The sequence below is a fragment of the Mesorhizobium salmacidum (SeqCode) genome (assembly GCF_037179605.1).
Classification (GTDB): Bacteria; Pseudomonadota; Alphaproteobacteria; order Rhizobiales; family Rhizobiaceae; genus Mesorhizobium; species Mesorhizobium salmacidum.
On sequence record NZ_JAPYKS010000016.1, the window covers coordinates 1 to 56,806 of the forward strand.

Annotated in this window: 54 protein-coding genes and 1 pseudogene (1 of these 55 cut by a window edge); 17 read left to right on the forward strand and 38 right to left on the reverse strand. The window is 62.9% G+C overall.

Annotation, left to right across the window (positions count from 1 at the left end; translation table 11 throughout):
• Positions 1-178: 178 nt before the first annotated feature.
• The 15 genes from O7A60_RS20900 to O7A60_RS20970 all read right to left on the reverse strand — a co-directional run bounded on the left by O7A60_RS20900 (position 179) and on the right by O7A60_RS20970 (position 15,833).
• The gene (locus O7A60_RS20900) at positions 179-2,548 is read right to left on the reverse strand and encodes a DUF1989 domain-containing protein (protein WP_337107834.1); all 2,370 of its coding nucleotides are present in this window, start codon (positions 2,546-2,548) and stop codon (positions 179-181) included.
• Positions 2,549-2,690: 142 nt separating this feature from the next.
• Positions 2,691-3,317, reverse strand: coding sequence for a sarcosine oxidase subunit gamma (locus O7A60_RS20905; protein ID WP_337107835.1), 627 nt, complete (start codon positions 3,315-3,317; stop codon positions 2,691-2,693).
• Positions 3,310-6,291 (reverse strand): sarcosine oxidase subunit alpha, encoded by a 2,982-nt coding sequence (locus tag O7A60_RS20910; protein WP_337107836.1) that lies wholly within the window; start codon positions 6,289-6,291, stop codon positions 3,310-3,312. The genes O7A60_RS20905 and O7A60_RS20910 overlap by 8 nt, the downstream gene beginning before the upstream one ends.
• Positions 6,292-6,517: 226 nt before the next feature.
• Positions 6,518-6,793: a sarcosine oxidase subunit delta gene (locus tag O7A60_RS20915; RefSeq protein ID WP_027142253.1), complete on the reverse strand. Its 276-nt coding sequence runs from the start codon at positions 6,791-6,793 to the stop codon at positions 6,518-6,520.
• A gap of 14 nt (positions 6,794-6,807) precedes the next feature.
• Positions 6,808-8,061: a sarcosine oxidase subunit beta family protein gene (locus tag O7A60_RS20920; protein ID WP_027142254.1), complete on the reverse strand. Its 1,254-nt coding sequence runs from the start codon at positions 8,059-8,061 to the stop codon at positions 6,808-6,810.
• A 38-nt stretch (positions 8,062-8,099) separates the two neighbouring features.
• Positions 8,100-9,407 carry a type III glutamate--ammonia ligase gene (glnT, locus tag O7A60_RS20925; protein WP_027142255.1) on the reverse strand — a complete coding sequence of 436 codons (1,308 nt, stop codon included), beginning with the start codon at positions 9,405-9,407 and terminating at the stop codon, positions 8,100-8,102.
• A 32-nt stretch (positions 9,408-9,439) separates the two neighbouring features.
• Positions 9,440-10,768 (reverse strand): FMN-binding glutamate synthase family protein, encoded by a 1,329-nt coding sequence (locus O7A60_RS20930; RefSeq protein WP_337107837.1) that lies wholly within the window; start codon positions 10,766-10,768, stop codon positions 9,440-9,442.
• Between the two features lie 6 nt (positions 10,769-10,774).
• Positions 10,775-11,497: a GltB/FmdC/FwdC-like GXGXG domain-containing protein gene (locus O7A60_RS20935; RefSeq protein WP_027142256.1), complete on the reverse strand. Its 723-nt coding sequence runs from the start codon at positions 11,495-11,497 to the stop codon at positions 10,775-10,777.
• A 4-nt stretch (positions 11,498-11,501) separates the two neighbouring features.
• On the reverse strand, positions 11,502-12,398 hold the full coding sequence (locus O7A60_RS20940) for a class II glutamine amidotransferase (protein ID WP_337107838.1): 897 nt from the start codon (positions 12,396-12,398) through the stop codon (positions 11,502-11,504).
• Between the two features lie 84 nt (positions 12,399-12,482).
• Positions 12,483-12,812 carry a hypothetical protein gene (locus O7A60_RS20945; protein WP_337107839.1) on the reverse strand — a complete coding sequence of 110 codons (330 nt, stop codon included), beginning with the start codon at positions 12,810-12,812 and terminating at the stop codon, positions 12,483-12,485.
• A complete protein-coding gene (locus tag O7A60_RS20950; RefSeq protein WP_337107841.1) occupies positions 12,809-13,498 on the reverse strand; it encodes a hypothetical protein in 690 nt (229 codons plus the stop codon). The genes O7A60_RS20945 and O7A60_RS20950 overlap by 4 nt, the downstream gene beginning before the upstream one ends.
• A gap of 46 nt (positions 13,499-13,544) precedes the next feature.
• Positions 13,545-14,948 carry an APC family permease gene (locus O7A60_RS20955; protein WP_337107842.1) on the reverse strand — a complete coding sequence of 468 codons (1,404 nt, stop codon included), beginning with the start codon at positions 14,946-14,948 and terminating at the stop codon, positions 13,545-13,547.
• A gap of 14 nt (positions 14,949-14,962) precedes the next feature.
• Positions 14,963-15,124, reverse strand: a complete 162-nt coding sequence (locus O7A60_RS20960; protein WP_027142261.1) for a hypothetical protein — start codon at positions 15,122-15,124, stop codon at positions 14,963-14,965.
• Positions 15,125-15,156: 32 nt separating this feature from the next.
• Positions 15,157-15,534 (reverse strand): hypothetical protein, encoded by a 378-nt coding sequence (locus tag O7A60_RS20965; RefSeq protein WP_023771056.1) that lies wholly within the window; start codon positions 15,532-15,534, stop codon positions 15,157-15,159.
• Positions 15,535-15,545: 11 nt separating this feature from the next.
• Complete coding sequence (locus O7A60_RS20970) at positions 15,546-15,833, reverse strand: hypothetical protein (protein WP_337107843.1); 288 nt, start codon at positions 15,831-15,833, stop codon at positions 15,546-15,548.
• A gap of 287 nt (positions 15,834-16,120) precedes the next feature.
• Between O7A60_RS20970 and O7A60_RS20975 the strand changes: the two genes are divergently transcribed.
• The 4 genes from O7A60_RS20975 to O7A60_RS20990 all read left to right on the forward strand — a co-directional run bounded on the left by O7A60_RS20975 (position 16,121) and on the right by O7A60_RS20990 (position 19,983).
• Entirely contained in the window at positions 16,121-17,254 is a 1,134-nt protein-coding gene (locus tag O7A60_RS20975) for an aminomethyltransferase family protein (RefSeq protein ID WP_337107844.1), read from the forward strand.
• A gap of 38 nt (positions 17,255-17,292) precedes the next feature.
• Complete coding sequence (locus O7A60_RS20980; protein ID WP_337107845.1) at positions 17,293-17,889, forward strand: dimethylamine monooxygenase subunit DmmA family protein; 597 nt, start codon at positions 17,293-17,295, stop codon at positions 17,887-17,889.
• Positions 17,886-18,851 carry a PDR/VanB family oxidoreductase gene (locus O7A60_RS20985; protein ID WP_337107846.1) on the forward strand — a complete coding sequence of 322 codons (966 nt, stop codon included), beginning with the start codon at positions 17,886-17,888 and terminating at the stop codon, positions 18,849-18,851. The genes O7A60_RS20980 and O7A60_RS20985 overlap by 4 nt, the downstream gene beginning before the upstream one ends.
• Positions 18,852-18,942: 91 nt before the next feature.
• Complete coding sequence (locus O7A60_RS20990) at positions 18,943-19,983, forward strand: heme-dependent oxidative N-demethylase family protein (protein ID WP_337107847.1); 1,041 nt, start codon at positions 18,943-18,945, stop codon at positions 19,981-19,983.
• 128 nt (positions 19,984-20,111) lie between these two features.
• On the opposite strand, the gene O7A60_RS20995 is transcribed toward O7A60_RS20990, so the two are convergent.
• Together O7A60_RS20995 and O7A60_RS21000 are read right to left on the reverse strand one after the other, a co-directional pair.
• On the reverse strand, positions 20,112-20,483 hold the full coding sequence (locus tag O7A60_RS20995) for an endonuclease domain-containing protein (protein WP_337107848.1): 372 nt from the start codon (positions 20,481-20,483) through the stop codon (positions 20,112-20,114).
• A 157-nt stretch (positions 20,484-20,640) separates the two neighbouring features.
• Entirely contained in the window at positions 20,641-21,357 is a 717-nt protein-coding gene (locus O7A60_RS21000) for a helix-turn-helix domain-containing protein (protein WP_140507935.1), read from the reverse strand.
• Positions 21,358-21,614: 257 nt separating this feature from the next.
• On the opposite strand from O7A60_RS21000, the gene O7A60_RS21005 reads away from it, so the two are divergent.
• Positions 21,615-22,973, forward strand: coding sequence for an NAD(P)/FAD-dependent oxidoreductase (locus O7A60_RS21005; RefSeq protein ID WP_337107849.1), 1,359 nt, complete (start codon positions 21,615-21,617; stop codon positions 22,971-22,973).
• 19 nt (positions 22,974-22,992) lie between these two features.
• On the opposite strand, the gene O7A60_RS21010 is transcribed toward O7A60_RS21005, so the two are convergent.
• From O7A60_RS21010 to O7A60_RS21055, 10 genes are all read right to left on the reverse strand, one after another.
• Entirely contained in the window at positions 22,993-24,975 is a 1,983-nt protein-coding gene (locus O7A60_RS21010) for an ABC transporter permease (protein WP_337107850.1), read from the reverse strand.
• Positions 24,972-26,042 (reverse strand): quaternary amine ABC transporter ATP-binding protein, encoded by a 1,071-nt coding sequence (locus O7A60_RS21015; RefSeq protein ID WP_337107851.1) that lies wholly within the window; start codon positions 26,040-26,042, stop codon positions 24,972-24,974. Before O7A60_RS21015 ends, O7A60_RS21010 begins: the two co-directional genes overlap by 4 nt.
• A 77-nt stretch (positions 26,043-26,119) precedes the next feature.
• The gene (locus tag O7A60_RS21020) at positions 26,120-27,094 is read right to left on the reverse strand and encodes an ABC transporter substrate-binding protein (RefSeq protein ID WP_027142272.1); all 975 of its coding nucleotides are present in this window, start codon (positions 27,092-27,094) and stop codon (positions 26,120-26,122) included.
• Between the two features lie 437 nt (positions 27,095-27,531).
• On the reverse strand, positions 27,532-28,296 hold the full coding sequence (locus tag O7A60_RS21025) for an SDR family oxidoreductase (RefSeq protein WP_337107852.1): 765 nt from the start codon (positions 28,294-28,296) through the stop codon (positions 27,532-27,534).
• Positions 28,297-28,354: 58 nt separating this feature from the next.
• A complete protein-coding gene (locus O7A60_RS21030; RefSeq protein ID WP_337107853.1) occupies positions 28,355-28,939 on the reverse strand; it encodes a hypothetical protein in 585 nt (194 codons plus the stop codon).
• 100 nt (positions 28,940-29,039) lie between these two features.
• Positions 29,040-29,231, reverse strand: a complete 192-nt coding sequence (locus O7A60_RS21035; protein WP_337107854.1) for a hypothetical protein — start codon at positions 29,229-29,231, stop codon at positions 29,040-29,042.
• Positions 29,228-30,334 carry a mandelate racemase/muconate lactonizing enzyme family protein gene (locus O7A60_RS21040; RefSeq protein WP_140507921.1) on the reverse strand — a complete coding sequence of 369 codons (1,107 nt, stop codon included), beginning with the start codon at positions 30,332-30,334 and terminating at the stop codon, positions 29,228-29,230. Before O7A60_RS21040 ends, O7A60_RS21035 begins: the two co-directional genes overlap by 4 nt.
• 35 nt (positions 30,335-30,369) lie before the next feature.
• Positions 30,370-31,062: a GntR family transcriptional regulator gene (locus O7A60_RS21045; RefSeq protein WP_337107855.1), complete on the reverse strand. Its 693-nt coding sequence runs from the start codon at positions 31,060-31,062 to the stop codon at positions 30,370-30,372.
• A gap of 189 nt (positions 31,063-31,251) precedes the next feature.
• On the reverse strand, positions 31,252-32,403 hold the full coding sequence (locus O7A60_RS21050; protein ID WP_337107856.1) for an efflux RND transporter periplasmic adaptor subunit: 1,152 nt from the start codon (positions 32,401-32,403) through the stop codon (positions 31,252-31,254).
• Between the two features lie 15 nt (positions 32,404-32,418).
• Positions 32,419-35,595, reverse strand: a complete 3,177-nt coding sequence (locus tag O7A60_RS21055) for an efflux RND transporter permease subunit (RefSeq protein ID WP_337107940.1) — start codon at positions 35,593-35,595, stop codon at positions 32,419-32,421.
• A 492-nt stretch (positions 35,596-36,087) separates the two neighbouring features.
• Here O7A60_RS21055 and O7A60_RS21060 point away from each other — a divergent pair, with 492 nt between their 5' ends.
• On the forward strand, positions 36,088-36,678 hold the full coding sequence (locus tag O7A60_RS21060) for a TetR/AcrR family transcriptional regulator (protein ID WP_015318879.1): 591 nt from the start codon (positions 36,088-36,090) through the stop codon (positions 36,676-36,678).
• Positions 36,679-36,993: 315 nt separating this feature from the next.
• On the opposite strand, the gene O7A60_RS21065 is transcribed toward O7A60_RS21060, so the two are convergent.
• The 7 genes and pseudogenes from O7A60_RS21065 to O7A60_RS21095 form a co-directional block, all read right to left on the reverse strand.
• On the reverse strand, positions 36,994-38,016 hold the full coding sequence (locus O7A60_RS21065) for a LacI family DNA-binding transcriptional regulator (RefSeq protein ID WP_337107857.1): 1,023 nt from the start codon (positions 38,014-38,016) through the stop codon (positions 36,994-36,996).
• 26 nt (positions 38,017-38,042) lie between these two features.
• Positions 38,043-38,834 (reverse strand): ATP-binding cassette domain-containing protein, encoded by a 792-nt coding sequence (locus O7A60_RS21070; protein WP_337107858.1) that lies wholly within the window; start codon positions 38,832-38,834, stop codon positions 38,043-38,045.
• A 3-nt stretch (positions 38,835-38,837) separates the two neighbouring features.
• A complete protein-coding gene (locus O7A60_RS21075) occupies positions 38,838-39,824 on the reverse strand; it encodes an ABC transporter permease (protein ID WP_337107859.1) in 987 nt (328 codons plus the stop codon).
• 115 nt (positions 39,825-39,939) lie between these two features.
• A complete protein-coding gene (locus O7A60_RS21080) occupies positions 39,940-40,875 on the reverse strand; it encodes a substrate-binding domain-containing protein (RefSeq protein WP_023794606.1) in 936 nt (311 codons plus the stop codon).
• A gap of 292 nt (positions 40,876-41,167) precedes the next feature.
• Positions 41,168-42,325: a fumarylacetoacetate hydrolase family protein gene (locus O7A60_RS21085; protein ID WP_337107860.1), complete on the reverse strand. Its 1,158-nt coding sequence runs from the start codon at positions 42,323-42,325 to the stop codon at positions 41,168-41,170.
• A 96-nt stretch (positions 42,326-42,421) separates the two neighbouring features.
• The gene (locus O7A60_RS21090) at positions 42,422-43,321 is read right to left on the reverse strand and encodes an aldose 1-epimerase (protein WP_337107861.1); all 900 of its coding nucleotides are present in this window, start codon (positions 43,319-43,321) and stop codon (positions 42,422-42,424) included.
• Positions 43,308-43,676, reverse strand: a pseudogene (locus O7A60_RS21095) (SDR family oxidoreductase); the annotation flags it as partial. The gene O7A60_RS21090 and the pseudogene O7A60_RS21095, both read right to left, overlap by 14 nt.
• A 199-nt stretch (positions 43,677-43,875) precedes the next feature.
• On the opposite strand from O7A60_RS21095, the gene O7A60_RS21100 reads away from it, so the two are divergent.
• The 8 genes from O7A60_RS21100 to O7A60_RS21135 all read left to right on the forward strand — a co-directional run bounded on the left by O7A60_RS21100 (position 43,876) and on the right by O7A60_RS21135 (position 50,160).
• The gene (locus O7A60_RS21100) at positions 43,876-44,763 is read left to right on the forward strand and encodes an ABC transporter permease (protein ID WP_337107862.1); all 888 of its coding nucleotides are present in this window, start codon (positions 43,876-43,878) and stop codon (positions 44,761-44,763) included.
• Entirely contained in the window at positions 44,760-45,581 is an 822-nt protein-coding gene (locus O7A60_RS21105; RefSeq protein ID WP_337107863.1) for an ABC transporter permease, read from the forward strand. The genes O7A60_RS21100 and O7A60_RS21105 overlap by 4 nt, the downstream gene beginning before the upstream one ends.
• 28 nt (positions 45,582-45,609) lie before the next feature.
• Positions 45,610-46,680, forward strand: a complete 1,071-nt coding sequence (locus O7A60_RS21110) for an ABC transporter substrate-binding protein (protein WP_337107864.1) — start codon at positions 45,610-45,612, stop codon at positions 46,678-46,680.
• A 177-nt stretch (positions 46,681-46,857) separates the two neighbouring features.
• Positions 46,858-47,466 carry a cupin domain-containing protein gene (locus tag O7A60_RS21115; RefSeq protein ID WP_337107865.1) on the forward strand — a complete coding sequence of 203 codons (609 nt, stop codon included), beginning with the start codon at positions 46,858-46,860 and terminating at the stop codon, positions 47,464-47,466.
• Positions 47,456-48,541: an ABC transporter ATP-binding protein gene (locus tag O7A60_RS21120; RefSeq protein ID WP_337107866.1), complete on the forward strand. Its 1,086-nt coding sequence runs from the start codon at positions 47,456-47,458 to the stop codon at positions 48,539-48,541. The genes O7A60_RS21115 and O7A60_RS21120 overlap by 11 nt, the downstream gene beginning before the upstream one ends.
• A 24-nt stretch (positions 48,542-48,565) precedes the next feature.
• Complete coding sequence (locus tag O7A60_RS21125) at positions 48,566-49,321, forward strand: 2'-5' RNA ligase family protein (protein ID WP_337107867.1); 756 nt, start codon at positions 48,566-48,568, stop codon at positions 49,319-49,321.
• A gap of 15 nt (positions 49,322-49,336) precedes the next feature.
• A complete protein-coding gene (locus O7A60_RS21130; protein WP_140507905.1) occupies positions 49,337-49,690 on the forward strand; it encodes a nuclear transport factor 2 family protein in 354 nt (117 codons plus the stop codon).
• A gap of 116 nt (positions 49,691-49,806) precedes the next feature.
• Positions 49,807-50,160 (forward strand): ArsC family reductase, encoded by a 354-nt coding sequence (locus tag O7A60_RS21135; RefSeq protein WP_140771670.1) that lies wholly within the window; start codon positions 49,807-49,809, stop codon positions 50,158-50,160.
• A 61-nt stretch (positions 50,161-50,221) separates the two neighbouring features.
• On the opposite strand, the gene O7A60_RS21140 is transcribed toward O7A60_RS21135, so the two are convergent.
• Genes O7A60_RS21140 through O7A60_RS21150 form a run of 3 tightly spaced genes read right to left on the reverse strand, consistent with a single transcriptional unit; the run spans position 50,222 to position 52,847 of the window.
• Positions 50,222-50,578, reverse strand: coding sequence for a DUF488 domain-containing protein (locus O7A60_RS21140; RefSeq protein WP_337107868.1), 357 nt, complete (start codon positions 50,576-50,578; stop codon positions 50,222-50,224).
• A gap of 14 nt (positions 50,579-50,592) precedes the next feature.
• A complete protein-coding gene (locus O7A60_RS21145) occupies positions 50,593-51,858 on the reverse strand; it encodes an aminopeptidase (RefSeq protein WP_337107869.1) in 1,266 nt (421 codons plus the stop codon).
• Complete coding sequence (locus O7A60_RS21150) at positions 51,855-52,847, reverse strand: LysR substrate-binding domain-containing protein (protein ID WP_337107870.1); 993 nt, start codon at positions 52,845-52,847, stop codon at positions 51,855-51,857. The genes O7A60_RS21145 and O7A60_RS21150 overlap by 4 nt, the downstream gene beginning before the upstream one ends.
• A 116-nt stretch (positions 52,848-52,963) precedes the next feature.
• Between O7A60_RS21150 and O7A60_RS21155 the strand changes: the two genes are divergently transcribed.
• The 3 genes from O7A60_RS21155 (at position 52,964) to sbmA (ending at position 55,774) form a co-directional block, all read left to right on the forward strand.
• Positions 52,964-53,167 (forward strand): hypothetical protein, encoded by a 204-nt coding sequence (locus O7A60_RS21155; protein WP_415926841.1) that lies wholly within the window; start codon positions 52,964-52,966, stop codon positions 53,165-53,167.
• A 72-nt stretch (positions 53,168-53,239) separates the two neighbouring features.
• Complete coding sequence (locus O7A60_RS21160; protein ID WP_337107872.1) at positions 53,240-54,400, forward strand: YbfB/YjiJ family MFS transporter; 1,161 nt, start codon at positions 53,240-53,242, stop codon at positions 54,398-54,400.
• A 114-nt stretch (positions 54,401-54,514) separates the two neighbouring features.
• Positions 54,515-55,774, forward strand: a complete 1,260-nt coding sequence (gene sbmA / locus O7A60_RS21165) for a peptide antibiotic transporter SbmA (RefSeq protein WP_337107873.1) — start codon at positions 54,515-54,517, stop codon at positions 55,772-55,774.
• Between the two features lie 30 nt (positions 55,775-55,804).
• Here the strand turns inward: sbmA and O7A60_RS21170 are convergent, their stop codons facing one another.
• A protein-coding gene (locus tag O7A60_RS21170; protein ID WP_337107941.1) for a polysaccharide deacetylase family protein crosses the window boundary here: on the reverse strand, positions 55,805-56,806 show its 3' portion. The gene runs 6 nt beyond the window's last position; the window shows 1,002 of its 1,008 coding nt (coding positions 7-1,008); the start codon falls outside the window, past its right edge; its stop codon occupies positions 55,805-55,807.

Sequence of the window (56,806 nt, forward strand, 5' to 3'; positions counted from 1 at the left end):
GGATGGCCATCCGGTTCGAGGCTCAGTCGCTCTTCTCGCACAAAGTTTCCTCCGTGCAGATACAAGGGGTGTTCCAGCGAAGTGAGGCGTTGGCGTTCCCTGGAACACCCCTCATCCGTCTCGGCGCTGCGCGCCGATCCACCTTCTCCCACAAGGGGAGAAGGCAAGGGTTGCCGCCCTACGAACGTGGTTTGGTCTTTTGCGGATCGTAGTGGGCAAAGGCGACGACCCGGGCCGGCAGCCGCTTGGCATGACCATCGAGCTTGCCGATCTCGACCTCCGTGCCGATTGCCGCGTGGGTGATGTCGAGCCGCGCCAGCGCGATGTTTTTGTTCAGCACCGGCGAGCGCATGCCCGACGTGACGACGCCGATCTGGGCGCGGCCGATATGGACGCAGTCGCCATGGCCGACGGCGACATTGCTGTCTATGTCGAGGCCGACTAGCTTCGTCTGAGGATGGTCCTTGCGCCGGATCAGCGCCTCGCGGCCGATGAAATCGTCGGTCTTGGTCTTCAGCGGCACGGTAAAGCCGATGCCCGCCTCGAACGGATCGGTCTGGTCGGAAAACTCGTAACCGGCGAAGATGAGCCCGGCCTCGATGCGCACCATGTCGAGCGCCTGCAGTCCCATCGGCTTCAGCCCATGCGGCTGGCCGGCTTCCCAGATGGCGTCGAACACCTTTTCGGCGTCGCGCGGATGGCACCAGATCTCGTAGCCGAGTTCGCCGGTATAGCCGGTGCGCGAGACGACGATGGGAATGCCATTGCCGCCGCCGATCCTGGCGACCGCGAAGCGGAACCATTCGAGTTCCTCGATCGAGGGCTGCAGCGGGGAGGTCCAGATCACCTGTTTCAGGATGTCGCGGCTCTTTGGCCCTTGTACGGCGATGTTGTGCATCTGGTCGGTGGACGAGCGCACCAACACGTTGAGGCCGAGCTTTGTCGCCGTCTCGCGCAGCCATTCGCCAGAGAGATCGTCGCCGCCGATCCAGCGGAAATTGTCCTTGCCGAGCCTGAGCAGCGTGCCGTCGTCGATCATGCCGCCATGCTCGTAGCACATGGCGGAGTAGACGACTTGGCCGACGCCGAGCTTCTTGACGTCACGCGTCAGCGTGTATTGCAGCAGCGCTTCGGCATCCGGACCGGTGACCTCGAATTTGCGAAGCGGCGACAGGTCCATGATCACCGCATCCTGCCGGCAGGCCCAGTATTCGGCGATAGGCCCTTCTTTGGCGAACGAGTTGGCCAGCCAATAGCCCCTGTACTCGACGAAGTCGCGCGTGTGTTTGGCAAAGCTCGAATGAAAAGCTGTCTCGCGGGTCATTTTGGGTTCCGAATCGGGCGTCATGCGTCTGGCGATCGCTCGCGAGAATTTATGCTGGCCGGAATAGGTCCGCACATGGATATCGGTCAGGTCCCAGCCATTGGCCGGCGTCGTGTCGTCAGGACAGGCGGAGGAGACGCAGACGATGTCGGTGAGCGCCCTGAGCAGAACATAGTCGCCGGCTCGCGACCATGGCTCGTCCGACACCATGACGCCATGAGCGTCGATCGCCGTGTTGAAGAAGAAGTTGATCGCCATCCAGCCGGCGCGGGGATTGACGCCCTTGCCGGTGAGCGCGCGGTTGAAATTCTCCGAGCAGTTGGTGTGGCCGGGATAGCCGATGTCGTCGTAATATTTCGCCGCACAGGCGAGCGCGAAGGCGTCGTGCCGGCCGCACGTGTCCTGCACCACCTCGACCAGCGGCTCCATGTCCTGGTCGTAGTATTTCGAATGCAGGCCGGGCATCGGATAGCTCGCGCCCATCAGCGTGCGCGTCGTCGTGACGTCGAGCGGATGGTCGAGCCCCTTGTCCAGCTTGCGCGCCGAAAAACACTGGAAGTCGGTGCACTGGCGCCCGTCGACATCGATGATCTGCAGATAGTCGCCCGCCTTGACGAAATAGGACTCCGCCGTCGCCGAATGGACGCGCAGATCGAGCACCGGATCGGCCAGTGGATCGGCAAGCCGGGATTCTGTTTTCAGGCGGATTGTGTTGCGCCGCACGATGACGCTGAGCGGCGTCGCCGTGTCATGGCCGTCGACCAGCATCGGCCCGCCGGGTGCGGCAATCAGCATCGCACCATCGCGCGCTATCGCGAATGCCTGCTCGGCACCGGCCGGAGTGGTGCCGCCAAATACGCGCACAGCCTTGGCCTTGTCGAGCTGAACCTGACGGCGTTCGAGGCCGCGGCGCACAGCCGAAAGACTGTCGTCGTCTTCGGTGAGCAGTGCCTTGATGCCGGCGGCACTACTATTGGATTTGTCACCAAGAATGCCGGGGTCGGTGACGCCCGACTTGTCCCAGGCCAGCAACTCGCAAGCCTGGCCGCCCTCGACATTGCGCACCGTGATCGTATCGCCGGCCTCGACCTCGATCAGCACCGCGCCATTGCCCTGTACGATATAGCGCTCCATGCCGGCCGGCAGCGCGATCTGGCCCGGCCTCAGGATGAGGCTTGGCCTGGGCGGTCCGGCTGTCACGGCGGGGTAGGGCGACTGGCTCATCTCAGCCTTGCGGTTCGAGAAACAAGTTTGCCTGTGCGTGAAATTATTTTAGCAGCAAGAATAGCAGCGGAGCGGAGTTTGGCAAGGCGGAGGGTGGCGCTTCTTCCTTCTCCCGCAAGGGGAGAAGGACAGGCGCGCCATGCTACGCCAAGTCCTCCGAATGCCCGATCTCGACACCATACTCGGCACCCGAGTCCAGCATAGTATGCCACAAGCTTTCGGCGAACGTCGCGAACACCAGGACGTTGAACACCGCCTGTCCGTCCCGCGCATCATTGCCGCGCCACAGCGTGACGCTGGTGTGGTCCATCGAGGTGGCTGCCGCGGTTCCGACCGGGAACGCCGCTGGATATAGATCGATCGACGACAGTTTGGCGAGCAGGGCGCGTGCCTTGTCGCCGGAAATGCGGATCAACACCCGCGCATGCGACTGGTCCGACAGCGAAGCCGAGGCCGCGAAACCTGGAGCCAGCGACCCCACCTGATGTCTGCCGCCTTTCGACAGCACGAAGAACTGATCCGGTCCCGACCAGATGAGCATGGCTTCGGCTGCTCCAGCCGTCTTCGGTGTTTCCGGAACCGCTACGCCGAAATGCGCGTTAGCGGCGCTCGCCATCTCGGCCGCCTTGCCGCGTCGCGCCATCACCTGGACGAGATCGAAATTGCGAATTTCGGTCAGGGTGACGCCGGTCTCGCCATGCGCGCCATACGGTCCCGAAACCAGCGCGCGATGGAGCGGGCTGCGGATTTCCCAGGAAAACTCAGCCACGCTGGCGCCCTCCATCCGGATCGTAGAACACGGGCTTGCAAATCTCGACGTCATAGTCTTCGCCGCGCAGCGGATCGTGCGCATGCACGATCTCGCCGATGCGCTCGCGACCGCGCTCGACAAGCGCAAGCCCGATCCATTGGTCTGCCGTCGGCGAATAGCAGACCGAGGTGATGTAGCCCTGGTCATTGTCAGGCCCGGGTGTCTGCCCCTTCGGAATGATGTGCGCGCCGGAGCGTAGCCGTCGCGTCTTGTCGGTCGGCTTGATGCCGACGACGACCTGCCGATCCGCCGCGACCAGCGCCTCGCGGCCGGCCATGACGCGGCCGATGAAATCTTTCTTGGTCGACATCATCTTGCCGAGGCCGAGATCGGCCGCGGTGGTCGTGCCGCTGAGTTCCGGTCCCGCGACATGACCTTTTTCGATGCGCATGACGCCGAGCGCCTCGGTGCCGTAAGGCGTCACGCCGAACGGCTGGCCCGCGATCATCAGATTGCGGGCCATCGCCTCGCCGTAGCGCGCCGGCACCGAAATCTCGAACGCCATTTCGCCGGAGAAGGAGATGCGGAACAGCCGCGCCCTGACGCCGCCGCGCAACGCGACTTCGCGTGCACCCATGAAGGGGAAGCCTTCGTTGGAAAGGTCTTCCGAAGGATCGACGATCTCTTTCAACAGGTCGCGGGTTTTGGGTCCGGCGATCGAGAATTGCGCCCACTGGTCGGAGACCGAAGTCAGCTGGACATCGAGTTCGGGGAACAGCACCTGCCGGCAGAATTCGAGATGCTGCATCACCAGTCCGGCCTTGGCCGTGGTGGTGGTCAGGAAATAGTGGTCCTCGGCCAGGCGCGACGTGGTGCCGTCATCGTAGACGATGCCGTCCTCGCGCAGCATCAGTCCGTAGCGCGCTTTTCCCACCGCAAGATTGGAGAAGGTGTTGATGTAGACGCGGTCGAGGAAGGCGCCGGCGTCGGCGCCATGCACGTCGATCTTGCCAAGCGTCGAGACATCGCAGAAGCCGACGCCGGAGCGCACTGCCTTGACCTCGCGGGTCACCGATTCCAGCCAGTCCTTCTCGCCGGCGCGCGGATACCATTGCGCGCGCTTCCACAGACCGGTGTCGACGAAGATCGCGCCCTGTTCGGCGGCCCAGTGATGCGACGGCGTCAGCCGCGTCGCGTGAAAAGTCTCGTCGCGATGATGGCCGGCGAAGGCGCCTATGGCGACCGGCACATAGGGCGGCCGGTAGATTGTCGTGCCGGTCTCGGGAATGGATTTGCCTGTGACCGCCGCCATGATGGCGAGGCCGGCGACGTTCGAGGTCTTGCCCTGGTCGGTTGCCATACCGAGCGTGGTGTAGCGCTTCAGGTGCTCGACCGATTCAAAACCTTCGCGCTGCGCCAGCTCGATATCGGATGCGGTGACATCATGCTGCTGGTCGACGAAGGCTTTGCCCTTGCCCGCGACATGCCACAGCGGGGTGAGCGAAAAGGCTTGGTCGTCGGCCACCGGCGTGGAGCCTGAACCATTGCCGTGTCCGGCATCACGTGCCGCCGCCGCGCCCGCCGCAAATCCTTCGCGCAGGCAGGCGCCAAGTCCGAAGGCGCCGTTGGCGGCACCCGCTGCAACCATGCCGGGCGGCGCGCCGTCGGGCACGAAGGCGGCGATGTCGTCGCGCCATTTCGGCCGGCCGCGATGATAGGAGGTGAGCCCGACCGCCGGGTTCCAGCCGCCGGAAACGGCGAGCCCGTCAGCTTTCACTTCGGCACGCGCGCCGCCGGTGAGCGAGACGGAAATCTTGCGCACGCCATTCTTGCCGCCGTCGATGCCGCTGACGGTGCCATGCAGGACGGGAAAGCCGCTCTTGCTGGCAAGCGAGCGCTGCTCGGGCGCGATTTCCGCGCGCGCGTCGATCACGGCGGCGACCTGCAGCCCGGCGCCGAGTGCCGTCTCGACCGTGCGCCAGCCATCCTCATTGTTGGTGAACAGCGCGATGCGCTTGGCCGGCGCCGCGGCGTAACGTGCGATATAGCTGCGCATGGCGGACGCCATCATCACGCCCGGCGTGTCGTTGCCGGCAAAGACGATTGGCCGTTCGAGCGCGCCCGCCGCGACGACGCAGCGCTTGGCCACGATCCGCCATAGCCGCTGGCGCACCTGGTGCTCCGGCGGCGAGGGCAAGTGGTCGTTGACGCGCTCGATCGCGCCGTAGGTGCCGCCATCATAGACGCCGAACAGCGTCGTGCGCGTCATGATGCGGACATCGGGCATGGCGGCAAGCTCACTGAGCGTGCGCGCAATCCATTCGGCGGCAGGCGATCCGTCGATCATGCCGCCATCGGCAAGCAGCCGGCCGCCGAGGACAAAATCCTCTTCGCACAGGATGACGCGGGCGCCGCTGCGGCCTGCTGCGAGGGCGGCCGCGAGGCCAGTCGGGCCAGAGCCGGCGATCAGCACGTCGCAATGCGCCCAGGCCTTGTCGTAATGGTCTGGATCGGCGATGCCCGCGGCGCGGCCAAGGCCGGCGGCGCGGCGGATCGCCGGTTCGTAGATCGCTTCCCAGAACTTCGCCGGCCACATGAAGGTCTTGTAGTAGAAGCCGGCGACGAAGATCGGCGCGAACAGCTGGTTGACCGACATCACGTCGAAGTCGAGCGACGGCCAGCGGTTCTGGCTGGCGGCATCGAGCCCTTCATAGAGCTCCGCCGTCGTCGCCTTGGTGTTCGGCTCGCGCCGTGCACCGCTGCGCAATTCGACCAGCGCGTTGGGCTCTTCCGACCCAGCGGTCAGGATGCCGCGCGGGCGATGGTACTTGAACGAGCGGCCAACCAGCTTGACGCCGTTGGCAACCAATGCCGAGGCAAGCGTGTCGCCTTTGAAACCGGAGAAGCTCTTGCCGTCGAAACTGAAATTCAGCGGCGCCGAACGGTCGACGAGACCGCCGTCGGCCAGGCGATTGGATTGAAAGGAAGTCACGATGCACGCCTCACAATCGGAAGGTCGGCGCTGCCCCTCATCGCCCTGCCGGGCACTTCGCCCCGTATTGTGACGGGGAGAAGGGGGCTGGCCGCGATGCTGGCTCTCCTCCTGCAACGCCGGCGATTGGCGAAACCGGCGACGGCAGCGCCCCTCTCCCCGCCCCTATACGGGGAGAGGATGCCGGCAGGCAGGTGAGAGGCAGCGCCGAGTTCGATAGGAAACCTCATTTCGCGACCTGCCTAGCGCCGGCACCTGCCGCTGGTTCGACCGCCGAAATCTCGTGCGTCAGCGTGTTGCGGGTGACTTTCAGCCAGGCCCGGCAACCGCCGCCGTGATACCAGTTCTCGTCCATCACGCCGGCGATGTTGTCGCGCAGATAGACGTAATCGTAGACCTCATCTTCCGATGCTCCAGGTGCCGGCCGCATCGGCTTGGCGTCGCCGAGATAGGTGAATTCGCCGAGTTCGCGTTCGCCGCAGAAGGGACAGGTGATGCGCATGGTTCCAGCCGCCTTCAGTGCAGGTTCGGTTGGGCGCCCTGGCCCTTTTCGTCGATGACAGCGCCAGACCGGAACCGGTCGAGACGGAAGCGGGCGGCCTCCTCATGCGATTCATCGCGGGCAAGCAGATGGGCGAAGACAAAGCCTGAGCCAGGTGTCGCCTTGAAGCCGCCATAGCACCAGCCGGCGTTGAGGTAGAGCCCGTCGACCGGTGTCTTGTCGATGATCGGCGAACCGTCCATCGACATGTCCATGATGCCGCCCCATTGGCGCAGCAGGCGCACGCGGCCGATCATCGGCATCAGCGCCATGCCGCCCTCGCAGACATCTTCCATGACAGGCATGTTGCCGCGCTGGGCGTAGGAATTGTAGCCGTCGATGTCGCCGCCGAAGACCAGCCCACCCTTGTCGGACTGGCTGACATAGAAATGGCCGGCGCCGAAGGTCATGACACCGGGAATGAGAGGCTTGATCGCCTCCGAGACGAAGGCCTGCAGCACATGGCTTTCGATCGGCAGCCGCAGGCCGGCCATTGCCGCGACGCGAGACGAAGAGCCGGCTACTGCCATGCCGACCTTGCCGGCGCCGATCCTGCCGCGCGACGTCTCGACGCCGGTCACCTTGCCGTTGGCGTCCCTGACAAAGCCGGTGACTTCGCAGTTCTGGATGATGTCGACGCCGAGTTCGCTGGCAGCGTGGGCGTAGCCCCAGGCCACGGCGTCGTGCCGCGCCGTGCCGCCGCGCCGTTGCAGCAGCCCGCCCTGCACGGGAAAGCGCGCATTGTCGAAATTCAGGAACGGGATCATCTTCCTGACCGCCGCCAGGTCGAGCAGTTCGGCGTCGATACCGTTGATGCGCATGGTGTTGCCGCGCCGCGCATAGGCGTCGCGCTGCGCGTCGGAATGGTAAAGATTGATGACGCCGCGCTGGCTGACCATCGCGTTGTAGTTGAGGTCCTGCTCCATCCGCTCCCAGAGCTTCATCGACAGCTCGTAGAAGCCGGTATTGCCGGGGAGGCCGTAATTGGAGCGAATGATGGTGGTGTTGCGGCCGGCATTGCCGGAGCCGATCCAGCCCTTTTCCAGCACCGCGACATTTTTGATGCCGAACTCGCTGGCCAGGAACCAGGCGGTGGCCAGCCCATGGCCGCCACCGCCGATGATCACGACGTCATAGCGATCTTTCGGCGCGGCGTCGCGCCAGGTGCGTTGCCAGTTCTTGTGGCCGGAAAGAGCGGCGCGGGCGAGCGAGAAGATCGAGTATTTCATAAAATCATTCCAAGGCCGCTCGCCCTACGCGTTGGAGGTTAGATATCCAGCGTGTGGTCGCGCTCCCACTGCGTGAAGTGCGAAGCATAGGAATTCCATTCCTGGTGCTTGAGCTTTAGGTATGCCGACGAAAATTCCTCACCCAGCGCCGCCTTGAGCGATTTGTCATGGTCGAACTCGCGCAGCGCGTCGAGCAGGTTGAGCGGCAGTTTCGGCGCATCCGTGACGGTATGGCCGAGCTGGTACATGTCGATGTCGTAGCGCTTGCCGGGATCGGCCTTCGAGCGGATGCCGTCGAGCCCGGCGGCGATGATGACCGCCTGCAGAAGATAGGGGTTGGCGGCACCATCGGGCAGGCGCAGCTCGAAGCGGCCCGGCCCCGGCACGCGCACCATGTGGGTGCGGTTGTTGCCGGTCCAGGTCACCGTGTTCGGCGCCCAGGTCGCGCCCGAAATGGTGCGCGGCGCGTTGATGCGCTTGTAGGAATTCACCGTCGGATTGGTGATCGCGGCCAGCGCCGAAGCGTGCTTCATGATGCCGCCGAGGAAGTTCTTGCCCTTGGCGGAAAGACCGAGTTCCATCGAGTTGTCGGCAAACACATTGGTCTTGCCGGTCTCGTCCCACACCGAGATATGGGCATGGCAGCCATTGCCGGTCAGGCCCTGGAACGGCTTGGGCATGAAGGTGGCGCGCAGCCCATGCTTTTCCGCGATCGACTTGACCATGAACTTGAAGAAGGAGTGCTTGTCGGCGGTCGGCAACGCGTCGTCGAAGGCCCAGTTCATCTCGAACTGGCCGTTGGCGTCCTCGTGGTCGTTCTGGTAGGCGCCCCAGCCGAGCGCCAGCATGTGGTCGCATATCTCGGCGATGACATCATAGCGGCGCATCACCGCCTGCTGGTCGTAGCAAGGCTTCGAAGCCGTGTCGTATTCGTCGGAGATCGCCTTGCCGTCCGGCGAGATCAGGAAGAACTCGGCCTCGACGCCGGTCTTGACATGCATGCCGTCGGCGGCTGCCTCGGCGATCAGCCGCTTCAGCGTGTTGCGCGGCGCCTGGCCGACCTCCTTGTCGTCCATGATGCAGTTGGCGGCGACCCAGGCGACTTCCGGTTTCCATGGCAATTGGATCACCGAGTCCGGATCCGGCACCGCCAGCATGTCGGGATGCGCCGGCGTCAGATCGAGCCAGGTGGCAAATCCGGCGAAGCCGGCACCGTCCTTCTGCATGTCGGCGATCGCCTGCGCCGGCACCAGCTTGGCGCGCTGGCCACTGAACAGGTCAGTGTAGGAAATCATGAAATATTTGACGCCGTTCTCTTTGGCGAATGCGGCGAGATCGTTCCCCATTATAGTTCCTCGCTTATGTCTTTGGATGTGTTCTAGAAGCCGTTCTTTCCCGGTATCCAGTTGGTGCCGGCCAGCGGCACGCCGGCCATTGCGGCGGCCTCGATCGTCAATGCGACGAGGTCCTCGGGTTCGAGATTGTGCAGGCTGTTCTTGCCGCAGGCGCGGGCGATGGTCTGCGCCTCCAGCGTCATCACCTTCAAATAGTTCGCCAGCCGGCGCCCGGCGGCCACGGGGTCGACCCGCTTCATCAGTTCCGGATCCTGCGTGGTGATGCCGGCAGGGTCGTTGCCCTCATGCCAGTCGTCATAGGCGCCTGAGGTGGTGCCGAGTTCGTTGTACTCCGCCTCCCAGCGGGGATCATTGTCGCCGAGCGCCACGAGTGCCGCCGTGCCGATCGACACCGCGTCGACGCCGAGCGCCAGCGCCTTGGCAACATCGGCGCCGTTGCGGATGCCGCCGGAGACGATCAGCTGCACCTTGCGGTGCATGCCGAGATCCTGCAGCGCCTGCACCGCCGGCCTGATACAGGCCAGCGTCGGCTGGCCGACATTTTCGATGAACACTTCCTGCGTCGCCGCCGTGCCGCCCTGCATGCCGTCGACCACGACGACGTCGGCGCCGGCTTTCACCGCAAGAGCGGTGTCGTAATAGGGGCGGGCGCCACCGACCTTGACGTAGATCGGCTTTTCCCAGTCGGTGATTTCACGCAATTCGAGGATCTTGATCTCAAGGTCGTCCGGGCCGGTCCAGTCGGGGTGGCGCGAGGCCGAGCGCTGGTCGATGCCTTTCGGCAGCGTCCGCATCTCGGCGACGCGATCGGAAATTTTCTGGCCAAGCAGCATGCCGCCGCCGCCGGGCTTGGCGCCCTGGCCGACGACGACTTCGATGGCATCGGCGCGGCGCAGGTCGCGCAGGTTCATGCCATAGCGCGACGGCAGGTACTGATAGACCAGTTGCTTGGAATGACCGCGCTCTTCCTCGGTCATGCCGCCATCACCTGTCGTGGTCGACGTGCCCGACAGCGTCGCGCCGCGCCCGAGCGCTTCCTTGGCCGGGCCGGATAGCGAGCCAAAGCTCATGCCGGCGATGGTGATCGGGATCTTCAGTTCGATCGGCTTCTTCGCATGCCGCGACCCCAGCACCACTGACGTGTCGCAGCGCTCGCGGTAGCCTTCCAGCGGATAGCGCGAAATCGAGGCGCCGAGAAACAGAAGATCATCGAAATGCGGCAGCTTGCGTTTGGCGCCGGCACCTCTGATATCGTAGATGCCGGTCGCCGCGGCGCGGCGGATTTCGGAAAGCGTATAGTCGTCGAAGGTCGCGGATTTGCGCGGCGTCGTCGGCGGGTTGCGATAGGTCATGCTGCCTCAATACGCGTCGGCGTTGTCGATATTGAAATTGTAGAGCGTGCGCGCCGAGCCGTAGCGCTTGAACTCCGACGGCTTGACGCCGGTCACGCCGGCGCGATCGAGCAGACCCTGCAGCAACTCCAGATGCTCGGGCCGCAACTCCTTGGCAATGCAGTCAGCGCCCAGACTGTCGACCTTGCCGCGCACGAAGAGCCGCGCCTCGTAGATCGAATCGCCCAGCGCGTCGCCGGCATCGCCCAGAACCACGAGATTGCCGGACTGCGCCATGAAGGCCGACATGTGGCCGATATTGCCGTGCACGACGATGTCGATGCCCTTCATTGAGATGCCGCAGCGCGACGAGGCATTGCCTTCGATGACCAGCAGCCCGCCCTTGCCGGTGGCGCCGGCATATTGGCTGGCGTCGCCCTTGATGACGATGGAACCCGACATCATGTTCTCGCCAACGCCCGGGCCGGCCGAACCATGCACGGTGATCGTGCTGCCCGAATTCATGCCGCCGCAGTAATAGCCGACGCTGCCGCGCACATCGATGCTGACGGGCTGGTCGACGCCGACGGCGACCGAATGGCTGCCTTTCGGGTTGAGCACTTCCCACGCCGTCTCGTTCGAGCCGGGAGCCAGATTGTGCAGCGCCTGGTTGAGTTCGCGCAGCGACAGGACGTCGAGGTCGAAGACGCGCGCATGGCTGTCGCGCATTGCCTTGGAGGTTGCCGGCATGAACTCAATGCTCCCAGAAATAGACGGTTGCGGGCTCCGGTTCCCAGACCTTCGCATTGTCTATGCCGGGCAGTTTGGTCAGCGCGCGATATTCCGAGCCGAAGGCGACATACTGGTCGGTCTCGGCCATCACGGCGGGCTTGCAGGCGATCGGATCGCGCACCACGCCAAAACCGTTCTTGGTGCCGACGACGAAGGTGAAGAAGCCGTCGAGGTCGGAGAGCGTGCCTTCCAGTGCCTCGCCGAGGTTCTTGCCATGGGCCATTTGCGAGGAAAGGTAGGCGGCCGCCACCTCGGTATCGTTCTCTGTCTCGAATTTCATGCCTTCGCGCACCAGTTCGCGGCGGACATTGTTGTGGTTGGACAAAGAACCATTGTGCACTAGGCACTGGTCGGCACCCGTCGAGAAGGGATGCGCGCCCATCGTCGTCACCGCCGATTCCGTCGCCATGCGGGTGTGGCCGATGCCATGCGTGCCGGTCATCTTGCGAACATCGAAGCGCTCGACGACAGCTTCGGGCAGGCCGACTTCCTTGTAGATCTCCACCGCTTCGCCGGCGCCCATGATGCGGATGTCGGGCCTGAGCGACTGGAGGGCTTCACGCGCCGCGTCGACCTTGTCGGGCGTGGTCCTGACCACCGCGTGTGTCGATTTGACCGCAATGCTCACCGGCGCTCCGAGAGCCTCGGCGAGTTCGGCGTCCAGGCCGCGGAAATCGCGTTCCGGCTTCGGCGACTGGATGGTGATCTTGGCCTCGTTGCCTGATGTCGCGCCATAGATGGCGATGCCGGCGCTGTCAGGGCCGCGATCGCTGAGCGATACCAGCATCTCCGACAGCATAGCGCCGAGCTTCGGCTCCAGCGCCTTGTCCTTCAGGAAAAGTCCAACGATTCCGCACATGTCAGCCTCCCGACGTTTGTGACTAGAGATGATGTACCGAATGAAATCCTGGAATTCAATGGGATGAAAAAAATTTTCCTCTGATTACGTATGCGGCTCAATGCCACTCTGCGTATCATCGCCCTGCGGTCGGGCATTATGAGCCCATTTGGCGGTACGAATACGAGCGATCTTGTAGGCGTCGAGGATCGACAACGCATAGATCAGAAAGCCGCCCGCATGACGGCCGACGAAGCTCGCATCCGGCGGCGAAATCTTGGCGGTCACCCAGGCCAGGATGACCATGAAGAAAAGGAACTGCAGTCCGCGCACGGGTACGCCAAGAATGACATGACCGCTTGCCGGCAGCACGATTGCGGCGCCCATGACGAGATAAGGGCTCACGGGTGCCGGCGATGTGTTTGAAGTGCTCATGCCACCTGCCGTTCGCTTTGATTGATGGCGTCCCGCAGCTTCGAGAGAGAGACGAGCAGCCGCTCGATCAGCGTCGCATCGATCCGCATATCACCGAACGCGGCTTGCCGGAAGACGCCGTAGCGTCCCCGCTCGGCCTCGGCCAGCAGCCACACGATGCGCACTCCGTTTGGCGTGATCAGCAGCTCCTTGGCGCGGCCATCCGCAAAGGTTTCAAGATGACCGGCGATGATGCCTTGCGGGAAACGCGTGCCTCTGCGGTCCGTCCGCAGCACCGCTTCGGCTGGAAATCCCGGAGCTTTCGGCAGCGTATGGTCCAGATGATCGAAATTGGAGAAGGTCGTCGGTGAGCCCGGCCGCATCATCATATCGAAAATGGCTGACACCGCGACCTTCTCGGTGATCGAAACACTAAGCCAGCGCGCCGGCAGTTTCCGCGTCGCCAGCGTGTCGACGATGGTGCGCAACTGGACGCGTTGGCCGTTCCACGAACCTTCCCAGGTGATGACGCCGGCGGTGCCGTCCGAGACATTGGCCGCGTCCGCGACGACGGCGCGAATGCTGGCCTCGTCGGCGGCGAGCGCTGCCGAAGCCTTGTCGCGGCTGCGGCGTGCCAGCCACGCAAAATGAAGGACGAGAGCCAGGACAATTGCCCCGGCAAGCAGTGCTGATGTCACTTCGGACATTTTTTTCGTGCAAGGCCCGTCCAGATCCTGGGCGGGCCTACTCCCATCAATAGCCCTGCGGTTTCGGCCACGGCATGGTGAACTGGTCGCCACGCCGCACGAATTTGTAGCGGTAGAAATGGAACCACAGCGAGATCAGGAAATAGAAGGCGACCATGGCGATCAACTGCGAGCCGAAGCCGAGGAAGATGGCGAAGAAGGTCACCACGCACAGGCAGAACAGGACGATTGCCGGCAGCGGATGGAAGGGGTGCGTGTAGCCGCGGCGGATCGAGCCCAGCGGCCACTTCTTCCTGAACATCATGATGTTGATGCTCATGAAAGTGTATTGCAGCACGCCCGACAGGATCGAGAAGGTGATCGCCTGGTTGAGATCGGCGATGAAGGCGAAGGCCAGTGCGATCGGCAGCAGGAACAGGATCGACCGGTAGGGCGTGCGGTATTTCGGATGCACCGCCGAAAACCAGCTCGGCAGATAGCGGTCGCGGCCGAGCGAGAACCAGGCGCGCGCCGCGTCGTTGATGCAGCCATTGGCGGAGGCAAGCGCGGCGAGCAGCGTCGCTATGAACAGAAGGTTCTCCAGCAGCGGGCTGCCGGTCAGCTTGCCGGCGTCCCACAGCGGATAATAGGTGATGCCGAGATATTCCCAAGGCATCAGCGAGGCGCAGACATACCAGGTCATGGCGGCGGCGATCAGAAGCGTGATCATGCCGGCCATGGTGCCGTAGGGCAGGGAACGTGCCGGCGAGCGCACTTCCTCGGCCGCCTGCGTGGTGCCTTCGATGCCGAGATAATACCAGATGCCGAACTGGAAGGCGGCGATCACGCCGATCCAGCCATAGGGCAGCGCGTTGCCTGGAGTGACCAGTTCGTTGAGCTTCAGCACCGCGCCTTGCGTCCACGGGCTGACCGAGAAGAACAGGACGACGATCGAGACATAGGCGATGGCCGTGATGACGAAGTTGACGTTGAGCGTCATCAGCACGCCGCGATAGTTGAGCCAGGCCAGAACCACGATGGTGGCGGCGATGAAGGAATTGTGGGTCAGCCCTTCGACTCCCGCCTTGGCGACGATGGTGTCGCCGAGCAGGATGGCGTCGGACACTTCCAGCATCGTATAGGCAAAGACCAGGAACAGCGCGACGTTGAACGCCATCAGCGGGCCGACGATGTGCTTGGCCTGCGCATATTGGCCGCCGGCGGCGGCCACCGTCGACGTCACCTCGGAATCGATCATGGCCACCGAGGTGTAGAGCAGCCCGACGACCCAGCACACGATCAGGGCCGCCAGCGCGCCGCCCTTGTCGGCCGAGAAATTCCAGCCGGTGAACTCGCCGACCAGAACGATGCCGACACCGAGCGCCCAGACATGGGCCGGGCCAAGCACCCGAAGCAGCGATACCCGGTCGCCGTGAATTGTGGTGGTGGTGTTTTCAAGCGCGACCGTCATCGATCAATCCCCACTCAGATCCGGTGTTTTTCGGAAACGGCTTCAAGTTCGCCTTCGCGCGACGAGGTCAGAACGTCCTCGGAGTAGTTCGTATCGACCTTGAACCAGTCGTAGAGCATCCAAAGCGCGAGCACGATCGAGATGCCCCAGCATGCGTAAGAGAGTGCCACCCACATGATCGTGTCCCCAAATTCTTCGTCGTCAAACTCTATTTGTCGTCGAACTTTTCGTTGATGACATCGCGATATTCGCGGTCGGATGCCCGGAACAGGAACACGAAATAACCGATCAGCACGGCCGCCATGATGATCAGCGTCGGCCAGTCGATGATGTAGTGGAACCGGTTCTGGATGACGTCGTGCGCGGTCTCCGGCGTATAGCCGAGCTTTTCCCAGATCGACGCCATGGTCGGATTCTGCCCGAGCGCTTCCCAGGTCTTGGCATCGAGCGCATCGATGGATTTCGCGGCACCGGCAAGACCAAGCTTCAGCGGCAGCCACAGCGCCACGAAGATGGCGACCACGACAACGGCGATATCGAAGACTTGCCCGGCCTTGCTCTGCTCCGGCGGCGTATAGCGGGACATTGTTTCTCCCCTCAGGACTTGCGGTGGCGGGATGCGTCGGCGTTCTTGATGTCGAGCCCGTAGATGAACTCTTTGTCTTCCTTGTAGTGTTTGACCATCGCCAGGATGGCTGCCGTGTTGAAGATGAGCACCGCGGCGGCGGCAATGGCGACGACGGCCTTGATGCCGCCCTGCGGAATGTATGGCCACGTCATGAAGAGGACGAAGAGGATCGTCGCCCACAAGCAGACGATCAGGAGCGCGGATCCGCGCAAGTCGGAGCGGTACAGCGCCTCGATGCGCTGCTGCAGGTCTGACATCGGTTTTCCCCTTCTTTGCCGACGTCCGGTTCCGAATCCACCGCCCGCCGCTCTCTTTCAAGAGAGTGAAATTTTTTTCATAAGTTCCGCCCGAATCTCGGACTTGTCAAGACCAATTTACGTGTCGTTAACCGCTCGTTTCGAGTGAACAATTTTGCCTGACAATGAAATTATTTGCTTCAAGGGGATTGCAGGCTTCCCGCGTTTGCGGTCAATATTCCATCCAAAGCTCCGGCCTCAGGCAAAGGAGCAGGGAACAGCAGGATTTTCGAACGGAGGACGAGCGGATGACGGCATCCTGGAGATTTTCAACCCTGGCGGATCGCCATCGCGCCCTGGGGTCGAAACTCGAAGACTGGAGCGGTATGGGCACCGCCTGGACCTACGACAAGGATGCCGATGAGGAATATATCGCCATCCGCACGAAGGCCGGGCTCATGGATGTTTCCGGCCTGAAGAAGGTGCACATCACAGGGCCGCACGCCTCGCATCTCATCGACCTCGCCACAACGCGTGACGTCGAAAAAATCTATCCCGGCAAGTCGGCCTATGCCTGCATGCTGAACGAAGCGGGAAAGTTCACCGACGACTGCATCCTCTACCGCACGGGACCGAATTCCTGGATGGTCGTGCACGGCTCGGGCACCGGCCACGAGGAACTGCAGCGGGCGGCGATGGGCCGCGACGTGTCGCTGCGCTTCGACGACAATCTGCACGATTTGTCGCTGCAGGGGCCGGCGGCGGTCGACTATCTGGCCAAGCACGTGCCCGGCATCCGCGACCTCAACTATTTCCATCACATGCAGACGCAGCTGTTCGGCTTCCCCGTCATGATCTCGCGCACCGGCTATACCGGCGAGCGCGGCTACGAGATCTTCTGCCGTGGCCAGGATGCCGGCACGATCTGGGACAGGATCCTCGACGAGGGCAAGGGCGCCGGCATCATTCCGTGCCGCTTCACCACCCTCGATATGCTGCGCGTCGAGAGCTACCTCTTGTTCTACCCCTATGACAATTCGCAGAAGTACCCGTTCGAGAACGAAGGCCCCGGCGATACGCTTTGGGAACTAGGCCTCGACTTCACCGTCAGCCCCGGCAAGACCGGGTTCCGCGGCGCCGAAGAGCACTATCGCCTGAAAGGCAAGGAGCGCTTCAAGATCTACGGCGTCCTGCTCGACGGCAAGGAACCGGCCGATGAAGGCGCTCCGATCTATCGCGACGGCAAAAAGGTCGGCGTGGTCACCTGCGCCATGTATTCGCCGCTGGTCGAGAAATCGATGGGCATCGCCCGGCTCGACGTCGACTGCGCGGTCAAGGACACCAAGCTCGAAATCCGTAACAAGAGCGGTTCCATCAAGGCGACGGCGCAGCCCTTGCCGTTCGACGATCCCAAGAAGACCAAGCGCACGGCGAAAGGCTGAGGCATAATCGACGAGGGGTTTCGAGGCACAAAGACAGAATGGCAGCCAAGACCATCATCAGCCGGCCGACTTACGGGACCCTGTCTCCGCAGCCCGGCACGCATCATCTTTTCCTAGCGGATGCGGAAGGCGCGCTCGCGATAACGGACATGGCCGCCAGGGCTCCGGACGGGTTCTTCGACGGGGCCGAAATCGTCTTCATTCCCGGTCCTGACGGCCAATACGTTGCCGCTCTCGAAGCGTTGAAGCCGGCGCAACTGCACATCGCGCCGTCCTTCGCCAGTCTGCTACCGCGTCTGAAGCAGACGCTGACCAACGCGCATATGGGTCTGCGCCTCTATCTCGCCGGCACCGAAGGGCTGATCGGCCAGGCCATGCAGGTGGCGCTCGAAGCCGGCATCGACCACACTTCCATGCAGACCGAGCATCGCGGCTCGCTGGCGCGGCGCATGCAGTGCGTGCACTGTAAGGGCATCACCGAGAATGTCACGACGCAGCCGGCGACCTGCTCGCATTGCGGCCTGCTTCTGTTGGTACGCGATCACTATTCAAGGCGTCTCGCCGCGTTCCAGGGCGTCTGCATCAATGCCGAAGATCGCAGTCAAATTCCTCCCATGGAGGAGATCTTTCGATGAGCACCGGAACCACCAAGCTCGACGTCGTCGTCAGCGATGTCGTGCCGGTCAACGACCTGGTCACCCGTTTCCATTTCCGCCGGCGTGATGGTGAGCTGTTGCCGACCTTTTCCGGCGGCGCCCATGTCGTGGTCGAGATGCGCGATGGCGAGCGCACAAGGCTCAATCCCTATTCGCTGATGGGCTCGCCGCTCGACACGCGCGAATACACCATCTCGGTGCGCCGCGACGATGTCGGTCGTGGCGGCTCGCTGTTCATGCACAGGTCGGTCAAGCCGGGCCTGGAGATGGTGATCAGCTATCCCGTCAATCTGTTCTCACTCGATCTCAGGGCCAAAAAGCACCTGATGCTGGCCGGTGGCATCGGCATCACGCCGTTCATGGCCCAGACCGCCCAACTTGCGGGGGAGGGCGGCAATTTCGAACTGCACTACACCTGCCGCACCGCCTCGCTCGGCACCTATGCCGACGTGCTGCGGGAGCGCTACGGCCGTCGAGTCAGACTCTATCGCGATGACCGCGAGGAACGCATAGAGCTCGACCGAATGCTGTCCTCGCAGCCGCTCGGCACGCATCTCTATGTCTGCGGCCCCGCCGGCATGATCAACTGGGTGCGCGAGCGGGCTGCCGCGCTCGGCTGGCCGCCGGAGACAGTGCACTACGAGCATTTCGCGGCGCCGCAGCCCGGTCTGCCGTTCGACGTGACGCTTGCCGTCAGCGGCAAGACCATCCGCGTCGGCGAGCAGCAGAGCCTGCTCGAAGCCATCGAAGCCGCCGGCGTCGATCCGCCCTATCTTTGCCGTGGCGGCGTTTGCGGCCAATGCGAGACCAACGTTATCTCGTGCGACGGCAAGTTCATCCACAACGACCATTGGCTGAGTGAGGAAGACCACCGTTCGGGCAGGAAGATCATGCCGTGCGTGTCGCGCTTCGAAGGCCGGTCGCTGGTGCTGGAGCGATAGAGCATTTTGCAGCCAAGTTAGTACGCTTGGCGTCGCAGAAATGCGGCTAAAACAAAGAGATGGAGCGGGCATCCCCCTCCAGGAGGAAATCATGGGCATCACCTTTCGCAAGGAAACGTTCCGCGACGACTTCACCTTCAGGAACAGCCCTGAGCACATCAGGCGGTTTCCGTTCCCGTTCCACGAAGACAGCTACATGTACGCGGTCAACATCGAGCCGCATGTCATCGGCCCGAAAGGCTCGGTGCTGGAGAACCTGATCGACGTCGACGAGCACTATGTCGCCGAGATGCAGGACCGCGCGCTGGTGCTGGCCGAGGATCCGCTGCGCTGCCAGTCGCTGCCGCACATGACGCTCGCCGGCTGGGACCTGCTGGAACTTTTGATGGAGCAGCAGGCGCTGGGCTATCCCGAGCATTTCACGCTGACGCGCGATGGCGACCGCTGGCGCTGGATCAACCGGCCGCTCGGCATCGACGACACCTTCACCTTCGGCGACACCTCGACCTTGCCTTATGGGCCGATGGAATACATCACCCGCCAGAGCCAGGGCGATTTCTGCATACTCGACCAGCGCGACGGCAACCTGTGGATGGATGCCGGCATGGTCACCACCCAGGCCGACTGGTCGCTCGATTTCGACATCGGCATGAATTTCTTCGAGTGGCACGCGCCGGTGCCGCTGGCGCATGAGAAGGGGATTTTCGTCAGGGCGCTAAAATTCCTCACCAACATCCAGCAAGGCAAACCGGCCAGGCGTCTGAACTGGACGATGACCATCAATCCGCGCCTCGATACCAGCCCCGAAAATTATCACAAATGGGGACCGGACCGCACGACCGTGACGCCCGAGAATGTCGGCGACAAGGTGCATCTGCGGGTCGAACTGCAAAGCTTCTGGCGCCTGCCGCGCTCCAACGGCATCGTCTTCCCGATCCGCTGCTACCTGATCAAGATGGACGAGTTGGTGACGCAGCCGAAATGGGCACGGCGCCTGCACCGCGTGATCCGCGATCTGCCCGAGGAACTGGCCAATTACAAAGGCCTGACCCGGTATCGGTCGACGCTTGTCGAGTGGCTGTCGAAGCTGGATGATGGGAGTGCGACGAGCCCCGGGTTTGGACCGGATTGAATTGCTGGTATGGCGCTGCTCTCCACGCAGCCAATCTCCCCCCAAGAGGGGGAGATGCCCGGCAGGGCAGAGGGGGGCGCCGTCGAGCGCCAGCCTTGCCCCAGTCCACCCCAGCGCTTCCGCGAAACTCACGACGCGCCCCCCAACCCAACCACAATCACGACATGCTGGCAGACATTGTCGACATCGCGGATGACGTCGTCGTTCCAGAAACGCAGGACAGTCCAGCCCAGCGCTTCGAACTTGGCGGTTCTTGCAGCGTCGAATTCCAACGTTTCGGCTTGACCATGCTGGGAACCATCAAGCTCGATGATGAGCTTTTTGTCCGGGCATGCAAAATCGACTATATGGCCGGCAATAGGCATCTGGCGCCGAAACCCCATTCCCATCAGCCTGTGTGCCCTGAGCTCATTCCAGAGCTTGAGTTCGGCATCGGTCATCACCTTGCGCATCCTGCGCGCATTGCCGCGGTTGTTGGCTGATACTAGATTATGCGTCATCGCGGTTCGCCCCCCTCTGTCCTGCCGGACATCTCCCCCTCAAGGGGGGAGATCGGATGTCACTTCGGCTTTCGCCGATCGCTAACGCTCCAAAGAGGAGCCGCCGCGAGGCTGCCGACCTCCCTCAGGAGGAGACCAAGGGGAGATTGGCCACACCTCAACCCGCACTATTCTGCGGATAGCAGATAATCGACAAATAGCGCATCGGCAGTTTCGTCAGTTGTTCGGGTCCGTGCGGTGCGTCGGCGTCGAAGAACAGGCTGTCGCCGGGCTTCATCGGGTAGAGATTGCTGCCGTGCCGGTAAACGACCTCGCCCTCGAGCATGTAGAGGAACTCCATGCCCTCGTGCTGGAAGGTCGGGAACACGTCGGAATCCTCGGTCAGCGTGATCAGATAGGGCTCGACGACGACGCCGCTGGTGTTCGAGCCGATATGGCCGAGCAGATTGTATTGGTGGCCGGCGCGCGTGCCGCGGCGTTCGACATCGAGGCCTTGTCCGGCCTTGACGAAGACAGCACTTCGCTCCTCCTCGAAGCGGCGGAAGAAGGCGGTGACGGGAACGCCGAGCGCCCGCGACAGCGCCTGCAAGGTGGTGAGCGACGGCGAGGTGATGCCATTCTCGATCTTCGACAGCATGCCCAGCGAAATGTCGGTGGCGACCGCGAGATCCGCGACGGTGATGCCGAGCTTCTTGCGGAACGCCCGCACCTCGCGACCGATCGCGACCTCCAGCACTTTTTCGCGGGTGTCGCGAATGGCGTGCGGGTTTTGCGTCAGCGGCGCGCGGATGGTCCTGCCGTCCGCCGACACTTTCGGTGACGGCTTTGCCTTTGCGCTCGCGGGAGCCTTGGTATCCGAAATTGCCTTTGCCATGTCGCCCCCGATCGTCAGGATTTATTTCACTCAAGGTGAACATGTCAGGTGCCGATACAGAGCGCAACCGCAACGGCAAGTCATCTTATGTCGCACACGGCAGTGCGGCCATCGCGGCTGCCGCAGGTTTTTCGCCAGGAATCCGCTGTGCGCGAATGCCGTTCCCGCAGATGTCTGTTGACAGCACTAAGCGGCCAATTACTGTCACTGCCAGTGAAATTTGTTTCGCTGGGGAAATCAAAAAGAGGAGGCCCGGAATGAACACTCGCGTTGCCGTTATCGGAGCCGGCCCGTCCGGTCTGGCCCAGCTCAGGGCCTTCAAGTCGGCCGCCGACAAGGGCGCCGACATTCCCGAGATCGTCTGCTTTGAAAAGCAGTCCGACTGGGGCGGCCTGTGGAACTACACCTGGCGCACCGGCCTCGACGAACATGGCGACCCCGTCCACGGCTCGATGTACCGCTACCTCTGGTCGAACGGTCCGAAGGAATGCCTGGAATTCGCCGACTACACGTTCGAGGAGCATTTCGGCCGGCCGATCGGCTCCTATCCGCCGCGCGCCGTGCTGTGGGATTACATCAAGGGCCGCGTCGAGAAGTCGGGCCTGCGCAAATGGGTGCGCTTCAACAGCCCGGTGCGCATGGTCACCTTCTCCGACGAGACGAAGAAATTCACGGTCACCGCGCACGACCGCACCAATGACGTGACTTACTCCGAGGAGTTCGACAATGTCGTCGTCGCTTCGGGGCATTTCTCCGTGCCCAACGTGCCCTATTTCGAAGGCTTCTCGACCTTCAACGGCCGCATCCTGCACAGCCACGATTTCCGCGACGCCATGGAGTTCAAGGGCAAGGACATCCTGATCATCGGCCGTTCCTATTCGGCCGAGGACATCGGCTCGCAATGCTACAAATACGGCGCGAAATCGATCACCTCCAGCTACCGCTCGAAGCCGATGGGCTTCAAATGGCCCGAGAATTGGAAAGAGGTGCCGCTGCTGCAGAAGGTCGTCGGCAAGACAGCGCATTTCAAGGACGGCACCACCAAGGATGTCGACGCCATCATCCTGTGCACCGGCTACCTCCATTCCTTCCCCTTCCTCACCGACGACCTCAAGCTCAAGACCGCCAACCGCATGTGGCCGCTGGACCTCTATGAGGGTGTCGTCTGGGAGAAGAACCCGAAGCTTTCCTACATCGGCATGCAGGACCAGTTCTATACCTTCAACATGTTTGACGCGCAGGCCTGGTTCGCGCGCGACGTCATTATGGGCCGCATCAAGTTGCCCTCGGCGGAGGCGATGGCGGCGCATGGCGCGAAATGGCGCGCCCGCGAGAAAATGCTCGAGGACGCCGAGCAGATGATCTGGTTCCAGGGTGACTACACTAAGGAGTTGATGGACCAGACCGACTATCCAGGCTTCGACGTCGAGGCGGTCAACCAGACCTTCATGGAGTGGGAGCACCACAAGGCGGAAGACATTATGAGCTTCCGCGACCACGCTTACCGCTCACTGATGACCGGGACCATGGCGCCGCTGCACCACACGCCCTGGCTGCAGGCGCTGGACGATTCTATGGAGAGCTACCTTGAGGTGAAGGGCGTCGCGGCGGAGTAGCCGCGGCGCATCTTCCTGACTATCCGAGCCTTGCCCGCGCCTTCGCCGTCCAGGCATTGAACAGCCGGTCGGCGACGATGCCGATGAAGGCGATGGCCAGACCCGCGACGATGCCGCGGCCGGAATCGGCTTTCGACAATGCGATGAACACTTCCTGGCCGAGGTCGCGCGTGCCGACCATGGCGCAGATGATGATCATCGCCAGCGCCATAAGGATGGTCTGGTTGACGCCGAGCATGATCTCCGGCAGCGCCAGCGGCAGTTGCACCCGAAAGAAGGTCTGGCGCGGCGTGCAGCCCGAAACTTTCGCGGCCTCGATCAGCGCCGGCGGCACCTGCCTGATGCCGTGGTTGGTGTAGCGGATTGCCGGCACCACGGCGAAGGCAACCGTGGCGATCATCGCGGTGACGTCGCCGACACGGAACAGCATCACCACCGGAATGATGAAGCAGAAGGACGGCAGCACCTGCAGCGTGTCGATGACGGGCGTGACGATCTTTTCGAAGCGGTCGCTGCGCGCCGCCGCAAGCCCGATCGGAATGCCGATCAGGCAGGCGATGAAGGCCGATATGCCGCAGAGATAGACCGTCGCCATGGTCTTTTCCCAAAGGCCTGTGATGGCGCAGAAGGCGGTGAGTGCCGCGACAAGTGCGGCCAGCCGCAAACCTGAGAGCTGGTAGCCGGCAAGGCCGAGCAGGAACACCGCGCCCAGCCACGGGAACCCTTCGCAGAAGGCGCGCAGCGGATTGAGTACATTGAGGATCAGCGCCACCCGAAACGCTTCGATGACGTCGAAGAAGTTGATCGTCACCCAATTCACAGCCGCTTTCCACAATGGCGCGGTGGTGAAGGTGATCGCCTTCGGCACGGCCGCGAAGGCCGGCACGAACAGGCCGAGCAGCGTCGTGACGACAAGGATGGCGATGGCCAGCGTCAGATTGGGGTAGCGCCGCCAGAAACGCGGGCTCGCGGACGACCGGTGGACATTGGCTGTTGCCTGCTTGTGGGCGATGGCCTGGCTCAGCCGGTCGAGCGCGATGGCGAGCGCGACGATGGCGAGCCCGGCTTCCATCGCTTCGCCGACCTTGAGCGCGCGCAGGGCGAGCAGCACGTCGTAGCCGAGCCCGCCGGCGCCGATCATCGAGGCGATGATCACCATGTTGAGCGCCAGCATGATAACCTGGTTGACGCCCACCATCAGCGTTGGCCGCGCCGAGGGGAGCAGCACGCGCCACAATTTCTGCCGCGCCGTGCAGCCGGCCATTTCGCTGAAATCGTCGATCTCGGACGGCACCCGCGATAGGCCCAGCATCGTTGCCCGCACTATCGGCGGCGTGGCGAAGATGGCGGTGGCGATCATCGCCGAGACCGGGCTGTTGCCGAACAGCAGCAGCATCGGGATGAGATAGGCGAAGGTCGGGATCGTCTGCATCAGGTCGAGGGCGGGGGAGACGATGAACCGCTCCGCCCACGGCTTGCGCCACGCCCAGATGCCGGCGAATAGCCCGGTGACGATGCAGAACGGCACGGCGATCGAGATCAGCGCCAGGGTCAGCATGGCGCTGGTCCATTGGCCGAACAGCGCGATGTACAGGAAACAGCCGCCAACCAGCAGGCCGAGCTTTCTGCCGCCGGCCGCATAGCCGGCAAGGAACGCCGCCGCGCAGACGCCAACCCAGGACAAACGCGGCAACACGAAGGCGTCGGCGCCATGGCCGAACTTGAAATTCTTGGCCAAGAGATTGAGCGCGAAGTCGAGCGGCACGCCGAGCACTGCGGTGACCGAGCGGGTCAGCCAGGACAGGTTCGACTTGATCCAGCCCATCAGCGCGCTGACCCAGTCGGCGACGGGGACGACCGCCTCGACCGGATAGTTGACGGCCCATGGCAGTCTGTCCTGAAGCAGGAACACCACCAGCACGGCGGCAAGCGCGAGCACCCAGATCACCAGCCACCGCTGAATTGGTCGCCTTGTCTGGCTGGCGCTTGCCGTGACCGTCATGCGCCGGCTCGCTCGATGCCGGCCAGCAGATCGATCACCGCTTGCGGCGTCACTTCGCCGATCGGCGTGCCGGTGCCGTTGATCACCGCGAACGGTTTTCCGGCGGCAACGATGCTGGCGGAAAAACTCGCAATCTTGGCCTCCGGCGCTACCGTGCCGCCATGCTCGGCGCCGTCGCAGGCACGCATCAGGCTGCGTGCCGAGATCACCTTGGCGCGGTCGACGTCGCGGGTGAACTCGGCGACATAGTCGGTCGCCGGATTGACCACCAGTTCTTCCGGCGTGCCGATCTGGATGACCTCGCCGTCCTTCATGATGGCGATGCGGTCGGCGAGCCTGATCGCCTCGTCGAAATCATGGGTGATGAACACAATGGTCTTGTGCAGCATGGTCTGCAGCCGCATCAACTCATCCTGCATTTCGCGGCGGATGAGCGGATCCAACGCAGAGAACGGCTCGTCGAGAAACCATATCTCGGGCTTGGTTGCGAGGCTGCGGGCGATGCCGACGCGCTGCTGCTGGCCGCCCGACAATTCGCGCGGGTAGAAATGTTCGCGCCCGCGCAGGCCGACGAGGTCGATGACTTCGCGGGCGCGCGCCTCGCGTGTCGAACGATCCTGTCCCTGGATGCTGAGCGGGAAGGCGATGTTGTCGAGCACGTTGAGATGCGGCAGCAGGGCGAAGTTCTGGAACACCATGCCCATGCGGTGGCGCCTGAGTTCGATCAGCGCGGCATCGGAAATCTTGACCAGGTCCTTGCCTTCGAATTCGACCTTGCCATGCGTCGGCTCGACCAGCCGCGACATGCAGCGCACCAGTGTCGATTTGCCGGAGCCCGACAGCCCCATGATGATGAAGATCTCGCCCTGGCGGATTTCGAGGTCGACGGCGCGCACCGCACCGACCAGCCCGGCCGCCGAGACCTCCGCCATGCTGGCCTTGCCGTCGCGCTCGCGGATGAAATTGGTGGCGTTCGAGCCGAACAGTTTCCAGACATTACGGCAGGCAAGTTTTATCGGGCGGGGATTTTTTCCCGCATTCGATGCCTGTTCAATCGCTTCCGTCATTCAGTCGTCCTTCTGGAGCATCAGGAATTGAGACCCGGCTGCTCAACAGCCGGGTCTCCCTTTTCCAGTCGGAGCGATCACTGCGCCCAGGCTTTCCAGTCTGCCTCGTGGGCGGCGATCCAGGCGGCGGCGACGTCTTCCGGCGTCTTGCCGTCGAGGTCGATCTCGCCGCTCATCTTGTTCAACTCGTCGGTATCGACCGTGTAGGCCTTGGCCACCTTGTAAGCGACCGGCCATTTGTCCTTCATGCCGTTCCAGGAGTATTTCCAGATCTCGCCATGCGGCTTGCCGCAGTCATATTTGGCGTCGGGGTTCACGCCCCATTTCGGGTCGTTGTAGCATTCGGGCGTGTATTCCGGGAATTGCACCCATTCGCCCTTGTATTTTGCGGGCGCCCAATGCGGCGAATAAATCCACAGCATGATCGGCGCCTTGCGCTGATAGGCGGAATCGAGTTCGGCGAACATCGCCGCATCGGTGCCGGCATGGATGACGGTGAAGGGCAGTTTCAGTGCCGCGACGCGTTCGTCGTCAAAACCTTCCCAGGTCACCGGGCCGCCGAGGTAGCGCCCCTTCGGCGCCGTTTCGGCGGTCGAGAACGATGCCGCGCAGGTGGCATCGAGCAGCGCGTGCCAATCCGGCAAGGTCGGGCACTTTTCCTTCATGTATTCGGGAAACCACCACTCTTCCTTGGCCTTGGGCCCGAGCTTGCCCAGCCTTTCGGTCTGCCCCGTGGCGTCGGAAGCCTTCATGGCTTCGCCGGCGGTGGTGTCCCAGAACTCCAGGCCGACATCGATATCGCCATTGGTGAGGCCGGTTGTCAGGCTGGAGAGATAGTCGGCGGTCGGGTATTCGACGGTATAGCCGAGCTTTTCCAGGATGCCGCCGAGGATCTTGGCGTTGAGGTTGACGCTGGTCCAGTCGAACAAGGCAATCTTGATCGGGTCGTTGGATTCCGGTGCCGCTGCCTGCGCTGTTGGCGTCAGCACACTTGCCGCGGCAAGTGCAAAAGCTCCCATTGAGAATTTCGAAATCACACTGCGAATTGGCATTGCTTGGTTCTCCTTCAAGCTGTGACGATTGTTGGTCGTTCCCTTTTTTGCGTCTTTTCTTGATTGTGTTGGAAAGGCCGGCTGTTGCGCAAGGCCGTTATCGCCGGCGCAGGCGCGGCGATGCTCGATTTCGGTGATGACGGACGCTGCCGAGGCGGGCAGTCTCATGGCCGATCGATCGCCGCGACGGCGATCCGCGGATCAATTGCCAGTCCTGCGGCGCCCTGCAAGGTGCGAGCCATCAAGGTCCCATGATCCCGAGCATTTCCGGCGGAATTGCTCTCGGCTATAGCCCTGGCAAGCCCTGTCTCGCCAGCGCTGTTTCATAGGATGAAATTATATATACCAACGTTCATGCCGCGCAACGACTAACGCCACGCTCGCGCCGGAATTTCAGACCGCAGGCGAAGCCGGCGGGACATGGCTCGCACGTCCCGTTACCAGCAGACGTAGCCGCCATCGACGATCAGGTCGAGGCCGGTGACGAAGCTCGACGCCCGGCTGGCCAGGAACACCGTCGGCCCGACCATTTCCTCGGGCGCCGCCATGCGTCCCATTGGCGTGTCGCGTTTGAAGATCTTCACCTGTTCGGCCACCTCCGGCCGTTTGTTCATCGGCGTCAGCGTGTAGCCCGGGCTGACGACATTGACGCGCAGCCCACGATCGGCCCATTCCATGGCGAGGCTCTTCGACAGATGAATGACGGCGGCCTTCGAGGAATTGTAGTGCGCCTGCGTCAGCCCGCGATTGACGATGGTGCCCGACATCGAGGCGATGTTGATGATCGAGCCCTTGCCCCGCGCCAGCATCTTGCGCGCTTCGGCCTGGCAGGACAGGAACACACCGGCGACATTGACCTCGTGCACTTTCCGCCACTTTTCCAACGGCAGTGTCTCCGCTGGTTGCGAGCCGGCAATGCCGGCATTGTTGACGGCGACCGTCAACGCACCGAGTTCGGCTTCCACGCGATCGATGGCCGCCGCGAGATCGCTGTCCGAGGTCACGGTGCCGGTCAACACCAGCGCCCGGCGGCCGAGCGCGGTGATCCGGTGAGCGGTTTCGTCCAGCCCGCCCTTCGACGTATGGCCGAAACAGGCGACATCGGCGCCTGCCTCGGCCAGCCCGATCGCGATTGCCTGGCCAATGCCGCTGCCGGCACCGGTGACCAGCGCGACATCGCCCTCCAGTTTGAAAAGATCCATTGCCTTGCCTCCCTTGTCGAGGGAGGTTATGCGCATTGCCGTCCTTTGATCAATCTCATCAGAAGTCGCAAGCCTTTGGGCGCCGGTCACTGGACCAGGCCTTGAGCGGCACGGGCTTGAACTTGCCCTTGATCGGCTTGCCGCCTTCAAGGTCCTTGGAGACGATGCTTACGCCTGTGAGATAGTTGATGTCGCAGCCGCCGAGCGTCGTCTTGACGCCATCCGACGTCTGCTGGTTCCAGTCCCAACTGCGGCTGTAGCCACCGACCAGGAATTGGCCCCGGCGATAGACGATCGTCATGGTTTCTTCTGTCGACTTGCTGGCGCCGCATCCGAAGCAGGACGTTATCGCCAGCCATCCCTTGCCCTTGGTTTCAAGGTCGAGGACCCGATCTTCCGTCAGTCCTTTCCTGACGAAATCGGGGCGACGCGAGGAATCGAGCTTCTCCTCGCCGGTTACCAGGTAAATATAGAGATCGGCCGGCGCACCAAGCTCCTGCGTTACCCTCGCCCGATCCATCTTGCCGTCCTGGTCGATATCGAGCTTGAGCTCGAACGCTGGCGGACTTTCGGCAAATCCCACTGCGGGCAGCGCGACGAGGCCAACGAGCCAGGCAAGGGCCGCATCATGAAATGCCGTCATGAGCAGTCGTCCGCCGTGAGTGTTCAGCCTAACACCGACCGGGACGGAGGAAAATACGAAACCCAGGCAGACCTCGAGTGCAATCGACTACGTGACGGCCTCAGAAATATCCGTCCGAGGCGAGGGGGCGATCGTTGATCGACTGCACGCCGGTCCAGAAGGGCAGGCACACATGTTCGGCACCGGCAATGTCGATGGCGTCGCGGCCGACCAGCCGTTGGGAGAGCACATCATCGATGATGACGGCCGCCGGCGACGTCGGCGGCGTGGCCTTGATGCTGCGGATATTCACCGGCCGACCTCGAAGAACGGCTTGCCGAGCAGGTCGGGAACGACGTCGATGCCAAGGCCTGGCCCGGCGGGAATGCCCATGCGGCTGCCGGTGACCGGCGGCGCGTTTGACGCGGTGCGCACCGTCACCCATTCATGAAAGGCAATCGCGTGCAGCCGGCGCTCCTCCGGCGTCGACAGCGACAGATGCGCCATGGCGGATGTATCGATCTCGGCGCCGCCGGTATCCTCGACCGTGATCATGAAGCCGAGGTCGACGGCGACGTCCCGGATCAGGCGGGTCTTGGTGACGCCGCCGAGCCGCGAGATCTTCAGCGTCAGTCCGTCGGCCGCGCCGAGGCGATGGATTTCCAGCATCGCCTCGAGCGAAGTGACGGATTCGTCGAGCACCATCGGTTTGTCGAGCATGCGGCGCACCGACATGTTCTCGTCGATGGTCGTGCAGGGCTGCTCGAACGTATAGTCGATCGCCCGCGTCGCATCGGCGAACTGCCGCGCCTGGTAAGGTGTCCAACCGGCATTGGCGTCGCAGAAAATGACAGTGCCTTTCGGCACCGAGGCGGCGACCGCGGTGACCCGTTCGATGTCGTCATGGACATTGCCGCCGACCTTGACCTGCAGCCGGCTGAAACCGTCCTCGACGATGCGCCCGGCAAGTGCGGCCATTTGATTGACCGTGCCATGGGTAACGACCTTGTAGAGTTCCGCCGTGTCGCTTTCCTTGCCGCCAAGCAGCGTCACCAGCGGCACGCCGGCGGCGCGCGCCGCCAGATCCCAGCAGGCCATGTCGAGCGCTGATTTGATGTAGGGATGGCCCTTGAACACGGTGTCCATCAGCCGGCCGATGCTGGCCAGCCCGCACGGGTCCTGGCCGACAAGATGCGGTGCGATCTCCGGCACGCCGGCCCTTGTGCCGGCGGGGAAGGCGGCCGAGTAGAAATTGCCGAGCGGCGCCATCTCACCCCATCCGGTGATGCCGCTGTCGGAGGTGATGGAGACGATCACGGCGTCGAAGCAGTCGGCCACGCGTCCTTTGGACATGCGATAGGGGCCGTCCACGAAGGGCTGCACGACGTGAAAGGCTTTGATGGTTTCGATCTGCACGTGGGGGTATCCATTATCCGCGATGAGGGAAGGGGTCAGGCGCCTTTCGACGGACGCCTTTCGAGGCCGCGCGCATGGGCAAGAAGCTCTTCGAAATCGAGGTCGATATGCTCGCGGGCATGGCGCTGGGCGGCACGCATGTCGTCGCCCTTGAGCAGCGCCACATAGGTTTCATGGATATCTTCGGCCGGCACGGGTTCCTTTCGCGCCTGCTGGTGCAGGGCGAAGTACATCTGCAAACGGCTGGTCAGCCTTTGCCAGGTTTCCAGGAGCACCGAATTGTCGGCCCATTCATGGATCAGACCATGCAGTTGCAGCGCGGTTTCGATCTGCCTTGTGGTGTCGCGGTCGCGGGTCGCCTGTTTCACCGCCTCATGCCGCCGGTCAAGCTCTTCGAAGAAACGCTGGTCGCGCTGCTTCCACGTCCGTTCGATGGCGAACTCGTCCAGCACCTTGTTGAGCGAATAGGCGTCGTCGATGTCCTTGGCGGTGACATTGATGACGAAGGTGCCGGCATAGGGGATGCTGGTCAGGATGCCTTCCTGCACCAGCTCGCGCATCGCCTCGCGCAGCGGCGCACGGCTGACCCGCATCTGTTCGGAAATCCTGAGTTCGTTGAGCTTCTGGCCGGGCTCGAGCTGACCAGTCAGGATCGCGCGCCGCAGCAGTGCCACGATTCCGGCGCGGCGCGTCGTGTCGGCAATCGGGCTGAACTCCGTCTTCACCATCCGGTCCACTCCAGCGAGAACAGAAGGCAAGACAATCAGATTGTCGACAATCTAACAAGAGTTCGTGGTCTTGATTTTTCGGTTTCCGACGGCGCCGACGTCGCCGCCCTGGTCGGTCTGCTCATGAAAACGGCGCCCGCGACCCTGGGAAAGGTCGAGGGCGCCGCGGAAACCGGGCCTGCGGGGGAGTCAGGTAGCCGGTTTCTGTGGGAGGGGCGAAATCGGCATTCCGGGGCCGATCTTCTGCAGGTTGCCTGTGATCACCTGGTCGCCTTCGGCGACGCCGCTGAGGATGGCGACCATATCGCCGCTGGTCGGCCCGAGCGAAACCAGCCGCTGGTCAACCGTATTGCCCTTGCCGACGACGTAGAGATATTTGCCGAGCTGGCTTGATCCCAGCGCGACCTGCGGCACCAGCAGCGCATCGGGCTGTTGTTTGACGTGCAGCCGCACGCGAACATACTGGCCAGGCAAGAGCGTGAACTTGGCGTTGCCGATGGTGGCGCGTGCGGTGATCGTGCCAGTCGAGTGATCGATCGTGTTGTCGATAAAGGTGAGCTCGCCCTTCTGGTGGGCTTCGGTCTCGCCCGGCAGCAGGACCTCGACCTCGATCGGACCGGCAGCACGCGCTTCCTCGATTTGCGCCAGATCCGTCTCGCTCGGATTGAAGGTGACGTAGATCGGATCGAGCTGCACCAGCGTGTTGAGCACGGTGCCGGCAACGCTGACCAGCGTTCCCACGGAAGCCTGGTTGCGGCCCAGGCGTCCGGGGAACGGCGCGTGGATTTCAGCATAGCTCAGATTGAGCTCGGCCGTGCGCACGGCAGCCTGGTTGAGCGCCAGCGACGCCTGCGCCCCGCGCAAGGTGCTGGTGCGCTGGTCGAAGCTGTCCTTGTCCAGGTAACCGCTCTTGGCGAGCTCGGTACCGCGGCCGAGATTGGAACGTGCATAATCGAGCGTCGCCGTATCGCGCTGTACCTGTGCCTTCGCCTGGTCGAGCGCGGCCTGGAAATCGTCAGGCGAGATCTTGTAGAGCAGGTCGCCCTGCCGCACGTCGGCGCCGTCTTGCGCCGTCTGTTCCTGCAGGTAGCCGGGGACGCGCGCCTGCAGCGTGATGCTGCGGATCGGCTCGGTCCGCGCGGCATAGTCGAGATAGATCGGGATCGTCTTCTTGACCACGTTCGCCACCGGCACCGGCATGACGAACGCTGCTGGGGCCGGCGCCGCCCCGGCCGTGCCGGCAATCAGGCTGATATTGCCCATGTCCAGCAGCTGGACGCTGGCAACCGAGATCGCACCCAGCGCGACAGCCGTTCCCAACGCGATTTTCCATTTACGCATGATCATTCTCCAATCTTATTCGGCCGCTTCCGCCAGGGGAGGGAAGGCGGGTTTGGCCGTTGGTTCAGTGTGTTGAGAGGCGGGCTCGTCGCCGCCGCGCCGTTCGCGCAGCTGTTCGATGACCGCGTAGAAGACCGGCACGAACACCAGCGACAGGATGGTCGCCGCGACCATGCCGCCGAACACGGTGGTGCCGATCGACTGACGGCTGGCGGCACCCGCGCCGGTGGCGATCATCAGCGGCACTACGCCGAGAATGAAGGCAAACGCGGTCATCAGGATCGGCCGCAATCTCAGCCGAGCGGCCTCCATCGATGCCTCGATGATGGTGAGGCCTTCCTCGCGCCGCCGTCTTGCGAACTCGACGATCAGGATCGCGTTCTTGGCCGCCAGCCCGATCAGCATGACGAAGCCGATCTGCGAATAGACGTCGATCTGCATGCCGCGTACCCAAAGTGCGGCGAACGCGCCGAACAGGGCGAGCGGCACCGCCAGCAGAACCATGAACGGCATCGCCCAGCTCTCGTACTGCGCCGCCAGGATCAGGAAGACGAAGACGATGGCGAGGGCAAACACTACCGACGCGATCGATCCAGCCTTGAGCTCCTGGAAGGTGATGCCGGTCCATTCGAAACCGAAATCCCTGGGCAGCGCGGTGGCCGCGGCCCGCTCCATGGCGGCGACCGCCTGGCCCGACGAATAGCCGGGCGCTGCGCCGCCATTGATGGTGGCCGAGGCGTTGTTGTTGTAATGCGGCACGGTTTCCGGGCCGACGAACGGCACCAGTTTGCCCAGCGTGCTGAGCGGCACCATGCCGCCGGAAGCATTGCGCACATAGAGCCGTGAAATATCTGCGGCACCCGCACGTGAATCCTTGTCGGCTTGGATGGTCACCCGGAAGGTGCGACCGAACAGGTTGAAGTCGTTCACGTAGAGCGAGCCGAGATAGATCTGCAGCGTGTTGAAGACGTCCGGCAGGTTGAGGCCGAGCAGCTTCGCCTTGGCGCGGTCGAGATCGTAGTTGAACTGCGGCGTCGAGGTCGAGAACGGCGAGAACAGCTGCTGCGGATTGATTTCCGGCTGCTTGCGCGCCTCGGCGATCACCGCTTGCGTGGCGTCGTTGAGGGCCGTGCTGCCGCGGCCGGTGAGGTCCTCGACGACGAATTCGAAGCCGCCCGTGGTGCCGATGCCAGGGATGGAGGGCGGATCGAAGGAGAGCGCGAACGCCTCCGGGATCTGCATCAGCTTGCCGCGCACGTCGGCGACGAGCTTCGAGGCGCTCTGGTCGGGGCCACGCTGCTCCCATGGCTTGAGGATGGCGAACTCGACCGCCGAGTTCGACTGCGCCGCGCTGGTCAGGAAGTTCAGGCCGCTGATCGAGCCGACGATGTCGACGCCGGGTGTCGACTGCAGGATGTCGCGCGCCTTTTGTGCCACCGCATCGGTGCGCTCCAGAGAAGCCCCGTCGGGCAGTTGGATGACGACGAAGAAATAGCCCTGGTCCTCGACCGGAAGGAAGGTCGAGGGCAGCTTCTGCCAGACGAAATAGGTGGCGACCAGACCGGCCGCGAACAAGCCGAGCATGATCCAGCGCAGGCGGATCAGGAAGCGCACGCCATGGGCGTAGGCATGCGACAGTTTGTCGAAACCCGTATTGAACCAGCGGAACAGAACAAACTGCGTCTCGCCGCGATGCCGTAGGAAGGCAGCGCTGAGCGCGGGACTGAGCGTCAGCGAGTTGAAGGCGGAGATGCCGACCGAGATCGCCACCGTCAGCGCGAACTGGTTGTAGAGCTTTCCGGAGACGCCGGGAATGAAGGCAACCGGCACGAACACGGCCATCAGCACGGCGGTTGTCGCGATGATCGGACCCGTGACCTCGGCCATGGCGGCTTTTGTCGCCGCCAGTGGTTTCAGTCCGGCCTCGAGCTGTCGCTCGACATTCTCGACCACGACGATGGCGTCGTCGACGACGAGGCCGATCGCCAGCACCATGCCGAGCAGCGAGAGCATGTTGAGCGAGAAACCCATCATCTCCATGATGACGAGTGTCGCCACCAGCGACACCGGAATGGCGATGGTCGGAATGATCGTCGTGCGCCAGCTCTGCAGGAAGATGAACACCACCGCCACGACGAGCACCAGGGCTTCGCCAAGGGTGATCAGCACGTCATGCATCGAGGCCGAGACGAAGCGCGTCGTATCGTAGTGCATCGCATAGTCGACGCCCTTGGGGAAACGGGCCGACAGTTCCTGCATCTTGTCCTTGACGCGCTGTTGTAGATCGAGCGCGTTGGAGCCGGGCATCTGATAGACGGCGAGCACCACGGTCGGGTCCTTGCCGAAGAAGGCCGAGGACGAATATTGCAGGGCGCCAAGCTCGATACGGGCGACGTCGCGCAGCCGCACCAGCGAACCCGTATCCGTGTTGGCACGCACGACGATGTCGCCGAATTCCTTGGGGTCGCTCAACCGGCCGACGGCGTTGACCTGCATCTCGAAGGCGGTGCCGGCGGGCGCCGGCGACTGGCCGATCTTGCCGGCCGCCACCTGGACGTTTTGTTCGGCGATGGCGTTCTGGACGTCGACGGCGGTGATGCCGAGATTGGCGAGCTTGTCCGGATCGAGCCAGACGCGCATCGAATAGCGCCGTTCGCCGAAGATCTGCACGTCGCCGACACCCGGCAGCCGCTTCAGCGGATCCACCACCTGCAGATAGGCAAGGTTGGAGAGCGCCACCGGGTCGACGGAATGGTCGGGCGAGGTCAGGTTGACGATCAGGACGAAGTTAGGGTTCTGCTTCTTGATCGTCACGCCGCCCTGGTTGACGATCGCCGGCAGCGACGAGGCCGCCTGGGAGACGCGGTTCTGCACATCGACGGCGGCAGTGCTCAGGGAATAGCCGACATCGAAGGTGATGGTGATGGTCGCCGAGCCGTCATTGGAGCTCGTCGACGACATGTAGGTCATGCCTTGCACGCCGTTGATCTGCTGCTCCAGCGGCGTCGTCACCGTGTCTGCCACCACTTGCGCGCTGGCGCCCGGATAGTGGGCGCTGACCACGACCTGAGGCGGTGTGATGTCGGGAAACTGCGAAACGGGCAGCAGGAAATAACAAATCGTCCCGGCGAGCACCATGATAATGGCGATGGCCGAGGCGAAGATCGGACGATGGATGAAGAAGTTTACCACGACACACACGCCTCTCCGGCCGCTCTTGCCCGCCCGAAGGCGCTGGCGACCCTGGACAATTGGCCGTGCCCGTTACGGGACCCTTCCCGTGAACGCAGCAACGGCACCTCGCGACGCTGCCCATCGGCGAGCGAGCGCAACATGTTCTCGAAGGCGCGGGGGTCGACCCCATCTGCTTTCATCACCAGCCGGATCATCGGATCCCGGACGGCCTCATCTATGGTAAGATCGCGGCGCTGTGGCATTGGCCGGCTCCTTGTCTGTCGATTCGCAGCCTATGCTCGCGAACCGTTTTTCATCTCTTCACCGGCCGAAGCCGCATGATTGGCAGTCTTTTCGTCCATCTCGATCTGGTAGGACCAGTTCACGACCTTGTTATTGACGACGGACGTTATAGGTGTTACCAGTAAGTAACATTGTGGAAGTTACAGACCGGTAACACCCTAGTCAAGAGGTGGCCGAGGATTTTTTGGAAACGAAAAGGAGATCATGATGACAGACGGCGTCGTGGAGCGCTCTCGTCCCCGGGATCGGATCCTGGAGACGGCGCGTGACATGTTCCATAAGCACGGCATCAAAGGCGTCGGCGTCGACGCCATCACCGAGGCTGCCGGCACGAACAAGATGACGCTCTATCGTCACTTTGAGTCCAAGGACGAACTGATCGTCGAATGCCTGCGCGCCAATGCGTTGAAAGCCGGCGCGATGTGGGAAACGTTCGAGGCCGAGCATCCGGGCGACAAACTCGCCCAGCTTCATGCCTGGGTTCGCAAGGCCGCTGCCATGCTCAACACCGACGGCCGCGGCTGCGATATGGCCAACGCCGCCGCCGAACTGACCGAGCCCGATCACCCGGCAAGGCGCGTGATCAAGGAACTCAAGGAAGCCCAGCGCGAACGCCTGGTTGGGCTCTGCCGGGATGCCGGAATTGGTCAGGCCGAACTTCTCGCCGATACGCTGTCGCTGCTGTTTGAAGGCGCGCGCGTCAGCGTGCAGACCGTCGGTGCCGAGGGCCCGAGCACGCAGTTCGTGCGTATGGCCGAAGGGTTGATCGTTTCCTTCAGGGGCACTGCGGCAGGCTGACGTCTGCCGGACTGCCAACGATCTGTGCGATTCCGTGACCGGACGGACCGAACCGCACGCTTTTGGCGCGGCGGCGTCGTAATTGCTGCGGATCAGAACGAAAAAAGCCCGCTGCCGGGAGGAGGTGGCAGCGGGCTCGATTTCGAATGTGGTGCGGGAGGAGGTGCACCCCATTCAGCGTCGGCATCGCATCTGGGAGGAGTAGATGGCCGACAACCAGAAACTACGAGTTGCCCAATGATTCGGCAACAATGAATTGTGCATAGCTGCTGTGCAGATTCGCCGTGGCGCCGCGTGAATTCGAGAAATGCGACCTCACTGCACCGGCACGTTCTCCCTGAAGATCAGTCGCGGCTCGATGAATTTGCGCGTGAGATAGGGCGCTGACGATGCGATCGAGCCGAGCAGTTGGATCACCGACTGCTCCGCGATCAGCCTGGCGTTCTGGTCGATCACGACGTCCGCGAGGTCGTCGACGAGATAGCCGCGTGTCTCCCTTGTCAAGTCGTGGCAGATGAACACCGGCTTGCGGTTGGGCCTGGCTTCGCGGATCGCCTTGGCAATGCCGGAGCGCCCGGCGCCGACGCAATAGATGCCGAGCAGTTCCGGTTCGTTGCGCAACGCCTTCATGGTTTCCGCATAGCTGGCATCGGGCTCGTCGTTGATCTCGACGGCGCTGCTGACGGTGAGATTGGGAAACTCCTCGCCAAGCACGGAGCGGAAGCCCATCTCGCGCTCTTCATGGCCGCGATAGGAGCGCGAGCCGACGACCATCGCCAGATGCCCCTCGCGGCCGCCCAGCAAGCGTCCCATCAAAAGTGCTGCCGTCCGTCCCGCCACGCGGTTGTCGATCCCGACATAGGCCGAGCGGGGTGCGGCCGGAATATCGGACACCAGCGTCACCAGGCGGATGCCGGCCTCGACCATGTCGCGCAGGATGTTGCGTGTCCTGGGGTGATCGACCGCGATGACACCGACGCCGTTGGCGCGCAGCGACAGCTTTTCGACCGCTGCCTGCAGGGCATTGGGCGAGATGCCGGCAAGATTGTGGATCCGGCAGGACGCCACAAGCGGCAGGCGCGATGCGTAGTCCTCGATATGCTTTGCCAGGTCCTGCATGAAAGCGTTGCTGCCGATCGGCAGGAAGAATTCGAGGTTTGCGGGTTTCGAGGGAAGCGTCACCTGGCCGGCGGCCGGCAAATAGCCGAGCTGCTTGGCGGCCTCCATGACGCGTTGCCGGTTGGCGGCACTCGCTCCGGGCCGATTGTTGAGCACCCTGTCGACCGTTGCGGTCGACAGCCCGCAGTTCCTGGCGATGTCGGAGACGGTGGCCTTCATGCCGCGACCCTGTGCGTCGATGCCCCTTAGTGCCCCGGCTTGCCGTCGGCGAGGGCGTCGCGGATGTCTTTGTCCGACATGCCGGTGATGATGCGCTCGACCTCCGTCACGGTTGTCATCTTCGGATCGATGTCGTCGGCGACCACCTTGCCCCTGCGCATGACGACGATGCGGTCGACCACCTGGAAGACATGGTGGATGTTGTGCGCGATGAAGATGCAGGAGTGGCCGGAATCGCGGGCGTTGCGCACGAAGCTCAGCACGCCTTGCGTCTCGGCGACGCCGAGATTGTTGGTCGGCTCGTCGAGGATGATGAGGTCGCTGTCGAAATGCATGGCGCGCGCGATCGCGACCGCCTGGCGCTCGCCGCCGGAGAGCGAGCCGATCGGCGTCGTCGGCGGGATGTTCTTGGAGATGCCGACCTGCTTGAGCAGGTCGCGGGCGACCGCGTTCATGGCGTCCTGGTCCATGCGGTTGAGGAAGCGCGGCGGCTTGATCGGTTCGCGCCCCAGGAACAGGTTGCGCGCGATCGACAATTGCGTGACCAGGGCGGAGTCCTGGTAGATGGTCTCGATGCCCTGGGCGATGGCGTCGCTGGTGCTGCGCAAGGTGACCTTCTTGCCGCGGATGAAGATGTCGCCGCTGGTCAGCGGCACCGCGCCGGAGAGAACCTTGATCAGCGTCGATTTGCCGGCGCCATTGTCGCCCAGCAGGCCGACGATCTCACGTTCGTTGACATGGAAATTGGCGTCCACCAGCGCTTGCACGCGCCCATAGGACTTGCGGATGTTCTGCATGCGGATCAGTGGCTCGGCCATGGTTCAAGTCCCCGCCTGGTGCCGGCGTTCCAGCCATGAATGCAACGCCATCATGCCAAGGATGATCGCGCCGATGAAGATGTTGTAGGCAAGGCCGGGCACGCCGATCAGCACGATGCCGTTGCGCATCACGCGCAGGATCAGGATGCCGAGCACGGTGCCGATGATGGTGCCGCGCCCGCCGGTCAGCGCCGTGCCGCCGATCACCACCATGGCGATCACCTCGAGCTCATAGCCGGTGCCGCTGTTGGGGTTGGCGGCGGATGTGCGCAGCGAGGAGATGACGCCGGCAAGCGAGGCCATGAGCGACGACAGGACGAACAGGCCGACCTTGACGCCGTTGACATTGACGCCGCGGGCGCGCGCCGCGTTGGGATTGCCGCCCGCCGCCTGGATCCAGTTGCCGGTCCGGCTTTGCGTCAAGACATAGCCGAGCGCGATCGCCGCGGCGATGAACCAGAACAGCGACATGTAGATGCGGAACGGCCCGATGAAGAAGTCGCCGACCAGCGCCTCCGCCAGCCAGCTGCCCTCGGCGCTCCAGGTGCGCTGCGGAAACCCGTCGGTGATGAAAAGCGCGCTGCCGCGCACCACCAGGAGCATGCCGAGCGTCACCAGGAAGGACGGGATCTTGAGCTGCGTGACGAACCAGCCATTGACCAGGCCGATCAAGGCGGCAACCACCAGCGCCACGATGAAGCCCATCTCCAGCGAGGTGACGCCGGCATTGAACAGCGTCCACATCAGCACAGGCGAGAAGCCGAACAGGGACCCGACGGAAAGGTCGAATTCGCCCGACGTCATCAGCAGCGTCATCGCCAGCGCGATCAGGCCGAGTTCGACTGTGAAGGCCAGCGTGTTGGAGATGTTCTGCGGTGACAGGAAGTCATGGTTGAAACCCCAGAAAACGGCGATCTCGACGATGAGCAGAACGAAGGGTCCGAATTCCGGCCGCGCGATCAGGCGTTGAGTGAGCGAATGATTTTCCACTGGGAACCCGCGACATGGTTGGAACGGGCCGCGACCACCACCGCATCGGGTGGACATGCCGCGGCCATGAAGGTATCTGGCGCCGCACGAGATGCGCGGCGCCAGCGATCGCGGATTATTTGCCGGACAGGATCTTGTCGTAGACCGCCGCGGTGTCCTTCTCGTAGAGCGCGCCGGTGATGACGTTGAAGCCCGGAGGAATGCCGCTGGCCGCCATGTTGGCGAGCGACAGTGCCACATAGCTGGTCGCCTGCGGATCCTGCCACTGGCCGGCGTTGACATAGCCGTTCAGCACTTCCTGGGTGGTGTCGAGCGAGTTGCCCCAGCCGACGACCGGGATTTCGCCCGGCTTGACACCGACCTGGTCGAACACGCGCTTGATCGAACCGGTGACCAGGTCGCCCAGGCCGATGATGGCTTTGACCTTGCCCTTATGGGCGGTGAGGTAGTCGACCATGCGGTTGATCACCTCGGCCTGGTCGAGCGTCGCCTCGGTCACTTCATAGGTGATGCCGAGCGGTCCGAAGACGCTCTTGATGCCTTCCTCTTCCTGCACGCCGTAGGTGGCGCCGGGGATCTCGACCGGCATCCAGACGAAGTCGCCCTTCTTCACCAGGCCCTTGTCGACCAGGTACTGCGCCCAATGCTTGCCGAAGGTGACGTTGTCGCCGCCGACATAGGCGTTGAAATTGGCCTTGGGATCGGGCGTGTTGAAGTTGATGATCGGGACGTTGGCCGCGCGCGCTTCCTTGACGATCTCGACAAGGCTGCCCGGGTCGGGGCTGGTGGTGACGATGCCGTCGGCCTTAGCCGAGAGGGCGGCTCGCACCGCCTCCTGCTGCGAGGCGACGTCTCCATTGTGGAACGAGGTGTTGACGGTGTTGCCGGTGTCCTTGGCCCATTGCTTGGCGCCGGCGAGGAAGTAGGTCCAGACCGGGTCGGCCGGTCCGCCATGTGAAATCCAGTAGAACGTCTTGGCCTGCGCGGCTGCCGGAATGACCGTCAGCGCGATCAGCAGGCCGTAGAGCACAAGTCTTAATCTCGTCAGCATTTGATTTCCTCCCGGTTGAAGATGATCCGTCCCTTGTTCCGGCTTCAGCCGGATTGCGTCTTTTGCCAGCGCCGCTCGGATGCCTAAGAGCATTCCCTTTTTCGACGGATGGCAAGCCTCCATCTGCAGATGTAGTCGGCGCCTGACGGGGCGCCATCAACGACCCCATCAGATCGCATCAGTTGGGATGATTTTTTCCAGGCAGCCGAATGATTGTCGCCGAGGCTCAGCCGGGCGGACTGTCCTGGCCAGTTTGGGCGGTCACTTGGGGCGAAAGCCCCCGAAGAGCCGGTTAGAGCAGGCGGGCCTTGGCGAGGTCACGCATCAAATGGCTGGCGCCGTAGGTCCAGTGCGGGCAATCGGGCGACAGCCGCACGCGGTTGACCAGCGCGCCGAATTTTTCCGACGAGATGGTGACGATGTCGCCGACCTTGTGCGTGAACCCCTTGCCCTTTTCGCCGCGATCCTTCGACGGCACGAACATCGTGCCGAGATAGAGCGCCAGCCCGTCCGGATACTGGTGGTGCGGCCCCATGGCCGCCGCAACCAGCTCCTCCGGCGAACGGCTGATCTCGGCCATCGAGCTTGCGCCCTCCAGCGAAAATCCGTCCTCGCCCTCGACCTTCAGGCGCACGACGGCCTGCTTCACATCGGCGATGGAGAACGTGTCGTCGAACAACCGGATGAAAGGGCCAAGCGAGGCCGAGGCGTTGTTGTCCTTGGCCTTGCCGAGCAGCAGCGCCGAGCGCCCTTCGACGTCGCGCAGATTGACATCGTTGCCGATGGTAGCGCCGACGATCCTGCCGCTTGAGGCGGCGATCATGGCGATCTCCGGCTCCGGATTGTTCCAGGTCGACACCGGGTGGAGGCCGACATCGGCGCCGAAGCCGACCGAGGCCATGGGCTGGCACTTGGTGAAGATCTCGGCATCGGGCCCAATGCCCACTTCCAGATATTGCGACCAGGCGCCGCGCGAAATCAGCTTGGCCTTGATCTCCATCGCCTCGGGCGAACCGGGCTTGAGCTTCGAAAGATCATGGCCGATCAGGCCGGCAATGTCGGAGCGGATAGCGTCGGCCTTTTCCGCCGAGCCGCGCGCCTGTTCCTCGATCACCCGCTCGAGCAGGCTGACGACGAAAGTGACACCGGATGCCTTGATCGCCTGCAGGTCGACCGGAGACAGCAGAAAGGGTTTTGCCGGATCGCGCGTGGCTTCGAAACTGTTGGCCGCGATGTCGTCGAGTGAACCGATCGGCGTGCCGTTGGCCGAGCGCACATGGCCGGCCGGATCGGCCAATTCGCAGACGTCGCGCACCGTGGGCGCCGCACTCGACGTGATGTCGAAGACGGTCCCGTCACGCACCGTGACCACCATGGGATGCGAGGCGGGCAGTAATCGAGCGCGGCCGAGAAAGACACCGTCACCAGGGATGTTAATCGTGTTCGTCATCGTTCTCTCGTTGTTGGGCGGGACAAATCGGATTGTGAAATTCCGGCGGCCCCTCTTCAAGTCAAATCGCACCGAAGGCCACACGCTTCTCCGGCATCAAAGCTCATGCCAGCGCAGTCGCGTCCGCGAGGTCATCGATTCCCTCGGCTCGAGTGTCCTCAGGCCGCCGATGTGATGAGCATCCACTGTATGCGAGACAGGTTCGAAACAGAAAAAACCGGCGTCTCGTGCCGGCGAATAGAGAATGAAGACGCTGAGCGGCGGCGATGCCTCGATCGAGACGACGATGGCATCATCGGGTTGGACGATCGAGGCGCGTCCATCCCATCCCTCAAACGCATTGTTTACCCAGGTATCGGGAAGCGGCGCACGTCTCGAGAAATCCCAATCGAGGTGGTCGGTGAGTGGCACCATCCTGGTCGGCAGGTGGCGTTCATCCTCAAGCCAGACGCTCTTGGCCGATGCCTGGAGCGACGTGTGCGCCTTGCGCGGAAACCATGGATGAAAGCCAAGCCCATAAGGCAGCCGGATCTCGGCCCGGTTCTCAATGGTCAAAGTAGCGCTCAACGCGCCGTTCTCCAGTGCATAGAGCACGCTCGCATAGTAGCGATAGGGTCCGATCGACCCATCGCCCAGAACAAACTCCGCCTCGGTCCCCGTCCGCCGCGTCAGACGCCAAGGCTTTTGAAAAGCGTCGCCATGAAGCGGGAACGGCTCGCCTTCGACATTGGGTTCTATCGCATGGAAACGCTTGTCGAACTCGAAGCCGCCGCCGGAAATCCGGTTCGACCATGGCGCCAGCAACTGGGAGCCGAATTTCAGCAATCCTTCCGACGGCTTTATCACGGGTGTGACCACGCCGTCGGAGCGAAGCGCGTCGTAGCGCAGGATTGCCGCGCCCTGGCGAGGGCTGACAACCACCCTGGCGCGTTCGTCGGCAAGTTCGATCGTGTCGATGTTCGTCATCGACGGGATAACACGACTACCAGCCGCCATCGACGTGGATATCCTGACCACTTATCATGTCTGCGGCAGGCGAAACAAGAAACAGCACAAGGGCGGCGACGTGATGCGGCTCGATGCGGCGCTTCAGGCTCTGGTTGGCCATGATCCAATCACTGTATTCCTTGAGCCGCTCGCCGAACACGGGCCCCTCTGCTTCGGAAACGACTGCGCCCGGCGACACTGCGTCTACGGTGATACCATGCGGCCCCAGTTCCCGTGCCAGCGATTTCGTGAGGCCCAGCATCGCGCCTTTCGATGCGACATAAGGTACATAGCCATCCCACCGGCCATTGAGTGTGATCGAGCAGAAGTTCACGATCTTGCCATACGCCTTCGCCTTCATGCCGTTTCCACCTTCACCCGTGCGGCCCATCCCGTCCACGCCTTCCGACGGGGGTGGCCTGACCATCAAAGTCGTATCGACGCTGGACGGGTTCGAAGGCTGGGTTGATGGGGCGCCGATCAGGCGAAGGTCGTGATTCAGCTTGACAGTTTCATGAATATGAAAAAGCTAAGATGATTTCATAAATCTAACAGGCAGGTCGATGTCGACCCTTGCAGCAAATCAGCCGTTGCCGGAATTCCGCTCTTCGCCGGTGTTCCGCTTCACCATGTTGCTGCCCGGTGCATTGGTCACTTTCCTGCTGATCCTGTTCGCCCTTGGTCTCGTGCTTTTCCTTGCCTTACGTGGCAATGACGGCTCATTGCTCGGCGCCGGTTTCAGCCTGTCGAATTTCATCACCGTGGCCTCGGACCCGCTCTACTGGACGGTGACGTTGCGCTCGTTGGTCATCGCCGGCCTGGTGACGATGGCAACGGTCGTCACCGCCTATCCCGTCGCCTACTATCTGGCCTTCCATGCCGGCCGCAGGCGCGGCCTGCTGCTGTTCCTGGTGACGCTGCCGTTCTGGACCAGCTATCTCCTCCGCGTCTTCGCCTGGAAGATCGTGCTGGCCTATAATGGCGTGCTGAATTCGGCGCTGATCGAAAGTGGCATCTGGTCCGAGCCGACGCTGGCATTCCTCAACACGCCGGCCGCTGTCGTGGTCACGCTCGCCCACGCCTACGCGCCTTTCGCCATACTGCCGATCTATGTGGCGCTGGATACCATTCCGAAATCGCTGCTCGAAGCCGCTTCCGACCTTGGTGCCAGGCCATTCACATCGTTCCGCCGCGTCGTCCTGCCCAATTCGATGCCGGGCGTCCTAGCGGCCGCCCTCGTCGTATTCGTGCCGACCGTCGGCGACTATGTCACGCCGGCCATGGTCGGCGGCCCGGCCAGCACCATGATCGGCTCGCTGATCCAGTCGCAGTTCGGCAAGGCCAATGACTGGCCGTTCGGCGCCGCACTTTCGGTCTGCGTCATGCTGGTCATCCTGCTCCTGGTGTTGGTCGCGCGCGGCGCCGACCGCCGGTTTGGCAGCCGCACATGAAAGCAGGGCACGCCAACATGAAACGGGATGGCCGCTGGCTCGGCCTGTATGTGGTTGCCTATCTGGTCTTTCTCTATCTGCCGGTCCTGCTGATCCCGCTGTTTTCCTTCAACGATTCCATCCAGGCCGCGTTTCCCCTGCAAGGCTTCACACTGCAATGGTATGCCACGCTCTACGGCAATTCGGCACTGTCGGGTGCACTCGTCAACAGTCTCGTAATCGGCGCCATTGCTGCCTCGGGCGCCACGCTGTGCGGCATCACCGTGTCCTATATGGATCTCTATGGCCGCTCACCGGTGGTCGCCATGATCAGCGCCATCGCGCGGCTGCCGATCCTCATTCCCGGCGTCATCGTCGGCATATCACTGCTGATCCTGGTCAACCTCGTCGGCCTCGGACCGTCGCGTGTCGCCATCGTGCTCGGCCATATCCTGGTCGCCTTGCCGACCACCGTGGTCGTCATGCGCAGCCGTTTCGCCGCCATCCCCGGGACGGTTCGCGAGGCGGCGCTCGACCTCGGCGCCTCCGACTGGACGACGTTCCGGCGCGTCATGCTGCCGCTCAGCCTGCCTGCCGTGCTGTCGGCCTTCATGCTCGCCTTCCTGATCTCCTTCGACGAGTTCATCGTCGTCTTCTTCCTCGCCGGCACGGAGCCGACCCTGCCGCTCTATATCTGGAGCCAGCTGCGCTTTCCCCGCTCGCTGCCGACTGTCATGGCGCTCGGAACAGTGATCCTGGCCGTGTCCTTCATCATCGCCGGAACCGCCGAAATCCTGCGCCATCGCGGGCTCGGCGCGGTTCGCCGCAATCCAGCCTGAACCACAACAACAAGAGAGGAGAACGAAAATGACATTCCACCTGAAATCGATATCGGGACACAAGGCCCGGGCCGGCCTCGCAGCGCTTGCGCTTGCACTGTCGTCGACCGTGGCGCTCGCCGCCGAGAAGCTGCAGTACTTCACCTGGTCGGGCTACGAGCTGCCCGATTTCAACAAGAGCTTCCTTGCCGCGCACCCCGATGGCGTCGAGGCCTCGATCTTCGGCGACGACGACGATGCCTTCACCAAGGTCAAGGCCGGCTTCCGGCCCGATATCGCGCACCCCTGCTACGACAAGGTGGCGCGCTGGAACAAGGAAGGCCTGCTGCAGCCGATCGACACCAAGCGCATCAAGAACTGGGACTCGATCTTCGCGGTGTTCAAGAACCTGCCCGACCTGCAGGCCGGCGACGGCAAGGTCTGGATGGTGCCATGGGACTGGGGCAACACCTCGATCCTCTACCGCACCGATCTGGTGAAGAATCCCGAGGCGAGCTGGAATCTTCTGTGGGACAAGCAATATGCCGGCCGTATGGCGACCATCGATGCGGTGCACGACACGCCGATCGTCGCCGCACTTCTGGCCGGCGTAAACCCCTTCGACATGACGGCGGAGCAGATGGATAAGGTCGCGGCGAAGTTGCGCGAACAGCGCCCGCTGCTGTCGAGCTACACGACCGACATGACCTCGGTCGAGCAGGCGCTTGCCAGCGGCCAGCTGGTTGCTGCCATGACGTGGAATGCATCGGCCACCTCGCTCAAGAAGCAGGGCGTGCCGGTCGAGTTCATGAAGCCGAAGGAGGGCATGCTGACCTGGGCCTGCGGCTTCGTCATGTTGAAGGACGCCAAGAACGTCGATCTCGCCTATGACTTCATCAACAGCCGGCTGGACGCCGATTCCGGCAAATTCCTGATCGAGTCCTACGGCTATGGCAGCTCGCTCTCGACCGCCTTCGCCGGCGTGCCGAAGGACGAATTGGAAAAGTTGCAACTGCCGTCCGACCCGGAAGTGATGTTGAAGAGCACGATCTTCACTGGGCCGATGAAACAGAACGACGATGTCGCCAAGATGTTCGAAAAAGTGAAGGCTGGCGGTTAAGCGCGGTTCTTCTTTCTCCCCTTGTTGTGGGAGAAGGTGTCGCCGAAGGCGACGGATGAGGGGTGTTCCAGCTTGGCACCCGCGGTGTTCCGTCACGCACCCCTCAACCGTCTCGGCGCTGCGCGCCGATCCACCTTCTCCCACAAGGGGAGAAGGGAAAAACAACGAGGATCGACGATGGACATACTAAACGAACCCCCATCAAAGCCGAAGGACGAGGCCGACGTTCGCGTCGGCCGGCGCGTGCGGGCGTTGCGACTCGAGCGCCGCTTGTCACTGGCAGAACTGGCGGCAAAAACTGGCATATCGATCGGCGCGCTCAGCCAGATCGAGCGTGGCATGTCATCGCTGCGCGTCAAGGTAATCTGGCCGCTTGCCGCCGCCCTCGACATCGAGCCGTCGGCGCTGATCGCCGACGGCGGCGATGCCGTCAATGATCTCTATTGCGTGCGGGCCGACAAGCGGCGTTCGATCCCCGTGAAGTCGGAAGGCATCGCCAAGGCGCTGCTGTCTCCGCCCGGCGCCACGCTGACCGGCATGCTGGTGATGGTGGAAGCCGGCGGCGGCACGGCGGAAGCCTATGCGCATGCCGGCCATGAATTCGGCTGTGTACTCGCGGGCGAGGTCGAACTGGTGGTGGATTCGACGAAATATTTGCTGAAGGCCGGCGACAGTTTTGCTTTCAAGAGCACGCTTCTGCATGCCTTCCGCAACCCCGGTGGCGAGCAATGCCGGATCCTTTGGGTCAACACGACCAAGCCCTCCGAGGTTCGCGATGGCGCCTGATCCAATTGTGCGGCTGCAGGCGGTGTCGAAGGTGTTTCCGGGTGGCATAGTCGGGCTCGATGCCGTCGATCTGGACATCGTCGGCGGCGAATTCCTGACCCTTCTGGGCCCGTCCGGCTGCGGCAAGACCACCAGCTTGCGCGTCATTGCCGGCTTCGAAAGCCCTTCGAGCGGCAGAGTGTTGCTCGATGGCCGCGACATCACCGCGCTGCGGCCGTTCGACCGGCCGGTCAACACCGTGTTCCAGGACTATGCGCTGTTTCCTCATATGAACGTCGCCGAAAATGTCGGCTTCGGCCTGTCGCTGCGCAAGCTGGCCGGCGGCGAACAGGCAAGACGCGTCGCCGAGGCTCTCGACATGGTCGGCCTTGCCGACAAGCTGCGCGCCCGCGTCTCCGAATTGTCGGGCGGCCAGCGCCAGCGCGTCGCGCTTGCGCGTGCCATCGTCTGCGAGCCCCGCGTGCTCCTGCTCGACGAGCCGCTGTCGGCGCTGGATGCGCATCTGCGCGAACAGATGCAGGTCGAATTGAAGCGGCTGCAGTCGCGGCTCGGCACCACATTCGTCATGGTCACGCATGACCAGACCGAAGCGCTGTCGATCTCCGACCGCATCGTCGTCATGAACAAAGGCCGCATCGAGCAGACCGCACCGCCGGCGACGCTTTACGACCGCCCCGCCACCAAGTTTGTGGCAAGTTTCATCGGCACCATGAACCTGCTGCAGTCGCGCTTTGTCGGCAGCAATGGCGATCGCCTGCGTTTCACCGCCGGCGCCTTGCCGCTGGAAGCTGTCCCCGACACCGGCGATCAGCCTCGCGAGGGCGAGATGCGCACCATAGGTGTGCGCCCGGAGGATTTGCTGGCGGCCGCCGAGGCCACGCCCGGCACGGCGCCGGCGCGGGTCAACAGCATCGTCTTCCATGGCCGCACGTTGCGCCTGCACGCCGAACTGGGGCAAGGCATGCCCGTTGTCATCGACGCGCCGCGCCAGGCCGAGGGCTTTCAATTCAGCGCCGGCGACGTGGCGCATATCAGCCTTCGCCGTGGCGCCAACTGCCCTATGCTCTCGGCATAGTCATTAAGGCTTGACCTTAGGAAAATGTTCCTGTTTTGTTCTGGTAGAGCAAAAAAGGAGCGTTCCTCGCTGGGCGTGCGTGCATGTATCTGCAAGGCGAATTCGATTTCGGCATTCCAGAACCGCCATGGCGGCCCAAAAAAACCGGATCGTGCCTTCTTCGGTTTGTTCTTGCAGCCTCGGTTCCATGGACCCTTCGCCGATCTGCAGAAACAGCTTTGTCATCGGCATGAAATAACTGGATCGCGGCTGTCGGTTGAACGGTTTCATCTGAGCCTGCAGCATGCTGGCGACTACGGACGGCTGCGGTCTAAGATCATCTTTGCGGGGTCGAGATCGGGCCGGTATGTCCAAATGCCTGCCTTTGAAGTCACGTTTGGCCATGTTGGCAGTTTTGCCGGTCGTCCCGCGACCAGGGACAGGCCACCCCGTCGCCCGTTTGTGCTTCTCGCCGATGAGGGGCCTGTTTTCGAACTCCACAAGTTACTCGGCGTCGAGATGCTGAAGAATGGGCTGAGGGCATCGGATCGTTTCGTCCCGCATCTGACACTCGCCTACGATCAGAAGTTTATCCCCCGGCAGCCGATCGAGCCGATCAGTTTCATAGCCCATGAATTCACTTTTGTTCACAGCCATCGCGGTTTGACAAAATACCTATTCCTGGACCGTTGGCCGTTGATGGCGGCGTCCCAGCCCTCCATCCTGACAGCGCCATGTCAGCTATCGAACGGTCCGGCAATGGTCGGCCAGCAGGCGGTTCCCTATTTGCAATGGGTCTGAACAGGAGGAACACAAATGACCACAGCGGAAATTGCCAAGGATTTCACCGAGCTTCTCAAGCAGGGTGACAATGAAGGCGCTGCCGAGAAGTACAATGCCGACGATATCGCCAGCTACGAAGCCATGGAGGGGCCGATGGCCGTCAGCCACGGCAAAGCGGCTCTCAAGGAGAAGAGTCGGTGGTGGCAAGAGAACAACGAAGTCCATGGCGGCTCGGTCGAGGGTCCCTATGTCAATGGTGACCAGTTCGCGGTGCGCTTCACCTTTGACATAACGCCCAAGGCCACGGGCCAGCGTGTCACCATGGATGAGGTCGGCCTTTACACGGTCAAGAACGGCAAGATCACCGAAGAGCGATTCTACTATTGAGCTACCGGGCCGGAACGATCGGTTCCGGCCCACTTCGCGCCTACGATTTGCTGGCAAAGCGGGAAGGGCGGTTTTAGGCTGTGGGCGGATTCGACTGTCAGCCAGAGGACCACGCTTTGACGATCACCATGTACGGCATCACCACCTGCGACACGATCAGGAAGGCGCGCGTCTGGCTGGAGAGCCATGACGTTGCCTATCGGTTCCACGACTATCGCGCGGAAGGGATCGAGGCAGACAGGTTGAATGGCTGGGTCGGCAAGGTCGGTTGGGAAAAGCTGCTCAACAAGGGCAGCACGACGTTTCGCGAACTGCCGGAGGCGGACAGGCAAGGCCTCGACGAGAAGAAGGCGAAAGCGCTGATGCTGGCCAGGCCGACGATGATCAAGCGTCCGGTGCTGGAAGTCGGCGACAGTATCCTCGTCGGGTTCAAGCCGGATGTTTATGAAGGGGCGGTGGGCGGGAAGTAGAACCGACTCTCACCCCCGCCGCGATCCTTCGCGCCCCCTCTGTCCCGCCGGCGCCTCGATGTTATGCGTGGGCTCGCAAATACCCCGCCAGCGCCACGGCGTTGTTATGCGCTTCGTCATGGGCGCCATAGAGCAGCGTCACCTTGCCGTCGCCGAGCAGGGCGCGCAATTGCGCCACCGCCTTTTCATTCCCATCCAGCTCGCCACGATACCGCTGTTGGAATTCCGCCCAGCGCGCCGGCTCATGCCCGAACCATTTGCGCAGTTCGTCGCTCGGCGCGATCTCCTTGAGCCACAGCGCCAGCGCCGCATCCTTCTTGGCGACGCCGCGCGGCCATATCCGATCCACCAGCACCCGCTGGCCATCGTCCTTCCCGGGTGCTTCGTAGACGCGCTTGACCGCGATGTCGAAGGCCATCACACCTCCGCTGGCTACAGCCCCTGGGCCCACTCGCCCTTGCGCATCACCGGCACGCGGCTGCCATCCCTGGCGACGCCCTCGATGTCGATCTTGTCCGACCCGATCATCCAGTCGATGTGGATGAAGCTCTTGTTGCCGCCGCGCGCCGCGATTTCGTCCTGGCTGAGCGAGGCGCCGTCGACGAAGCACTTTGAATAGCATTGGCCGAGCGCGATATGGCAGGCGGCGTTTTCATCGAACAGCGTGTTGAAGAACAACAGGCCGCTGGCCGAGATCGGCGAGGAATGCGGCACCAGCGCAACCTCGCCGAGGCGGCGCGCGCCTTCGTCGGTGTCGAGCACTTTCTTCAGCACGTCCTCGCCTTTCGAAGCCTTGGCGTCGACGATCCTGCCTTCCTCGAAGCGCACCGAGATGTCGTCGATCAGCGTGCCTTGGTAGGACAATGGCTTGGTCGACGACACGTGGCCCTCGACCCGCCTCGCATGCGGCGTGGTGAAGACCTCCTCCGTCGGGATGTTGGGGTTGCAGGTGATGCCGTTCTTGGCGGTCGAGGCGCCACCCATCCACTCATGGCCATCCGCCAGCCCGACCGTCAGGTCGGTGCCCGGTCCGGCAAAATGCAGCGAATGGAAGTTATGTTCGTTCAGCCATTTGGTGCGCTCGGCTAACGCTGCGTTATGCGCCTTCCAGTTGCCGATCGGATCCTCGACGTCGACGCGCGAAGCGGAGAAGATGGCCTCCGCCAGCTTCGCCACCGCGACATCGTCGGGCTCGCCCGGAAACACCTGTTTTGCCCAGGCCAGATCCGGATAGGCGACGATGTTCCAGTTGATGTCGAAGCCGGTGATCTTCTCCAGCGCCGGCTGGTAGGCCATCGAATTGGCCTTGTTGGCGCGCGCCACCTTCGCCGGGTCCTGCGCCGACAGCAGCGACGGATCCTCGCCGCGCACGGCAAGCCTGGCGGCGTTGTTGGAAAAGGCCTTCGCCATGCCTTCATAGAGCCAGCCGGCGGCGCGGTCGAAGCCGGCGTCGGCGCCAAAACGGTAGCGCGCCAGTGTCATCTCGTCATCGTTGAAGATCGGCGTCACCAGCCCCGCGCCGGCCTTGTAGGCATGCTCGACGATGCGCCTGGTCAGCGGCAGTGCCGCGATCGACGATGTCAGCACCAGATCCTGTCCGGGCTGCAATTGCAGCCCGACCTTGATTGCGACCTCCGCCAGCCTGTCGAGCTTCACCGGGTCGATCGTTGCGGAAACGCCGCGCGAATGTGTGGTCATGATCCTGCCTGTCGTAGTGGGATGTCTGATTGAACATAGACCGGTGCCGCGTTGCTTTCCACCGCGATCGCGCCGCTGGGCCCCCCGACCGACGATCCGAACTGCGCCATCGTCGCCGCGATCTCTTCCTTGATCCAGATTTTGAAGTCCCGGACCTTGCGGCTCTCGGCCTTGGTGGTGGAGGTCACCAGCCAGTAGCCGAGTCCGCTCTGGGCGCGGATTCCGAACGGTGCCACCAGCCGGCCGTCGGCCAGCGCATCGGCCGTCAGCAATTGCCAGCCCAGCATCACGCCATGGCCGGCGATTGCCGATTCCAGGCACAGCATCGGGTCGGTGAAGCGCGCGCCTTTCTGGAAGGTGACGGGTTGAACGCCGGCGGCCGCGAACCAGCTTTCCCAGTTGATCATCGCGCGCTCGTCGGTGATGGCGCAGGTCTGCTCAAGGTCGCCGATCGACTTCAGTTTTCTTGCAATGCCAGGCGCGCAGACCGGGAAGACTTCCTGCGCCAAAAGCAGCTCCGCCTTTCCGCCCGGCCATTTGCCGTCGCCAAGCCGGATCGCGATGTCGACGTCCGAGCGATCGAGATTGGCCAGCCGCACCGAGGCATCGATACGCAACAGTACGTTGGGATGCCGGTCGAAGTGCCGCGACAGCCGTGGCAACAGCCATTTGGAGGCAAAAGCCGGTGCTGCCGAAACAACCAATGTGCATTGGGTAGCCTCGTCGGCCAGTGCCACGGCCTGGGCAAGCTCGCGAAATCCAGCGCCAAGGCGGGCCGCGAAGACGGCGCCGAATTCGGTCAGCACGAGACCGCTCGTCGTGCGCTCGAACAGTGCCTGGCCGAGCTGTTTTTCGGTGCGGCTGATCTGCTGGCTGACGGCGCTGACGGAAACATTGAGTTCGCCGGCGGCGCTCGCCAGCGAGCCGAGACGGGCGACGGTTTCGACGGCGCGAAGGCCGTTGAGATGAACGCGGTTGAGCATGGCCATTTGAGATTTTCTAAACCGATCCGGCCGAAATCTCAATTGAAAGACTCGCCGAAACGGCTGACTTTATCGATGGGAGAACCTCCCGGGAGCCGGAAATGTTGAGGATATTGTCGTCGTTGAAGGTCCTGTTCGCCGCCACTTCTTCCGACGATACGCGCTGCGACATCGATACGCTGAGGTGGTTGACCGACCCGCTTGCGCATCCGGCGCTTGACGCTATGTCGGAGCGCGAGCTCGGTGATGTGCCGTTCCGCTTGACCGCGCGCCGGACCGTGCATGAGACCGTTTCACTGAGCGCCGGTTTCGGCGGGCGCTGCTGAGCGTGCGATCAGGGCCCTGGCCCAACATAAGGCGGATTGTTTCACCCGCCCGCACATTTATTGTGCACTGCAATGACTTCGCCCCAATCGACAGCGCTGCGTTACGCCTTCGCCGGCATGATCGCCATGGCCGTCGCCATGGGCATCGGCCGCTTCGTCTACACGCCGATCCTGCCCGGCATGATGGAGGAACTGCATCTGTCGCCGGCCGATGCCGGCTGGATCGCCTCGGCCAACTATCTCGGCTACCTCGTCGGCGCGTTGGCGGCGGCGGACAACTGGGCGCATGGACGCGAGCGTTTGATGATGCTCGTCGCCCTCGGTGCCAGCGCCATGCTGGCCGCCCTGATGGGGTTGACCGACACCATGCCCGCCTTTCTCGCCATCCGTTTTCTGGCCGGTCTGGCGAGCGCCTTCGTCATGGTGTTCATGGCCAGCATCGTTTTCAGCCATATCGCGGCGGCCGGGCGCGGCGACCTGCAGGCCTGGCATTTCGGCGGCGTTGGCCTCGGCATCGCGATATCGGCGGCGATGATGGCCGTGCTGGTCACCGAGCACGCCGGCTGGGCGCAGGGCTGGCTGTGGTCAGGTGCGATTTCGGCTTGCGGCTTCGTCGCCGTGGCGCTGCTGGCGAACCAGGGTCCGCTCACCAATGGCGAAGCCCTCCCGGAACCGGCGCTGCCGAAAGACCGGTCGCTGATCAAGGTGATCGTCGCCTATGGCCTGTTCGGTTTCGGCTATGTGGTGACGGCGACCTTCCTCGTCGCCATTGTCCGGCAAGGCGGCGGCAGCCGCGTCTTCGAGGCCGTGGTGTGGATGGTTGCCGGCCTTGCCGGTTTCCCTTCGGTCTGGCTGTGGCAGAAGATAGCGGCGCGGATCGGGCTCTATGCCGCCTATGCCTTGGGATGCTTCGTCGAAGTTGTCGGCGTTACCGCGAGCGTCGCCGCCGGCGGGCGCACGGGGCCGCTGCTTGGGGGCGTGCTGCTTGGCGGCACCTTCATTGCCATCACGGCACTTGGCCTGCAGGCGGCGCGGCAGCAGGCGCCAGGGTCGCCCCGGCGCGTCTTTGCCCTGATGACCGCCTCCTTCGGTCTTGGCCAGATCATCGGCCCGATCGCGGCCGGGCTTCTGGCGCAGGCATCGGGCGATTTCTTCCTCGCCTCCATCGTCGCCGCGGCCGTCTTGGTCGTCTCCGGCGCCGTCACATGGTCGGCTGCGCCAAAATCGCCATGATTTGCCGTCTTGCTCCGCGCCTGAGATCGGGCAGGCATTTTCTTTCCCCCTAATGTGTGACTTTATGCCCGCCGAACCCACCTGATTTGCGCATAGATCGAGGAATTCGCCACAGTGTTCGTATCCTTCTTCCCGCAGCCGAAGCTCTTCTTCTCTTCGGCCGCCATCTGGAGCCTTGCGGCAATCCTGTTCTGGTTTTTCGGCGGGGAGCAATTGGGGGGGCTTGTGGGTCTTCCGCCGGCAGCCGCCGATGCGGCGCCCATCATCGGCATCGCCGTGCTGGCGTCGAAACCGTTCATCTGGTTTTATATCTATTTCGCGCTGTGCGTGGCCATCTTCTATGCGTTCTGGAGCTGGTATTCGCCGCATCCATGGCAGCGCTGGTCGATCCTGATGACGGCGGTCATCCTGTTCTTCATCTATTTCAATGTGCAGGTCAGCGTGGCCGTCAACGCCTGGTACGGTCCGTTCTTTGACTATGTACAGGGATTGATGTCGGGGACCGGAAAGTCGACGAACGCGGAGTTCTATATCGGATTGGCCGACTTCTCATGGTTGGCGCTGGTCGGCATGAACGTGCAGGTGGTCAACGCCTTCATTGTCAGCCACTGGATCTTCCGCTGGCGCACGGCCATGAACAATTACTTTATCGAGAACTGGAGCAGGCTGCGCCATATCGAGGGCGCCTCGCAGCGTATCCAGGAAGATACGATGCGGTTCTCCCAGATCATGGAGGATCTCGGTTCCAGCTTCGTCCAGTCGATCATGACCCTGATCGCCTTCCTGCCGGTCATGATCCAGTTGCAGGCCCATATCAGCGAACTGCCGATCGTCGGCGCGATCCCGCAGCCATTGGTGGTCGCGGCACTTGCCTGGTGTCTGTTCGGCACGATCTCGGTGATGATTGCCGGCATGAAGCTTCCGGGGCTGCAATTCCGCAACCAGCGCGTCGAAGCCGCTTACCGCAAGGAACTGGTCTATGGCGAGGATCATGCGGACAGGGCGCAACCTGCTACCACCGCCGAGCTGTTCGCCAATGTCCGGCACAATTATTTCAGGCTCTATTTCCACTACATCTATTTCAACGTCGTCCGGTACACCTACCTGCAGGCCGACAATATTTTCTCGCTGTTGATCCTGGGTCCGTCGCTGGTCGCGCACAAGATAACGTTCGGTGCGCTGAACCAAATCTCCAATGCCTTCGGCAAGGTGACGGGTTCGCTGCAATTTCTGCTCACCTCGTGGTCGACCATCGTCGAACTGCAGTCGGTGCACAAACGCTTGCGCGCCTTTGAGGCGACGCTGCTGGGTGAGCCGCTGCCGGATATCGATCAGCGTTATCTGGCAAGGCACGGCGCCGAAGATCCGGCTTGAGGATGCTCTGACGAAAGACGGGTTGGCGGTTCAACCGCCAACCGAGGCCTGCTTCTGGACGCCATCCTGCCGCGAAACATAATCGCGAAAACTGATGCATTCGACATCTGATTTGACGCAGACCTCGCCGGCAAAGCGTTCCAGCGCGTTCCAGTAGGCGCCGTTATTCATCAGCGTGAAGTGGAAGCCGAGTTCCAGCGGAATGCGCTTGCCCTGATATTGCGCATCGAAGGCGGTGCGAAACGCCTGATAGGTCCGGTCGGCGAACTCCCCGGCCTTGCTCGGCCGCTCGAAGCCGCCGGAATGCCTGATATAGAGATTGTAGTCCATGGCGATCACCGGCCGCGATGTCGGTCCCTCCGGGATTAGCGGTAGGGAAAAACGGGTGATGCCGCCGACGGTCGGCGGTAGGGCAGGGCCCTTTGAAACGCCGCTGGCGTCGAATTGATAGCCGGCCGCCGGCAGTGCCTCGTAAAGCGCTTTGCCTGTCGACAGATACGGTGCCCGGAAACCCACCACCGCATGCCGCGCGAAATCACGCCAGCCCTCGGGTTCGGGCGCAATGCCGTTGATCGCATAGGCGTTCTCGAGAATGTGCTCGAAGGAGCCGAACTCTTTCAGCCAGTCGGCCTTGGTCCAGTCCTTGCCGTCGAAATGGCCGCAGACGTGGCTGGCGATGTCGTGGCCCTCGTGGGCAGCGAGGCCGATCTGTTCCAGCCGCTCGGCCACTTCCTGCCTGGAGGTGGCAAAGCCGATGTTGGATTTGCCCGCGCTCTTGCCCGGCGCGGTATATTGGCCGCGTGTCTCGGGCGACAGAAGGAAGACGCAGGACAGGAAATAAGTAAAATGCGCGCCGGTACGCTGGGCCAGCGCCCTGCTGCGCTTCCACTGCGAGATGTCGCGCGCGCTGTCGAAGGAGATGATGACGACCTGCTTCGGCCTTGCCGGTGCTGGTGGCGCGGGCGGATCGGCCAGGGCCGCGCCGGCGGTGACGAACGAGGCAAGCGAGAACGCAACAGCGCGGGACAAACA

Bases quoted from the DNA above. Each gene is read 5' to 3' on its own strand.
- O7A60_RS20900 (WP_337107834.1), bottom strand. From the start codon at position 2,548: ATGAGCCAGTCGCCCTACCCCGCCGTGACAGCCGGACCGCCCAGGCCA.
- O7A60_RS20915 (WP_027142253.1), bottom strand. From the start codon at position 6,793: ATGCGCATCACCTGTCCCTTCTGCGGCGAACGCGAACTCGGCGAATTC.
- O7A60_RS20920 (WP_027142254.1), bottom strand. From the start codon at position 8,061: ATGAAATACTCGATCTTCTCGCTCGCCCGCGCCGCTCTTTCCGGCCAC.
- glnT (WP_027142255.1), bottom strand. From the start codon at position 9,407: ATGGGGAACGATCTCGCCGCATTCGCCAAAGAGAACGGCGTCAAATAT.
- O7A60_RS20930 (WP_337107837.1), bottom strand. From the start codon at position 10,768: ATGACCTATCGCAACCCGCCGACGACGCCGCGCAAATCCGCGACCTTC.
- O7A60_RS20935 (WP_027142256.1), bottom strand. From the start codon at position 11,497: ATGCCGGCAACCTCCAAGGCAATGCGCGACAGCCATGCGCGCGTCTTC.
- O7A60_RS20940 (WP_337107838.1), bottom strand. From the start codon at position 12,398: ATGTGCGGAATCGTTGGACTTTTCCTGAAGGACAAGGCGCTGGAGCCG.
- O7A60_RS20945 (WP_337107839.1), bottom strand. From the start codon at position 12,812: ATGAGCACTTCAAACACATCGCCGGCACCCGTGAGCCCTTATCTCGTC.
- O7A60_RS20950 (WP_337107841.1), bottom strand. From the start codon at position 13,498: ATGTCCGAAGTGACATCAGCACTGCTTGCCGGGGCAATTGTCCTGGCT.
- O7A60_RS20955 (WP_337107842.1), bottom strand. From the start codon at position 14,948: ATGACGGTCGCGCTTGAAAACACCACCACCACAATTCACGGCGACCGG.
- O7A60_RS20960 (WP_027142261.1), bottom strand. From the start codon at position 15,124: ATGTGGGTGGCACTCTCTTACGCATGCTGGGGCATCTCGATCGTGCTC.
- O7A60_RS20965 (WP_023771056.1), bottom strand. From the start codon at position 15,534: ATGTCCCGCTATACGCCGCCGGAGCAGAGCAAGGCCGGGCAAGTCTTC.
- O7A60_RS20970 (WP_337107843.1), bottom strand. From the start codon at position 15,833: ATGTCAGACCTGCAGCAGCGCATCGAGGCGCTGTACCGCTCCGACTTG.
- O7A60_RS20975 (WP_337107844.1), top strand. From the start codon at position 16,121: ATGACGGCATCCTGGAGATTTTCAACCCTGGCGGATCGCCATCGCGCC.
- O7A60_RS20980 (WP_337107845.1), top strand. From the start codon at position 17,293: ATGGCAGCCAAGACCATCATCAGCCGGCCGACTTACGGGACCCTGTCT.
- O7A60_RS20985 (WP_337107846.1), top strand. From the start codon at position 17,886: ATGAGCACCGGAACCACCAAGCTCGACGTCGTCGTCAGCGATGTCGTG.
- O7A60_RS20990 (WP_337107847.1), top strand. From the start codon at position 18,943: ATGGGCATCACCTTTCGCAAGGAAACGTTCCGCGACGACTTCACCTTC.
- O7A60_RS20995 (WP_337107848.1), bottom strand. From the start codon at position 20,483: ATGACGCATAATCTAGTATCAGCCAACAACCGCGGCAATGCGCGCAGG.
- O7A60_RS21000 (WP_140507935.1), bottom strand. From the start codon at position 21,357: ATGGCAAAGGCAATTTCGGATACCAAGGCTCCCGCGAGCGCAAAGGCA.
- O7A60_RS21005 (WP_337107849.1), top strand. From the start codon at position 21,615: ATGAACACTCGCGTTGCCGTTATCGGAGCCGGCCCGTCCGGTCTGGCC.
- O7A60_RS21010 (WP_337107850.1), bottom strand. From the start codon at position 24,975: ATGACGGTCACGGCAAGCGCCAGCCAGACAAGGCGACCAATTCAGCGG.
- O7A60_RS21015 (WP_337107851.1), bottom strand. From the start codon at position 26,042: ATGACGGAAGCGATTGAACAGGCATCGAATGCGGGAAAAAATCCCCGC.
- O7A60_RS21020 (WP_027142272.1), bottom strand. From the start codon at position 27,094: ATGCCAATTCGCAGTGTGATTTCGAAATTCTCAATGGGAGCTTTTGCA.
- O7A60_RS21025 (WP_337107852.1), bottom strand. From the start codon at position 28,296: ATGGATCTTTTCAAACTGGAGGGCGATGTCGCGCTGGTCACCGGTGCC.
- O7A60_RS21030 (WP_337107853.1), bottom strand. From the start codon at position 28,939: ATGACGGCATTTCATGATGCGGCCCTTGCCTGGCTCGTTGGCCTCGTC.
- O7A60_RS21045 (WP_337107855.1), bottom strand. From the start codon at position 31,062: ATGGTGAAGACGGAGTTCAGCCCGATTGCCGACACGACGCGCCGCGCC.
- O7A60_RS21050 (WP_337107856.1), bottom strand. From the start codon at position 32,403: ATGCGTAAATGGAAAATCGCGTTGGGAACGGCTGTCGCGCTGGGTGCG.
- O7A60_RS21060 (WP_015318879.1), top strand. From the start codon at position 36,088: ATGACAGACGGCGTCGTGGAGCGCTCTCGTCCCCGGGATCGGATCCTG.
- O7A60_RS21065 (WP_337107857.1), bottom strand. From the start codon at position 38,016: ATGAAGGCCACCGTCTCCGACATCGCCAGGAACTGCGGGCTGTCGACC.
- O7A60_RS21070 (WP_337107858.1), bottom strand. From the start codon at position 38,834: ATGGCCGAGCCACTGATCCGCATGCAGAACATCCGCAAGTCCTATGGG.
- O7A60_RS21080 (WP_023794606.1), bottom strand. From the start codon at position 40,875: ATGCTGACGAGATTAAGACTTGTGCTCTACGGCCTGCTGATCGCGCTG.
- O7A60_RS21085 (WP_337107860.1), bottom strand. From the start codon at position 42,325: ATGACGAACACGATTAACATCCCTGGTGACGGTGTCTTTCTCGGCCGC.
- O7A60_RS21090 (WP_337107861.1), bottom strand. From the start codon at position 43,321: ATGGCGGCTGGTAGTCGTGTTATCCCGTCGATGACGAACATCGACACG.
- O7A60_RS21100 (WP_337107862.1), top strand. From the start codon at position 43,876: ATGTCGACCCTTGCAGCAAATCAGCCGTTGCCGGAATTCCGCTCTTCG.
- O7A60_RS21105 (WP_337107863.1), top strand. From the start codon at position 44,760: ATGAAAGCAGGGCACGCCAACATGAAACGGGATGGCCGCTGGCTCGGC.
- O7A60_RS21110 (WP_337107864.1), top strand. From the start codon at position 45,610: ATGACATTCCACCTGAAATCGATATCGGGACACAAGGCCCGGGCCGGC.
- O7A60_RS21115 (WP_337107865.1), top strand. From the start codon at position 46,858: ATGGACATACTAAACGAACCCCCATCAAAGCCGAAGGACGAGGCCGAC.
- O7A60_RS21120 (WP_337107866.1), top strand. From the start codon at position 47,456: ATGGCGCCTGATCCAATTGTGCGGCTGCAGGCGGTGTCGAAGGTGTTT.
- O7A60_RS21125 (WP_337107867.1), top strand. From the start codon at position 48,566: ATGTTCCTGTTTTGTTCTGGTAGAGCAAAAAAGGAGCGTTCCTCGCTG.
- O7A60_RS21130 (WP_140507905.1), top strand. From the start codon at position 49,337: ATGACCACAGCGGAAATTGCCAAGGATTTCACCGAGCTTCTCAAGCAG.
- O7A60_RS21140 (WP_337107868.1), bottom strand. From the start codon at position 50,578: ATGGCCTTCGACATCGCGGTCAAGCGCGTCTACGAAGCACCCGGGAAG.
- O7A60_RS21145 (WP_337107869.1), bottom strand. From the start codon at position 51,858: ATGACCACACATTCGCGCGGCGTTTCCGCAACGATCGACCCGGTGAAG.
- O7A60_RS21150 (WP_337107870.1), bottom strand. From the start codon at position 52,847: ATGGCCATGCTCAACCGCGTTCATCTCAACGGCCTTCGCGCCGTCGAA.
- O7A60_RS21160 (WP_337107872.1), top strand. From the start codon at position 53,240: ATGACTTCGCCCCAATCGACAGCGCTGCGTTACGCCTTCGCCGGCATG.